Annotated in this window: 51 protein-coding genes and 2 tRNA genes (2 of these 53 only partly in view); 34 read left to right on the top strand and 19 right to left on the bottom strand. The window is 66.1% G+C overall.

All coding sequences use genetic code 11. The annotated features are described in order from the left end of the window. A protein-coding gene (locus P0Y50_02630; protein ID WEK40521.1) for a DUF5655 domain-containing protein crosses the window boundary here: on the bottom strand, positions 1-616 show its 5' portion. It extends 329 nt beyond the left edge of the window; only the first 616 of its 945 coding nucleotides appear in the window; its start codon is at positions 614-616; the stop codon falls past the left edge of the window. Between the two features lie 192 nt (positions 617-808). Between P0Y50_02630 and P0Y50_02625 the strand changes: the two genes are divergently transcribed. The 4 genes from P0Y50_02625 (at position 809) to P0Y50_02610 (ending at position 7,901) form a co-directional block, all read left to right on the top strand. After that, positions 809-2,974 (top strand): class I SAM-dependent DNA methyltransferase, encoded by a 2,166-nt coding sequence (locus P0Y50_02625; protein WEK40520.1) that lies wholly within the window; start codon positions 809-811, stop codon positions 2,972-2,974. Further along, positions 2,971-4,206, top strand: a complete 1,236-nt coding sequence (locus tag P0Y50_02620; protein WEK40519.1) for a restriction endonuclease subunit S — start codon at positions 2,971-2,973, stop codon at positions 4,204-4,206. Before P0Y50_02625 ends, P0Y50_02620 begins: the two co-directional genes overlap by 4 nt. Further along, entirely contained in the window at positions 4,203-4,814 is a 612-nt protein-coding gene (locus P0Y50_02615) for a hypothetical protein (protein ID WEK40518.1), read from the top strand. The genes P0Y50_02620 and P0Y50_02615 overlap by 4 nt, the downstream gene beginning before the upstream one ends. Before the next feature lie 105 nt (positions 4,815-4,919). Next, on the top strand, positions 4,920-7,901 hold the full coding sequence (locus tag P0Y50_02610; protein WEK40517.1) for a DEAD/DEAH box helicase family protein: 2,982 nt from the start codon (positions 4,920-4,922) through the stop codon (positions 7,899-7,901). Between the two features lie 184 nt (positions 7,902-8,085). Here the strand turns inward: P0Y50_02610 and P0Y50_02605 are convergent. The 3 genes from P0Y50_02605 to hemC form a co-directional block, all read right to left on the bottom strand. Further along, positions 8,086-8,161, bottom strand: a tRNA-Thr gene (locus tag P0Y50_02605). 40 nt (positions 8,162-8,201) lie between these two features. Continuing rightward, the gene (locus P0Y50_02600; GenBank protein ID WEK40516.1) at positions 8,202-8,924 is read right to left on the bottom strand and encodes a uroporphyrinogen-III synthase; all 723 of its coding nucleotides are present in this window, start codon (positions 8,922-8,924) and stop codon (positions 8,202-8,204) included. After that, positions 8,921-9,886 (bottom strand): hydroxymethylbilane synthase, encoded by a 966-nt coding sequence (gene hemC / locus P0Y50_02595; protein ID WEK40515.1) that lies wholly within the window; start codon positions 9,884-9,886, stop codon positions 8,921-8,923. The genes P0Y50_02600 and hemC overlap by 4 nt, the downstream gene beginning before the upstream one ends. Positions 9,887-9,927: 41 nt before the next feature. Between hemC and tsaD the strand changes: the two genes are divergently transcribed. The 3 genes from tsaD to P0Y50_02580 are packed head-to-tail and all read left to right on the top strand — an operon-like array spanning position 9,928 to position 12,525. Then, positions 9,928-11,130, top strand: coding sequence for a tRNA (adenosine(37)-N6)-threonylcarbamoyltransferase complex transferase subunit TsaD (gene tsaD / locus P0Y50_02590; GenBank protein ID WEK40514.1), 1,203 nt, complete (start codon positions 9,928-9,930; stop codon positions 11,128-11,130). A 26-nt stretch (positions 11,131-11,156) separates the two neighbouring features. Further along, entirely contained in the window at positions 11,157-12,155 is a 999-nt protein-coding gene (locus P0Y50_02585; GenBank protein WEK41512.1) for an NAD(P)-dependent glycerol-3-phosphate dehydrogenase, read from the top strand. Then, positions 12,148-12,525, top strand: coding sequence for a Rieske 2Fe-2S domain-containing protein (locus tag P0Y50_02580; GenBank protein ID WEK40513.1), 378 nt, complete (start codon positions 12,148-12,150; stop codon positions 12,523-12,525). Before P0Y50_02585 ends, P0Y50_02580 begins: the two co-directional genes overlap by 8 nt. A 3-nt stretch (positions 12,526-12,528) precedes the next feature. Here P0Y50_02580 and ppk2 read toward each other — a convergent pair whose 3' ends face one another. Further along, positions 12,529-13,278 carry a polyphosphate kinase 2 gene (gene ppk2, locus P0Y50_02575; protein WEK40512.1) on the bottom strand — a complete coding sequence of 250 codons (750 nt, stop codon included), beginning with the start codon at positions 13,276-13,278 and terminating at the stop codon, positions 12,529-12,531. A 127-nt stretch (positions 13,279-13,405) separates the two neighbouring features. Between ppk2 and P0Y50_02570 the strand changes: the two genes are divergently transcribed. Both P0Y50_02570 and P0Y50_02565 read left to right on the top strand, forming a co-directional pair. Then, complete coding sequence (locus P0Y50_02570; protein ID WEK40511.1) at positions 13,406-14,167, top strand: extensin family protein; 762 nt, start codon at positions 13,406-13,408, stop codon at positions 14,165-14,167. 197 nt (positions 14,168-14,364) lie between these two features. Beyond that, positions 14,365-14,568: a cold-shock protein gene (locus P0Y50_02565; protein WEK40510.1), complete on the top strand. Its 204-nt coding sequence runs from the start codon at positions 14,365-14,367 to the stop codon at positions 14,566-14,568. Positions 14,569-14,658: 90 nt separating this feature from the next. On the opposite strand, the gene P0Y50_02560 is transcribed toward P0Y50_02565, so the two are convergent. From P0Y50_02560 to P0Y50_02550, 3 genes are read right to left on the bottom strand one after another with little or no spacing between them, the layout of a single operon-like run. Next, positions 14,659-15,591, bottom strand: coding sequence for an EamA family transporter (locus P0Y50_02560; protein WEK40509.1), 933 nt, complete (start codon positions 15,589-15,591; stop codon positions 14,659-14,661). Between the two features lie 47 nt (positions 15,592-15,638). Then, positions 15,639-17,810 carry a histidine kinase dimerization/phosphoacceptor domain -containing protein gene (locus tag P0Y50_02555; protein ID WEK40508.1) on the bottom strand — a complete coding sequence of 724 codons (2,172 nt, stop codon included), beginning with the start codon at positions 17,808-17,810 and terminating at the stop codon, positions 15,639-15,641. Further along, a complete protein-coding gene (locus tag P0Y50_02550; protein WEK40507.1) occupies positions 17,807-18,394 on the bottom strand; it encodes a biliverdin-producing heme oxygenase in 588 nt (195 codons plus the stop codon). The genes P0Y50_02555 and P0Y50_02550 overlap by 4 nt, the downstream gene beginning before the upstream one ends. A 141-nt stretch (positions 18,395-18,535) precedes the next feature. On the opposite strand from P0Y50_02550, the gene P0Y50_02545 reads away from it, so the two are divergent. After that, positions 18,536-19,312: a transglutaminase family protein gene (locus P0Y50_02545; GenBank protein WEK40506.1), complete on the top strand. Its 777-nt coding sequence runs from the start codon at positions 18,536-18,538 to the stop codon at positions 19,310-19,312. Between the two features lie 137 nt (positions 19,313-19,449). Here P0Y50_02545 and P0Y50_02540 read toward each other — a convergent pair whose 3' ends face one another. Together P0Y50_02540 and rpmB are read right to left on the bottom strand one after the other, a co-directional pair. After that, positions 19,450-21,165 (bottom strand): M1 family metallopeptidase, encoded by a 1,716-nt coding sequence (locus P0Y50_02540; GenBank protein ID WEK40505.1) that lies wholly within the window; start codon positions 21,163-21,165, stop codon positions 19,450-19,452. 111 nt (positions 21,166-21,276) lie between these two features. Continuing rightward, the gene (gene rpmB / locus P0Y50_02535) at positions 21,277-21,573 is read right to left on the bottom strand and encodes a 50S ribosomal protein L28 (GenBank protein ID WEK40504.1); all 297 of its coding nucleotides are present in this window, start codon (positions 21,571-21,573) and stop codon (positions 21,277-21,279) included. A 214-nt stretch (positions 21,574-21,787) separates the two neighbouring features. Between rpmB and P0Y50_02530 the strand changes: the two genes are divergently transcribed. Next, positions 21,788-22,297: a DUF3617 family protein gene (locus P0Y50_02530; protein WEK40503.1), complete on the top strand. Its 510-nt coding sequence runs from the start codon at positions 21,788-21,790 to the stop codon at positions 22,295-22,297. A gap of 75 nt (positions 22,298-22,372) precedes the next feature. Here the strand turns inward: P0Y50_02530 and P0Y50_02525 are convergent, their stop codons facing one another. Then, complete coding sequence (locus P0Y50_02525; protein ID WEK40502.1) at positions 22,373-22,903, bottom strand: CarD family transcriptional regulator; 531 nt, start codon at positions 22,901-22,903, stop codon at positions 22,373-22,375. A 301-nt stretch (positions 22,904-23,204) separates the two neighbouring features. Then, positions 23,205-23,546, bottom strand: coding sequence for a ferredoxin family protein (locus tag P0Y50_02520; protein ID WEK40501.1), 342 nt, complete (start codon positions 23,544-23,546; stop codon positions 23,205-23,207). 187 nt (positions 23,547-23,733) lie between these two features. Between P0Y50_02520 and P0Y50_02515 the strand changes: the two genes are divergently transcribed. Further along, positions 23,734-24,360, top strand: a complete 627-nt coding sequence (locus tag P0Y50_02515) for a YceI family protein (GenBank protein WEK40500.1) — start codon at positions 23,734-23,736, stop codon at positions 24,358-24,360. A 15-nt stretch (positions 24,361-24,375) separates the two neighbouring features. Here the strand turns inward: P0Y50_02515 and P0Y50_02510 are convergent, their stop codons facing one another. Genes P0Y50_02510 through P0Y50_02495 form a run of 4 tightly spaced genes read right to left on the bottom strand, consistent with a single transcriptional unit; the run spans position 24,376 to position 29,261 of the window. Further along, positions 24,376-24,651, bottom strand: coding sequence for an RNA-binding S4 domain-containing protein (locus tag P0Y50_02510; protein WEK40499.1), 276 nt, complete (start codon positions 24,649-24,651; stop codon positions 24,376-24,378). Continuing rightward, the gene (locus P0Y50_02505) at positions 24,648-27,137 is read right to left on the bottom strand and encodes a helicase-related protein (GenBank protein WEK40498.1); all 2,490 of its coding nucleotides are present in this window, start codon (positions 27,135-27,137) and stop codon (positions 24,648-24,650) included. Before P0Y50_02505 ends, P0Y50_02510 begins: the two co-directional genes overlap by 4 nt. A 34-nt stretch (positions 27,138-27,171) precedes the next feature. Next, a complete protein-coding gene (locus P0Y50_02500; protein WEK40497.1) occupies positions 27,172-27,783 on the bottom strand; it encodes a response regulator in 612 nt (203 codons plus the stop codon). Continuing rightward, entirely contained in the window at positions 27,780-29,261 is a 1,482-nt protein-coding gene (locus P0Y50_02495) for an ATP-binding protein (protein ID WEK40496.1), read from the bottom strand. The genes P0Y50_02500 and P0Y50_02495 overlap by 4 nt, the downstream gene beginning before the upstream one ends. A gap of 260 nt (positions 29,262-29,521) precedes the next feature. Between P0Y50_02495 and P0Y50_02490 the strand changes: the two genes are divergently transcribed. The 12 genes from P0Y50_02490 (at position 29,522) to P0Y50_02435 (ending at position 38,591) form a co-directional block, all read left to right on the top strand. Further along, on the top strand, positions 29,522-29,722 hold the full coding sequence (locus tag P0Y50_02490) for a hypothetical protein (protein ID WEK40495.1): 201 nt from the start codon (positions 29,522-29,524) through the stop codon (positions 29,720-29,722). Positions 29,723-29,764: 42 nt separating this feature from the next. Beyond that, on the top strand, positions 29,765-31,693 hold the full coding sequence (locus P0Y50_02485; GenBank protein ID WEK41511.1) for a methyl-accepting chemotaxis protein: 1,929 nt from the start codon (positions 29,765-29,767) through the stop codon (positions 31,691-31,693). Continuing rightward, complete coding sequence (locus P0Y50_02480; protein ID WEK40494.1) at positions 31,693-31,968, top strand: STAS domain-containing protein; 276 nt, start codon at positions 31,693-31,695, stop codon at positions 31,966-31,968. Before P0Y50_02485 ends, P0Y50_02480 begins: the two co-directional genes overlap by 1 nt. Further along, positions 31,965-32,330 carry a response regulator gene (locus P0Y50_02475; GenBank protein WEK40493.1) on the top strand — a complete coding sequence of 122 codons (366 nt, stop codon included), beginning with the start codon at positions 31,965-31,967 and terminating at the stop codon, positions 32,328-32,330. Before P0Y50_02480 ends, P0Y50_02475 begins: the two co-directional genes overlap by 4 nt. 27 nt (positions 32,331-32,357) lie before the next feature. Further along, complete coding sequence (locus P0Y50_02470; GenBank protein WEK40492.1) at positions 32,358-34,571, top strand: chemotaxis protein CheA; 2,214 nt, start codon at positions 32,358-32,360, stop codon at positions 34,569-34,571. 3 nt (positions 34,572-34,574) lie between these two features. After that, complete coding sequence (locus P0Y50_02465) at positions 34,575-35,030, top strand: chemotaxis protein CheW (protein WEK40491.1); 456 nt, start codon at positions 34,575-34,577, stop codon at positions 35,028-35,030. After that, a complete protein-coding gene (locus tag P0Y50_02460; protein WEK40490.1) occupies positions 35,027-35,887 on the top strand; it encodes a protein-glutamate O-methyltransferase in 861 nt (286 codons plus the stop codon). The genes P0Y50_02465 and P0Y50_02460 overlap by 4 nt, the downstream gene beginning before the upstream one ends. Beyond that, a complete protein-coding gene (locus P0Y50_02455; GenBank protein ID WEK40489.1) occupies positions 35,884-36,921 on the top strand; it encodes a chemotaxis response regulator protein-glutamate methylesterase in 1,038 nt (345 codons plus the stop codon). Before P0Y50_02460 ends, P0Y50_02455 begins: the two co-directional genes overlap by 4 nt. A 14-nt stretch (positions 36,922-36,935) precedes the next feature. Next, a complete protein-coding gene (locus tag P0Y50_02450) occupies positions 36,936-37,325 on the top strand; it encodes a response regulator (protein ID WEK40488.1) in 390 nt (129 codons plus the stop codon). Continuing rightward, positions 37,322-37,864: a chemotaxis protein CheD gene (locus tag P0Y50_02445; protein ID WEK40487.1), complete on the top strand. Its 543-nt coding sequence runs from the start codon at positions 37,322-37,324 to the stop codon at positions 37,862-37,864. Before P0Y50_02450 ends, P0Y50_02445 begins: the two co-directional genes overlap by 4 nt. A gap of 2 nt (positions 37,865-37,866) precedes the next feature. Beyond that, on the top strand, positions 37,867-38,211 hold the full coding sequence (locus P0Y50_02440) for a hypothetical protein (protein ID WEK40486.1): 345 nt from the start codon (positions 37,867-37,869) through the stop codon (positions 38,209-38,211). A gap of 303 nt (positions 38,212-38,514) precedes the next feature. After that, positions 38,515-38,591 (top strand) — tRNA-Arg (locus tag P0Y50_02435). A 112-nt stretch (positions 38,592-38,703) separates the two neighbouring features. On the opposite strand, the gene P0Y50_02430 is transcribed toward P0Y50_02435, so the two are convergent. Both P0Y50_02430 and P0Y50_02425 read right to left on the bottom strand, forming a co-directional pair. Beyond that, a complete protein-coding gene (locus P0Y50_02430) occupies positions 38,704-39,945 on the bottom strand; it encodes a dipeptidase (protein ID WEK40485.1) in 1,242 nt (413 codons plus the stop codon). Further along, complete coding sequence (locus tag P0Y50_02425; GenBank protein ID WEK40484.1) at positions 39,945-42,254, bottom strand: TonB-dependent receptor; 2,310 nt, start codon at positions 42,252-42,254, stop codon at positions 39,945-39,947. Before P0Y50_02425 ends, P0Y50_02430 begins: the two co-directional genes overlap by 1 nt. 428 nt (positions 42,255-42,682) lie before the next feature. Here P0Y50_02425 and P0Y50_02420 point away from each other — a divergent pair, with 428 nt between their 5' ends. The 5 genes from P0Y50_02420 to P0Y50_02400 all read left to right on the top strand — a co-directional run bounded on the left by P0Y50_02420 (position 42,683) and on the right by P0Y50_02400 (position 47,736). Continuing rightward, on the top strand, positions 42,683-43,045 hold the full coding sequence (locus P0Y50_02420) for a DUF3088 family protein (protein ID WEK40483.1): 363 nt from the start codon (positions 42,683-42,685) through the stop codon (positions 43,043-43,045). A 317-nt stretch (positions 43,046-43,362) separates the two neighbouring features. Beyond that, positions 43,363-44,370 (top strand): cysteine synthase A, encoded by a 1,008-nt coding sequence (locus P0Y50_02415; protein ID WEK40482.1) that lies wholly within the window; start codon positions 43,363-43,365, stop codon positions 44,368-44,370. After that, complete coding sequence (gcvA, locus tag P0Y50_02410; protein ID WEK40481.1) at positions 44,367-45,308, top strand: transcriptional regulator GcvA; 942 nt, start codon at positions 44,367-44,369, stop codon at positions 45,306-45,308. The genes P0Y50_02415 and gcvA overlap by 4 nt, the downstream gene beginning before the upstream one ends. Before the next feature lie 327 nt (positions 45,309-45,635). Continuing rightward, positions 45,636-46,757, top strand: a complete 1,122-nt coding sequence (locus P0Y50_02405) for a membrane dipeptidase (protein WEK40480.1) — start codon at positions 45,636-45,638, stop codon at positions 46,755-46,757. 226 nt (positions 46,758-46,983) lie between these two features. Beyond that, a complete protein-coding gene (locus P0Y50_02400; protein WEK40479.1) occupies positions 46,984-47,736 on the top strand; it encodes a DOPA 4,5-dioxygenase family protein in 753 nt (250 codons plus the stop codon). Between the two features lie 174 nt (positions 47,737-47,910). Here the strand turns inward: P0Y50_02400 and P0Y50_02395 are convergent, their stop codons facing one another. Beyond that, complete coding sequence (locus tag P0Y50_02395; GenBank protein ID WEK40478.1) at positions 47,911-49,167, bottom strand: MFS transporter; 1,257 nt, start codon at positions 49,165-49,167, stop codon at positions 47,911-47,913. Between the two features lie 105 nt (positions 49,168-49,272). On the opposite strand from P0Y50_02395, the gene P0Y50_02390 reads away from it, so the two are divergent. The 5 genes from P0Y50_02390 to P0Y50_02370 all read left to right on the top strand — a co-directional run. After that, positions 49,273-50,451 (top strand): helix-turn-helix domain containing protein, encoded by a 1,179-nt coding sequence (locus tag P0Y50_02390; protein WEK40477.1) that lies wholly within the window; start codon positions 49,273-49,275, stop codon positions 50,449-50,451. Positions 50,452-50,569: 118 nt separating this feature from the next. Next, complete coding sequence (locus P0Y50_02385; protein WEK40476.1) at positions 50,570-52,861, top strand: TonB-dependent receptor; 2,292 nt, start codon at positions 50,570-50,572, stop codon at positions 52,859-52,861. 7 nt (positions 52,862-52,868) lie between these two features. Beyond that, positions 52,869-54,086 (top strand): Ca2+-dependent phosphoinositide-specific phospholipase C, encoded by a 1,218-nt coding sequence (locus P0Y50_02380; protein ID WEK40475.1) that lies wholly within the window; start codon positions 52,869-52,871, stop codon positions 54,084-54,086. A 217-nt stretch (positions 54,087-54,303) separates the two neighbouring features. Then, the gene (locus P0Y50_02375) at positions 54,304-55,815 is read left to right on the top strand and encodes a tryptophan 7-halogenase (protein ID WEK40474.1); all 1,512 of its coding nucleotides are present in this window, start codon (positions 54,304-54,306) and stop codon (positions 55,813-55,815) included. A gap of 170 nt (positions 55,816-55,985) precedes the next feature. After that, positions 55,986-57,151, top strand: the 5' end (the start) of a protein-coding gene (locus P0Y50_02370) for a TonB-dependent receptor (protein ID WEK40473.1). 1,930 nt of this gene lie beyond the right edge of the window; only the first 1,166 of its 3,096 coding nucleotides appear in the window; the start codon lies at positions 55,986-55,988; the stop codon falls past the right edge of the window.

Raw genomic sequence — 57,151 nt, 5'->3', positions numbered from 1 at the left:
TGCTGAGCCGGTAGTCGATACGGGAGCTGAGATAGGGATCCTTCCCGCCCTTCGTCGGCACCGCGACGTCCGGTGCCGTGGTGTCCAGGATGGTTGGCGTACGCGCGGCAATACGCGGCGTGTGGATCAGCTCGATCATGAGCATGTCGTCCGAGAATCGTCGATACCGCATGAGCTCGATGCTGCGGTTGATCTGCTTCACGGCGTGTCCGTCGTATCGAGTGAAGTCACCCGCGATGCAGATCAAGCGGGGGGTGCCCCACTCAACCTTATCAGCGGATCCCTTGCCCAGCTTGTCCATGACAAGCCATAGGAAATCCTTTTTATGATCCATCAGCCAGTCCAGATAGAACAGGCCTTGGTTGATGACGTTCTCGTTTACCGACCGCTTGTACTCGATGATGACCGGGCTGCCGTCTTCGTCGATACCGAGGGTGTCTATTCGCCCGCCGTGGACCGGACCCGTGCTGTATTCTGAAGCCAGGAACCTGACACCTAGAAGGGTTTCGAGGTTCTTCTCAAAGAGGCTCTGTAGGGATTTCTCGACTTGAGGGCTCTGCGCTGGCAATTCAGCCACGCAGGCCTGAGCAATGCGGAATAGTTTGATGTCACTCATTTCGGTCGAGGCCTCAATCGCTTAAGCTTGGAGAATAGCCGCGCCTCAGTAGCTGGATAGCCCCTTTCGCAGCCGCATGCCTTGGCGCGAAGCGGCACTGCCTCGTCGCCTAAGTTGGCGACATCTCTTGACCCGTTTGACCGCCTAGATTCTACCAGCGGACGGCACGCGAAAAGGCCGGGGGCACCAACGATGAACGTGCAGGCGCACAACGATCTCAAGGGCGACATTTGGGAAATCGCCAAACGTCTACGTGGGCCTTATCGCCCTCCACAATACCGGCTCGTGATGTTGCCGATGATCGTGCTGCGAAGGCTGGATTGCCTCCTTGAGCCAACCAAGGCGGCGGTGCTGAAACAGCATGCCAAGCTGGTCGCGGCGAACACGCCGGCAAACGCGATGGACCGGCTTCTAGGACGCGCCGCCGACCCCGACCGCAAGCACCCGCTCTACAATACCAGTCCATTTTCGTTCGAGCGGCTCTTGGGCGATCCTGAGAACATTGCGCCGAATCTTGTCTCCTACATCAACAGTTTCTCGCCGACCGCGCGAGCTATCTTTGAGCGGTTCAATTTCACCGATCAGATCGAAAAGCTGGATGCCTCAAATCGGCTGTTCGCCATCGTCAAGGCGATGGCCGGTGTAGACCTGCATCCCGACCGGATTGATAATCTGCAGATGGGCTATCTGTTCGAGCATCTGGTGATGCGCTTCAACGAACAGGCCAATGAGGAGGCGGGCGACCACTTCACCCCGCGCGAAGTAATCCGCCTGATGGCCAACCTGATCTACACGGGCGAACACGACGTCTACACGCCGGGCATTTTCCGCACGATCTACGATCCGACGTGCGGCACCGGGGGGATGCTGTCGGAATCTGAGAAGTTCATTCTCGACCAAAACGAGGACGCGAACCTTGCCCTTTTCGGCCAAGAATACAACGACGAGTCCTGGGCCATCTGTTGCGCGGACATGCTAATCAAGGACGAAGATACCAAAAGCATTGTTGAAGCAGATACGCTTACCAAGGACGGATTTGAGGGCCACCGGTTCCACTACCTGATGGCCAACCCACCTTTCGGTGTGGACTGGAAGGACCAGAAGACGGTGGTGGAGAGGGAGCATCGCGAGATGGGCTTCTCGGGCCGGTTCGGCGCGGGCCTACCCGCGATCAATGACGGTTCGCTGCTGTTCCTGCAGCACATGATGTCCAAGATGCACCCCTATAAGGAGGGAGACGAGAACGCGGTCGGCTCAAAGATCGCCATCGTGTTCAACGGCTCGCCGTTGTTCTCGGGCGACGCAGGGTCGGGGCCGTCGAACATCCGGCGGTGGATCATCGAGAACGACTGGCTCGATGCCATCGTCGCCCTGCCGGACCAGCTTTTCTACAACACAGGCATCTTCACCTATGTCTGGCTCGTCACCAATCGAAAGCCGCCGGAACGGCGCGGCACGGTCCAGCTGATCGACGGCACGCGCTTTTCGCAGCGCATGAAAAAGAGCCTGAACAACAAACGCAACGAAATTAGCGAGGATCAGATCCGTGAGCTGACGCGCCTTTATGGCGACCGGCGCGACGGCGCGACGGCTGAGGTGCGGGTCAACGGGCACAATGAACCCCGCGTCGTATCGCTCATCTTCGAGAACCGCGAGTTCGGCTTCCTGAAGGTGACGGTCGAGCGCCCCTTGCGAATGAGTTTCGAGGTCACGGAGGAACGGATCGCCCGCCTGGAGGATCAGTCCGCCTTCGCCAATCTGGCCACGTCCAAGAAACGCAAGGACGACAAGGCGGCGGCGCGTGAGATTGAGGACGGCGTGGCGCAGCAGGCCGCGATCCGTAAGGTGTTGGCCACGCTGAAGGCCAAAGGTCGCTATGGTGACCGCGAGGCGTTCGACGTCGACCTGGCCCGCGCCGCCGAGCGCGAGGACATCAAGATCGCCGCCCCGGTCAAGAAGGCCATCTTCGCGGCTCTAGGGGAGCGCGATGCGACAGCCGAGATTTGCCGGGACGGCAAAGGCAGGGCCGAACCGGACAGCGAGTTGCGGGACACTGAGAACATCCCCCTGCCGGAGGGCACGACCCTGCCGTTGCCAATGGAGTTCGGGCCGGACAAGCCAAACGACAAGCTGGTCACGGCCTTCCGAGGCGCGATCGACGCCCATATGGCGCGCGAGGTGCACCCCCATGTGCCCGATGCCTGGGTCGATTACGACAAGACCAAAGTCGGCTACGAAATCCCGATCAACCGGCATTTCTACGTCTACAAGCCGCCGCGCCCGCTGGAAGACATCGAGGGAGACATCACCGCGCTGGAGGACGAGATCGCCGGCCTGCTGAAGGGGCTGGTAGCGTGACGCCCAGCACAGGCGCCCTGCGTCATTTCAGCCGGATCAAGAATGGCTCAACGCCTGCCAGTGGCGAAGCTGATTACTGGGGAGGCGACATCAAATGGGCCACGCCTGAAGACCTTGGCAGGCTCAGCGGCGACAAGATTTCCCAGACGAAACGCCAAGTGACAGAGCAAGCCGTCGAGGACACGAATCTTTCGATCTTACCTGTAGGGGCCGTCTTGATTTCGACGCGCGCACCAATCGGTCATATGGCAATCACCGAAGAGCCCATGGCCTTTAATCAGGGCTGTCGTGGAATCATTCCCGGTGACCGAGTGCATGGACCATTTCTGTATTATCTACTGAAGTCGCGTGCGCCAGAGTTGAACGCGATGGCGAACGGCACCACCTTCGTCGAGTTGTCGCGCGATGAACTCGCAGCAGTCAGAGTCACCTTCCCACCCCTCGAAACACAACGGCGGATCGCGCGGTTTCTGAATGAGAAGACGGCCCAGATCGACGGACTGATCGAGAAGAAGCGCGCGCTTCTGGACCGGCTGGCCGAGAAGCGTCAAGCTCTTATCACCCGCGCCGTCACCAAGGGCCTAAACCCCGCCGCCCCCATGAAGCCTTCCGGTATCGACTGGCTCGGCGACATCCCAGCGCATTGGGGATTGGTGCCATTCAAATGGCGATGCCAGGTTCAGAGCGGGCAGGTGGACCCGCGCGAAGCCAAGTTCGCTGATATGCCGCTCATCGCTCCCGATCACATCGAAAGCGGCACCGGCCGACTTTTCGAGGTGACCAGCGCAGAAGAACAAGGGGCAATCAGCGGAAAGTATTTCTGCCCCTCCGGAAGCGTTCTTTACTCGAAGATACGACCAGCGTTGCGCAAGGTGGCGCTCTATGATGCAGAGTGCCTTTGTAGTGCCGACATGTATGCGATCGATCCCGGGGATCATTTTGACCGCAAGTATCTTTTCTATTTTCTTTTGACTGATGCTTTCAGCTCCTATGCAGAACTTGAGTCGCTTCGTGTCGCTATGCCGAAGGTTAATCGGGAAGCCTTGGGTGTTTTCCCACTTTCCGTACCGAGTGTATTTGAGCAGCGAGAAATCGCTGCCTTCTGTCATGAGGTGGACCAAGAGCATCGCCGAGTAGGCGATCAAGTTGTTTCCAGCATCAACAGGCTCGGGGAATATCGCGCCGCCCTGATTAACGCTGCCACCACAGGCCAACTGGAAGCCCTGCTATGACACTGGCAGCGAGCACCTATTTTCAGCATCTGAAGGCGTATATCAATAGCGACTACGTCATGCATGACGGCTCAGATAGCAAGGTCATCCTGAGCGAAAAGTATTTTCGACCAGAAGATGTAAAGCCGCAGGAGCGCCGGGTTGAGTTGCTTCTGCCGGGGCCGGGTATGGCCTTCAAGCTGGATCATGACGATTTTGAAATCGCGAAGAAGAAGAGCAAACCGGCGCTGTTTCACTTCCTCGATGACAACGCGAAGCCGTGGTCGCGGCGGTGCGACTTCGTCATTTTCTACACAAGCGGGCGTGCGTTCCACGCCGACTGCATCGAGTTCAAATCCAAGAGCCTCACGGCTGAAAAGATCGTTCCGCAACTCAAGGCAGGAGCCTGTTGGGTTCGCAGCCTGAAGCAGACCGTCGAGCACTACACCGGCGATACGCGCAGGATCAGGCTGCGGAAGTTCGTGTTCGCCGATAACGATAATCCCGGAGCGTATCTTGACGCCAACCGGCAACTCAACGCCGACCCGTCGATTCGCTACTATCATTTCGACGAGGTCGATGGTCAGCCCTTGGCGGCGCTGGCCAACACGTCCGTGCAGGAAGTTTAAGCCATGTCCGGGCACACTGAACGCGATTTCGAAACCGCCATTGAAACCGGCCTGATCGGCGCGGGTGGCTATCAGAGGCGCAGCCCCGCCGCCTATGACGAGGCGTTGGCGCTGTTTCCCGAGGACGTGACCGGCTTCCTGAAGGATACCCAAGCCGCGAAATGGGCTCAGCTAGAAGCCCTGCTGGGGGCCAAGACCACGGTGACGGTGCTCGACAGCCTGATCAAGGAACTGGACGTAAAAGGCACGCTGAACGTCTTGCGGCATGGCTTCAAATGCTACGGTAAGTCGTTCCGGTTGGCCTACTTCCGGCCGAACTCCGCCATGAACCCGGACGCCGCCGCGACTTATGGCCTGAATCGGCTGACCATCACGCGGCAGGTTGCCTTCACCTCGGTGCTGAAACGCTCCGACGGCCAGAACCGGCGCTGCATCATCGATGTGACGATCAGCCTAAACGGCCTGCCCGTGACCACGGCGGAGTTGAAGAACCCCCTGACCGGCCAGCGGGCCGCCGACGCCGTGAAACAGTATGCGGACGACCGCGACGAGCGCGATCTGCTGTTCGCGTTCAAGAAACGCGCGGTGGTCCATTTCGCCTTGGACACTGACGAGGTGTGGATGACCACCCGCCTGAAAGGCAAGGAAACAGTCTTCTTGCCCTTCAACCGGGGCCACGACCACGGCGCGGGCAATCCGCCGGTCGCAGACAACTGGAAGACCCACTACCTTTGGGACGAAGTTCTACAGGCGGACAGCCTGATCGACATCCTGCAACGCTTCATGCACCTGGACGTCAAGGAACGGCAGATCAAGACCGACAGGGGCGTGCGGACGATCAAACGCGAGACGATGATCTTCCCGCGCTATCATCAGCTCGATGTGGTGCGGAAACTGATCGCCGACGCCGGGGCGTACGGCTCGGGCCGGAACTATCTAATCCAGCATTCGGCAGGTTCGGGCAAGTCCAACTCCATCGCGTGGCTGGCGCACCGGCTGGCCAGTCTGCACGACGCCAACGACGCGAAGGTGTTTCATTCCGTCGTCGTCGTCACTGACCGGCGGGTGCTGGATCAGCAGCTTCAGAACACCATCTATCAGTTCGAGCACAAGACCGGCGTGGTCGAGAAGATCGACGAGAACACGCAACAGCTGGTCCGCGCTCTGTCGAACGGGACGCCGGTGGTCATCACCACCATCCAGAAGTTTCCCTTCATCGCCCAGGCCCTTTCGACATTGGACGCCAAGGGCTCAGGCGTGAAGATCGATACAGCGGGCAAGCGGTTCGCTGTCATCGTGGACGAGGCACATTCCTCCCAAAGCGGCGAGACGGCCACCGCCCTGAAAGGAATGCTGAACAAGGACGGCATCGAAGCCGCCATCGCTGCCCAAATGTCAGACGAGGAGGACGACACCCTTTCCGACGACGCCAAGGCCGCCATGCTCCGCGACGCCCTCAAACGGGCACGTCAGCCGAACCTGAGCTTCTTTGCCTTCACCGCTACGCCGAAGTTCAAGACCAAGGTTCTGTTCGATCAGCCAGGGCCGTCGGGTGTCTCGCCCTTCCACGAATACACCATGCGGCAAGCCATCGAAGAAGGCTTCATCATGGACGTGCTGCTGAATTACACGACCTACAAGCGGTTCTTTGGTCTAATAAAACGGGTCGAAGACGACCCCGAAGTGCCGCGTAAACAAGCCGCCAAGGCGCTGACTCGGTTTCTGGAACTGCATCCCGTCAATATCGAACAGGTCGTGTCGGTCATCGTCGAGCATTTCCGCCTGACCGTGATGCATGAGCTAGGCGGGCGGGCCAAGGCGATGGTTGTGACCGGCTCGCGCCTCGCCGCCGTCAAATACAAGTTGGCGTTCGACCGTTACATCAAGACGCATGGCTATACCGGCATCCGCTCGCTGGTCGCCTTTTCCGGCGCGGTGGAAGACCCCGACGATCCCGGCGCGTCCTATACCGAAGTGTCGATGAACGACGGCTTGGCCGAAAGTGAACTGCCCGAAGCATTCGAGCGCGACGACTACCGCGTGCTTCTGGTCGCGGAGAAATACCAGACTGGCTTCGATCAGCCGCTGTTGCAGACCATGTATGTCGTCAAGAAGTTGGCAGGCGTGCAAGCGGTCCAGACTCTGTCACGGCTGAACCGGATGGCACCGGGCAAGGCGCGGACCTTTGTGCTGGATTTTGCCAACGAAGAGGCGGACATCTACGCCGCCTTCAAGCCCTATTACGAGGCGACGCCAATCGGCGAGAACGCCGACCCGCACAAGCTGTCGGAGTTGCAACATCGGTTGCTGCAATGGGCTATCTTCGCCCCAGCCGACGTCGATACCTTCGCCGAAGTCTGGTATCGCGGCAAGCGCGACCACTCGGCTGCTGACCACCGCGTGATGAATGCTGTGCTCGACGTCGTCGTCGAACGGTTCAAGGAAAAGACGGACGTTGAGCAGGACGAGTTCCGAGGTCAGTTGACCGCCTATCGAAACCTTTATGCCTTTCTATCCCAGATCATCCCCTATCAGGACAGCGAGCTAGAAAGGCTTTACGCCTTCGTCCGCAACCTGACCGCCAAGCTACCCCCGCCCGGCGATGGTCAGGCCTTCGCGCTCGATGACGAAGTGGCCTTGCGGTTCTTCCGGCTTCAGCAAATGACCGAAGGATCTATCGACCTCGGCTATGGCCAAACCGCCCCGCTGAAAGGACCGACCGACGTCGGCACCGGCGGTGTCGCCGAAGAGGGCGTGACCCTGTCCACCCTAGTCGCCAAGCTGAACGACCGGTTCGGCACCGACTTTGCCGAAGCCGACCAGTTCTTCTTCGACCAAATTCGCGCGAGCGCGGAAGCGGATGATAAAATCGTCGAAGCCGCGAAGGCCAACAACCTCGCGAACTTTTCGTCCTATCTGGAACGGATGCTCGACGAGCTGTTCATTGACCGCATGGAGGGGAACGACGAAATCTTCTCACGCGTGATGACCGACAAGGACTTCCGCACGGCGGCCCACGAGCACCTCGCGTTCGAGATTTTCCGTCGAGTCAGAGACATAGCGGGCAAGTCCGAAGGAGCCAGCTAATCAACACCGTGTTGATCTGCGGAAATCTGTCCCAGCGCGCACCCAAGCGACTGACCAGCGCTAAGGCACTCCCGCCGCAAGCCGAGAGCTTTCCTTGTTAGGGGCGCTTTCGCTTAGGAGTGAGGAAGACGCTGGGTTAAAGGCCCTTTGGCCTCAAACCGCTCCCATGTCCTACGGGAAGTAGTGGTGCCGCTTAGGTGACTCGAACACCTGACCCCCTCATTACGAATGAGGTGCTCTACCGGCTGAGCTAAAGCGGCTCCGGATGCGAGGGCCGTGACCCTGCGCGAGAGGGGGTCTTTATACGGGCGCGTCGCGCTTGCCAAGCGTCGGTTTGAAGATCGCGAGCAATGCGGCTTCGTTCGGGCTGGTCGCGATCTGCGGATCGAGGTTCAGGGCGACGAGGGGGGCGGCTGCGGCGGGGGAGATGCAGGCGATCCTGGCGCAGCGGAGGCGTGCGGCGTGGCGGTCGGCCAGCAGTCTGGCGGCGCGGGGCGAATGGAGCAGGACCGCGTCGAATGTGGCGGGGGGCGCTTGGTGGGTCGGGTTCGTGCGATAGACGGGCAGGGCGTGGGCCACGAGGTTGCGGGCGCCGGCCAGCGTCAGGGCGGCGGTCATGTCGCCGGCCGGGGTTTCGGCCTGGGGGATCAGGAGGACGGCGTCGGACAGGCTCGCGGCGATCAGTTGGGCCAGGTCGGTCAGGTCGCCCTGGGCGGAACGAACGTCGGTAAAGCCGGCCGCCGACGCCGCCTGGGCGGTCGCGTCGCCGACGGCGAAGACGGGCTGATCGCGACGCAGCGTCAGGGGGGCGAAGGCGGCGACGCCGTTGGGGCTGGTGAAGACCAGGGCGTCGAACGTCGTGAGGTCGGGCAGGGCGGGCTTCAGCGGTTCGACCGCCAGCAGGGGGGCGACGATGGGGTCCAGCCCCATGGCCGCCAGGCGTGCGGCGGTGCGCGAGGCGCCGGGTTCGGCGCGGGTGATCCACACACGGACCGGGGCCGGGGCCGAGGCTGGGGCGGTCATCCGTCCAGCGTCGCGGGATCGACTTCCTGATCCCCGGCGAAGGCGTGGACCTCGGCCCCCAGCCGCTGGCCCAGGGCGCGGGCGGCGGCCGCATCCGCCTGGGGCAGTTCGCCGACGCGGCGCCAGCGGGCGGAGCCGTCGGGGCTGAGCATTTCGGTGGTCAGATGCAGAATGTCGTCGGCGATGCGGGCATAGGCGCCGACAGCGGTGCGGCACGACCCCTCCAACGCCGTCATGGCCCCGCGCTCGGCGGCGACGCACAGGGCGGTTTCGGCGTGGTTCAGGACGGCGACCCACGGCGCGTTTCGCTCGGCGTCGATGTCCGAAGCGCGGGTCTGGAGCGCCAACGCCCCCTGGCCGGGCGCGGGCAGGAAGGCGTCCAGCGACAGTTTCTCGCGGATGTGATCCGTCACGCCCAGCCGCGTCATGCCCGAGACAGCCAGCAGGATGGCGTCGAACTCTCCATCGGCGGCGCGGCGCAGGCGGGTGTCGATGTTGCCGCGCAGCATCTCGACCTTCAGGTCCGGGCGCAGGGCCAGGGCCTGGGCCTGACGCCGCAGGCTGGCGGTGCCCAGGCGCGCGCCGAACGGCAGGGCGTCGAAACTGTCGAAGTCGCGGCTGACGAAGGCGTCGCGGGCGTCCTCGCGCTGGGGGATGGCGGCGATACACAGGCCGTCGGGCTGTTCGGCGGGCACATCCTTCATCGAATGGATGGCGATGTCGATGCGGCCGTCCAGCAGCGCCTCCTCGATCTCCTTGGTGAACAGGGCCTTGCCGCCGATCTCCAGAAGGCGGCGGTCCTGAACCCGGTCGCCCGTGGTGACGATCTCGACCAGGGGCACGGCGGTCTGGATCTCGGCCTCGGGCACGCCCAGGGCGCGGCCGATGGCGCGCTGCATCATGCCGGATTGGGCGAGCGCCAGCTTGGAGCGGCGGGTGCCGATGCGGAGAGGAAAGGTCATGAGCGTTGCGTACCGGACGCCGGATCGCTACCTCGACCCGGATGGAGATCTCCGCCGACTATAGCAGCGGCCCGGCAGCGGCAACTGGACGGGATGTCCGCCCCCGTTCCGGCAGGGCCCTGACGGTTCTGGGGCTGGAAACCAGCTGCGATGAGACGGCGGCCTCGGTGGTGCGGCTGACGCCGTCGGTTGCCGGCGGTTGCGCCGAGGTGCTGTCGTCGGTGGTCCACAGCCAGATCGACGATCATGCAGCCTATGGCGGGGTGGTGCCCGAGATCGCGGCGCGCAGCCATGTCGAGATGATCGCCGAGGTCACGCGCCGCGCGATGGCCGAGGCCGGCATGGGCTACGACGGGCTGGATGGGATCGCTGCGACGGCGGGGCCGGGTCTGGTCGGCGGGGTCATGGTGGGGCTCAGCTTCGGCAAGGCGGCGGCCCTGGCGCGCGGCCTGCCGCTGGTGGCGGTCAATCATCTGGAGGGCCATGCGGTCTCGGCGCGGCTGGGGACGGAGGTCGCCTATCCCTTCCTGCTGCTGCTGGTGTCGGGCGGCCATTGTCAGCTTCTGGAGGTGCGCGGGATCGGCGACATGAGCCGCATCGGCGCCACCATCGACGATGCGGCGGGCGAGGCCTTCGACAAGATCGCCAAGGCCCTGGGCCTGGGTTATCCCGGCGGGCCGGCGCTGGAACGGCTGGCGATGCAGGGCGACGGGTCGCGGATCGACCTGCCGCGTGCCTTGCTGGGTCGAAAGGATTGCGACTTCTCCTTCTCGGGTCTGAAGACCGCCGCCTTCCGCATCGCCCAGACGTGCGAGACCGATCAGGACAAGGCGGACCTAGCCGACGCCGTGCAGAACGCGATCGCGCGCCAGCTGTCGGATCGGTCGGAACGGGCGCTGGCGGCCTATGCGGAGACGCACGACGCCCTCATGCAGGCAGGCTCCGCGAGCCGGCCGGTAGGGCGAAAAAGACTGTTTGTGGTCGCGGGTGGGGTAGCGGCCAACAAGACGATCCGCGCGACCCTGCAGGCGACGGCGGCGAAACATGGCTTCGACTTCCTGGCGCCGCCCATGGCCTATTGCACCGACAATGCGGCCATGATCGCCCTGGCGGGGGCGGAGCGGCTGGCGCTGGGTCTGACCAATGACATCGATGTGGTCGCCCGGCCGCGATGGCCGCTGGACGAAGCGCGCGCCCTGTCCGATCCTTCGCACAGGCCGGGTCGCAAGGGCGCGAAAGCATGACGAACGAAACCGCTTCGGGAGGGCGTATGGAATTCCGCACGGCAGGGGTCATCGGCGCGGGCGCCTGGGGCACGGCCTTGGCCCAGGTCTGTGTGCGCGCGGGCCTGGAGACGACGCTTCAGGCGCGCGAGCAGCAGTTGGTCGAGACGATGCGGGCGACGCGGGCCAACGCCCTCTATCTGCCCGGCGTGCCGCTGGCGGAAGAATTGAAGTTCACCGCGGACCTGGGCGAACTGGGCGGCTGCGACCTGATCCTGGCGGTGCCGCCGGCCCAGCATATGCGCGCCACCCTGACCGCCTTTGCGCCCCATCACCGGCCGGGCGTGCCGGTGGTGCTGTGTTCCAAGGGTGTCGAGCGCGGCACGATGAGGCTGATGACCGAGGTGCTGGCCGAGACCCTGCCGGGCGCCCCCGCCGCCGTCCTGTCCGGTCCCAGTTTTGCGGGCGAGGTGTCGCGCGGACTGCCGACCGCCGTCACCCTGGCCTGCGCCGATCAGGCGCTGGGTCAGGCGCTGCTGAACACCCTGTCGGCGCCGGGCTTCCGGCCCTATCTGGCGACCGATCTGGTGGGCGCCGAGGCGGGCGGGGCGTTGAAGAATGTGCTGGCCATCGCCTGCGGCATTTCCGAGGGGCGTCAGTTGGGCCGCAGCGCCCACGCCGCCCTGATCACGCGCGGCTTTGCGGAAATGACCCGTCTCGCCGTCGCCATGGGCGGTCAGGCCGAGACGGTGGCAGGGCTGTGCGGTCTGGGCGACCTCGTCCTGACCTGCTCCAGCCCCCAGTCGCGCAACATGAGCCTGGGGCTGGCCCTGGGGCAGGGGCAGACGGTCGAACAGGCTTTGGCCGGCAAACGGTCGGTGGCTGAAGGTTACGAGAGCGCGCCGGCCGTACGGGAACTGGCCGCGCGTCTCGGCGTGGAAATCCCCATCTCCGAAGGCGTTGCGGCTCTGCTGGCGGGCGAGATCGACGTGGACGGTCTGATCGACGGCCTGCTGTCGCGCCCGCTGAAGGCCGAGCGTGTCTGAGGACGGGCCGGGCGAGCGGAAACGGGTCTGGAAGACGCCTGCGGGCGTGGCCCTGTGCGCCGAGGGCGACATCGCCGACCCCGGCTCGCGCGGCTTCGTGCTGCAGATCGGCGAGGCCTTCTTCCACGGCTTTGTGGTCAGGAAGAATGGTCAGGTGGCCGGCTGGGTCGACCGCTGTCCCCATGCGGGTTTCCCCATCGCCATGGAGATCGACCGCTATCTGACGCCGGACGGATCGCTGATCCTGTGCGGCTGGCACGGGGCGGTGTTCGAGCCGCTGACCGGCGAATGCAAGGGCGGCCCCTGCGCCGGCGGGCGGCTGACGCCCTGGCCGGTCGCGGCCTCGGGCGGGATCGTCCGCACCGCCTGACGATCAGCGCGCCAGCCGCTCCTTGGCCTTGTGGGCGCCGAACACCACGTCCGGGTCCGGTTTCTTGACCGGCAGGTCGGTGTGTTTCAGCACCGACAGGATGAACCGCCCGATGTTCAGCCGCGCCGTCTTCTTGTCGTCGGTGGCCACCACGGTCCAGGGCGCATAGTCGCGATCCGTCTCGTCCAGCATCCGGTCGCGCGCGTCGGAATAGGCGTCGAACCGCGCCTCGGCCTCGGCGTCCAACGACGACAGCTTGAACTTCTTCAGCGGGTCGGTGCGCCGCGCCTTCAGCCGTGCGGCCTGTTCCTTGCGCGAGATATCCAGCCAGATCTTGATCAGGATGATGCCGTCGTCGGTCAGCATCCGCTCGAACCGCGGGGCGTCGGTCATGAACTGGGCGTATTGCTCGGGCGTGCAGTATCCCATCACCGGCTCCACCCCGGCGCGGTTGTACCAGGAGCGGTTGAAGATGACCGTCTCGCCCGCCGCCGGCAGGTGTGGCACATAACGCTGGAAATACCACTGGCTGGTGTCCCGGTCGCTGGGCTTGGGCAGGGCGACGACGCGGGTCTGGCGCGGCGACATATATTCGGTCAGCCGCTTGATGGCGCCGTCCTTGCCGGCCGTGTCGCGGCCTTCCAGCACGATGACCACGCGCGAGCCGTGTTCGATGCTCCAGGCCTGGGTCTGGACGATGGCCAACTGAATCTGTTCCAGCTCGGCGTCATAGGCGTCGGATTTCTTTCCCATGGCGAAAGAGTGAGCCAGGTTCGACCGGGCGGCAAGCAAAAGCCGTCTCGGCGACTGAAGCGGAGCCGTTCGTTGCGCGAGGCGTTAGGGGCGGGGCCTGCATCGAAGGCGGGCGGACGGGGGACCGATGAAGCGCGATCTGGCGGAAATCTGGAACCTGATCTGGGAGATCGGCCTGTTGGCCTGCGCCGGTTTCGCCCTGCTGAACCTCTTCGCTCCGCCCCAGGATCTGCCGTGGAAGCCGCTGGATCTGGACCGGCCGGTGGGCGGCGCGACGGCGGCCAAGGTCGCCGCCTTCGGCGTGGACGCCGCTGCGCCGCCCGAGGCGCTGGAACGGGCGACCGAAACCTGCATGAAGGCTCTGCGCGACGCTGGCGTCCAGGTGGAGCGCGCGGCCGATCGCGATGACGGCGGCTTCTGCGTGGTGCGGGGCGCGGTCAGGATCGCGGGCGGGGCGGTGACGCCTTTGGCCCCCGCGAATGTGGTCATGCAGTGCCCACTGGCCGTCCGCTACGTCATCTGGGACCGGCAGGTGCTGCGTCCCGTCGCGCGCGAGGAACTGGGGTCCGAACCGGCGCGGGTCGAGAATTTCGGAACCTATGCCTGCCGCCGCATCTATGGCTCCCGGGACGAGGGCGAACGGCCAAGCGAACACGCCCGCGCCAACGCCCTGGATGTCTCCGCCATCACCCTGAAGGACGGCCGCACCATCAGCGTGCTGGACGACTGGCGTGGCCAGGGGGCGGCGGGGCAGTCGGGTTCGCGCTTCCTGCACCGGGTCCGGGACGGCGGCTGTCGCCTGTTCTCGACGGTCTTGTCACCCGACTACAACCCCGCCCACGCCGACCATCTGCACATCGACGGCGCGCCCAACGGCCTCTGTCGTTAAGGTTGAATGCGGCCATTGCGAATCGATTTGGCTGTTGACCGTCTGGAAAAGCCGGGTGACAACATCGGCACAGTCCGGATTTCGCGTGGGGTCCACACCTGCGTTTCGCTCCTTCGCCTGAACGAGCTGTCCAGTTGGATTGTCGGGTCACCTCGAGAGGGATCCGCCTGGAAAAGCGCGTTTACGGAGACGCAGACATGGCGACCGGCACGGTCAAGTGGTTCAACCCCACCAAGGGCTACGGCTTTATCCAGCCCGACAGCGGCGGCTCGGACGTGTTCGTTCACGTCACCGCCGTTCAGAAGGCTGGCCTTCAGGGCCTCGATGAAAACGCCAAGGTCGAGTACGAGCTGGAAAACCAGCGCGGCAAGACGTCGGCGATCGACCTCAAGATTCTCTAGGTCGAACAGACTTCTAGATTTGGAAAACAGGCGCGGCGGCTTCGGCTTCCGCGCCTGTTTTTTCTTGGGAGCGGCCCGCTGGTTTCGGCTTCAGCCGGAGGAAAGGGCGTCGGCGGGGGTCGGTCTGGCGCGTTGCGCGCGCTGGGCCAGCACGACGGCGCCCAGAACCAGGACGCCGCCCAGGGCCTGGACCGGCGTCAGGGTCTCGCCGAACACCCACCAGCCCAGCAGGCCCGCGACCACCGGCTGAACCAGGATGGTGACGGCCGTGATCGAAGCGGGCAGCCGGCCCAGCGCCCAGGCCACCCCTCCCTGACCGAAGACGTGCATGACGCCCATGGCGAGGCAGGCGCCCCACCCGGCCAGGCTGGCGGGCACGATGTCCTCGCCCAGCGCCAGGGCGACGATCAGCAGCAGGGGCGTGCCCAAAAGCGTGGCCCAGAAGGTGACGCGCATGGCCCCCGCCGTCGCCCGCGCCGCCTTCACCGACAGGAAATAACCCGAATACCAGATCGCCACCGACAGGGAGAAGGCGTCGCCCAGCCGCGGATTGGTTCCTTGTCCGCCGTCTGCGCCTGCCGCCATTGCAAAGGCTCCGCCCATGGCCAGCGCCAGGGCGAACAGGAACAGCCGGTGCGGCCGCTCCTTCAGCACCAGCCAGCCGAACAGGGTCACCACGACCGGCGTCAGATTGCACAGCACCGTCGCATTGGCGACCGACGTCATGACGATGCCGTAGTGCCAGAAGCTGAGGTCCAGGGCGAAGAACAGGCCCGCCAGCAGCGCCCATTTCGACGGCGTCGCGATCCCGCCCCGCTCGCGCGCCGCCAGCAGGGCCAGCAGAGGCAGGGCCAACAGGAAGCGCCAGAACCCCGCCGCCGCCGGGCCCGTTTCGGTCAGCCGCACCAGGATCGGCGCCAGGCCCAGCACGCAGGCGGCGACCAACAGAACCATCAGGGCGAAGGCGCGCGGAGAGGGACGCAGGAAGGAAGGTGGGTCTGGACGCTGGTCGGGGGCGGACATGGCCGGCTCTTACGCCCCCGTGCGACGGGACGCCACAGCCCCAGGCCTCAAACCAGCGGGTCGATCCGCGCTTTCAGCGTGACCGACAGGCCTGGATCGCGGTCGCGATAGTCGATCACGCCTTCCAACTGTCCGACCAGGCTCTGGATCATCATGGAGCCGAAGCCCTTGCCCGCCAGGTGCCCGCCTTCGCCCTCGTCCTCGACCCTCAGGCGGAAGACATCGCCGTCTTCCTCGAACGCGATGCGCAAGGGGCCGGGCCTGCCCTTGTAGGCATATTTCTGGGCGTTGATGATCAGCTCGGTCAGGATCAGGCCGATGGTTACGGCCCGTCCGGCGTCGACGCACACCGGCGCCAGATCGGTCTCGGTGGCGGCCGCCCAATCCGGGCCCATGCTGGACGTCAGATCGTCGATCAACTCGCCGATGTAGCGGCCCATGTCGATGGTCGTGACGGTCTCGCCGCGATAGAGCAGGCTGTGGACCGCCGCCACGGCCCGCACGCGACGCCGCGCCTCGTTCAGGGCCATGGCGGCGGGTCCCGTCTGTTCTCGCGCCTGCAGGCCCAGGAAGCTGGAGACCAGGGTCAGGCTGTTCTGAACCCGGTGGTTGACCTCGCGGATCAGATATTGCTGCTGTTCCAGCCGCAGGTCGCGTTCCGACAGACTGGTCTGCAGCGAACGGTTCAGCCGTCGCAACTGGTCTATGGCGGAATAGTCGGCCAGGGCGTCGCGCAATCGTCCGGCGGATTCGATGGCGGCCGGTCCCCAGCGTCGCGCCCGCCCCGCGACCTCTTCGGACCAGCTTTCGAACGAGGCGCGCGGGGTCAGTGTGGCGTTGGAGCCGGTCTTGTCGGCGGTGGCGGGATTGCCGGCCCAGCGCACCGTCTCGCGCACCTCGGCCCGGAACCACAGGATAGACAGCGGCTGCTGCACCTGCAGATTGACGGCCAGCAGGCCGCTGCCGTGGGTGGTCCAGGCCTTGGCCTCGGGCAGGACGGCGGACAGGGCGTGCGAAGAGACCGGGCGCAGGCCCGGACGTTCGGCGACCCAATCGGCGATGATCCGAACGCCCTCGATCGGCGGGGTGTGCCCAAAGGTCCTGACCTCTCCTTCGGAAACGATGGCCAGGCCGTCCGCGCTGGTCAGTTGCATCAGCGGCTCGGCGCGGTCGGCCAGGGCGGCGGCCAGCGGCTTGTCCGCAGGCAGGCGCGCGACCAGTTGGTCCTCCAGCCGACGCAGCCGGGTGCGATCGCGATAAAGCTCGGCGTCGCTCTTGGCCTTCAGCTGACCCGCCAGGTTGCGCGCCAGGGTCGTGCATCCGACCCGAAGCTCGAACGGCAGCAGTTTGGGCGAGGCGTTGTGACAGGCCACCAGGCCCCACAGGGCGTCGTCCACGATGATCGACACCGAGGCCGAGGCGCGCACGTCCATGTTCCGCAGATACTGCAGATGAACGGGCGACACCGACCGCAGGCCGCTGTCGCTCATGTCCAGAGGCGTCTCGCCCGGCGTGGTCGGCCGCAACGGCTGGGGCGTATAGCGGCTGTCGGGAATGACCCGAACCGGATTGCGCAGATAAAGGGCGCGCGCCTGGCGTGGAATGTCGGTCGCGGGGAAATGGTGGTTCAGAAACGATCCGGTCCCATCGGCGCGGGACTCGGCGACGACCTGCCCGGCCTCGTCGTCCTGAAAACGATAGATCATCACCCGGTCGAAGCCGGTCAGCCGGCGGAAAGCCTCAGCCGCGCGTTCGCACAGCCCATGCACCGTGACGGCGCGTTCCAGTGCAGCGCCGGCGGCGCCCAGGCCCGACACCAGATCGACCCCCAGCCGCGCCTGTTGCGAGCTTTGTTCGATCTCGACGATCATCAGGCCGCTGGGCAGGCTCGGCGTGGGGTCCGGCGCCATATGAACGACGACGTCGTATTCCAGCCGGTTGGTCGCCCGCCAGCGACAGACGAAGCCCGTCTCCTGAGCCGCCGCCATCGAACGAATGCGGCGATCGGCGACATCGCCCAGAACCTCGCCCACGGATCGACCGATCCAGGCGCTGCGTCCCGTCAGGTCTTCGATCAGACCCGCGCCCTGGCGGATCGTCATCGACTGCAGGTCCAGCACCAGCATGAAGCCGTGCGGCTGGATCGATCCGGGGATGTGGATCGGTTCACGATCGCATTGGGTCAGGTCGGGCGCGATCTGATCGAGGGTTTCGGTCAAATGGCGGCCTCCTGCTCTTGCGGCTGCAGGATGCGGTGCGCGAAGGCGAAGCCATCGACGCCGCCCTTGACGATCTGATCGACATCGGCGCGGCCGGCGGCGCAGGCCTGATCCAGAAGGGTCATGAAGGCGCGCCAGCGGGGGCCGGTCTCGTCGCCATAGGGATCCAGGAAGCTCAGGCCTTCCAGCCCGCGTCCTTCGGCGGTTAGACGACGGCGGATGATCCGTCCGCCCAGCATCGAACCTTCCGCCACATAGACCCAGCCCAGGGCCTCTCCGGCGGAGGCCGGTCCCTCGACGCGGGCCGCCGCCGGCTGCACAACGCCCAGGGCCGCCAGGTCCCGGGCGATGCCGTCCGCGCGCGAACGGGGGTCGAAACCGCCGCCGACCTCGGCGTTCAGTCGGGCGACCAACGGATGGCTGACCGGCTCAAGGCCGGCGTGAAAACGATAAAAGGCCGCGACCGCAGCCGCGCGGGTTTCGATCTGCGCCAGACGACCCTCGATCCCGGCCTCGGTCTCCAGCGTCTCGTGCGCGGCGGCTGTGGCTTCCCGAAGGGCGTGGAGGATGGGGGAAGCACTCATGGGATCAGATTAACACACTGTGTTGGCTTGTCGATTTCCTCTCGGCGAGAGGCGCGCTACAAGGCCTGGCGCTGCACGGAACGGCTCAGGTCGCATGACGTTCAGCAGCCTCTTTGCTTTTTGTCTTGGATCGGTCGCCCCATGAAACTGCGCGTGCGCGCCGAGCTCGTCTATCGTTTCGATCCGCCGACGGACGCCATCTACAAGATTCAGGTCGCCCACTGGCCGGGCCAGGACATCATCGAGGAAAGCCTGACTTTCGATCCGCCGGTCGAGTTTCATGAGGATCAGGACGTCGATTTCGGCGCCCGCACCCTGCGATGCCATGTCGAGGGCGAGGTCAAGCTGACCTACGAGGCCCTGGTGGACAATGGCGTTCTGAAGGGCCTTCCACCCGACGTGTCGCAACACGACTGGGGCGAGTTGCCGGCCGAGGTGCTGCCCTATCTCCAGCCCAGCCGCTATTGTCCGTCCGACCAGTTCGGCCGGTTCGTGGCGCGCGAGTTCGGCGAGACCGCCGGCGGCGCGCGGGTGCTGGCGATCCTGAACTGGATTTCCGAACACGTCGATTACGAGCATGGGGTGTCGGATACCGAAACGACGGCGGCGCGAACCTTCATCGATCGGGCGGGGGTGTGCCGCGACTTCACCCACCTGGGCATGACGCTGTGCCGGGCATCGGGCATTCCTGCGCGCGCCGTCAGCGCCTTCGCCCATCAGCTGACGCCGCCGGACTTTCACGCCATTTTCGAGGTCTGGCTGGACAATGGCTGGTGGCTGGTCGATGCGACGGGCCTGGCGCCGGTCGAGGGGCTGGTGCGGATCGCCTGCGGCCGCGACGCCGCCGACATCGCCTTTCTGACGACCCAGGAGCGGTGTCAGATGGTGCGCCAGTCGGTGACGGTGTCGGCGGCCTGAGCCTTTGTGTCCGCGCATCCCCGCGAAAGCGGGGACCCAGAGTTTTGGGCGCTCAGATGCGGATCAGAGAAGGCGCTGCTCAATCCGATTCGCGATGTGAAAGGACTGGGTCCCCGCTTTCGCGGGGATGAGCGGGTTTAATGCGCCGCCTTGGAGGCCTGAAGTTCGTCGATCACGTCCATCTGGCGCAGCACCTTGTTCAGCGGATCGATCAGGACATGGGCGCCGCTCGGGACCGCGATCCGCCCGTGACCGCCGGTCATCGGCACGACTTGAACGCGGCCGTCGATCTCCACCTCGACCGGCATGGGGAACGGGCCGCCGTCGCCGGTCGTCCATTCCAGCCGCAGCATTCCGCCTTCGCGCGTCTCGGCCAGCACCGGCAGGGCGGCGTTGTAAAGATAGCCGCGGAAGAACCAGCCATAGTCCTGGCCCGTCACGGAGTTGACGATGACCAGGAAGTCGTCGGTGGAACGATACAGGGGCGCGAAATTGCCCGGTCGCGGATCGGGTCGGCCATAGACCAGTCGCGTGATCGCCTCGTGGAAGGCCGCGTCGCCGATCAGCATCCGCAAGCTATGGCTGATCAGCGACCCCTTGGAATAGATGTCGTTGCCCGGCCCGACGTCGCCCTTATAGACCTCGTCCTCGGTCTTGGGCGCACCCGAGACGACGGGATATTTGTTGACCAGCCCCTCGCGCTGATCAGCCAGTTCGCGCTGCATGTAGCGGTCGCCCAGCAACCAGCGCGCATAGAGGGGCTGCATATAGCTGCCCAGCCCTTCGTGCAGCCACATGTCGTCGGCGTTCTGGTTGGTCAGCTGGTTGCCGAACCATTCGTGGGCGAATTCGTGCTGCAACAGCCAGTCATAGCCCCGACCGTCGATCTTGTAGCCGTTGCCATAGGCGTTGATGGTCTGGTGCTCCATGCCCAGGTGCGGCGTCTCGACCACCCCCATCTTCTCGTCGCCGAACGGATAGGGGCCGACAGTCGCTTCGAAGAAGTCCAGCATCTTGGGAAACTGGGCGAACAGGGCCTGGACCTGTTCCGGCGCATCCGACTTCAGATGCCAGTAGGTCATCGGGATCGTGTTGCCGAAGCGGCTGCGATAGTCGCCCGTCACCGCTTCGTATGGGCCCACGTTCAGGGCGATGGCGTAGGTGTTGGGCGACTTCGCCGACCAGTTCCAGGTGGTCCAGCCATCGCCGTGATCGACCTTGCCCAGGAAGCGGCCATTGGACGGCGCCGACAGGTCGGACGGGACGGTGATGTGCAGGTCGACGCGGGCCGGCTCACCGTGCGGGCTGTCGATACAGGGCCAGAAGATGTCGCAGCCCTCGCCCTGTACGGCCGTGGCGATCCAGGGTTCGCCCGTCGGGGCGGTGGACCAGACGAAGCCGCCGTCCCACGGCGCGCGGGGCGCCACGCGCGGCTGGCCGGCATAGGCGATGCGCAGGGTTGTCTTCTGACCGACCGCCAGCGGGCGGGGCAGGGCGACCATCAGCCGCCCCTCGGGGTTCGACCAACGGTCGGCGGGAACCTCCACGCCGTCCACCTGCACCGAGGCGATGGTCAGCAGCGTATCCAGCTCGACCACCAGCCGCTCCAGCGGCGCCGTTGCGGTGAAGTCCAGGACGGCGACGGCGTCGATGGCCTTTTCGGCGGGCATGACCTTGATGGCCAGGTCGGCCTTGTCGAACTGCATGGCCCTCTGTTCGACCGTGCGCGGCTGATCCGTGGCCAGGGTGAAGGCCGTCGATTCGCGCGTCGCCGGGGCGGCGGGTCGGGGGGCGGTTGCACAGGCGGCCAGGGCCGTCAGACTGACGGCGGCGAACAGAGCCTTGATGCGCATCGGATTTCCCCTTCCACTGGCGTGAAAGGCTTAGCGCGGTCGGCGTGGCGCGCAAAGAAAAAGGCCGGCGTCTCCACCGGCCTCTTCCAGAACTGTATGGCGTCGCCGGATTTAGGCGGCGGCTTGCTCGGCCAGCTTGGCGCGAACCTGGCGCTTGATGCGCTGGGCGGCGATCGACAGCTGCTCGTCGCGGGCCTTGACGATGAAGGCGTCCAGGCCGCCCTTGTAGTCCAGGGTGCGCAGGGCGGCGTTCGAGATCCGCAGGCTGAAGGTCTGGCCCAGGGCTTCCGAATTGACCTTGACCGTCTTCAGCGACGGCAGGAAGCGGCGCTTGGTCTTGATGTTCGAGTGGCTCACGTTGTGGCCGACCATGGGGCCGATACCGGTGAGTTCGCAACGACGCGACATCGTCAGATCCTTAAGGTGCGGCGTTCGCCCCGAAAACGCTGGAGCAGACGCATGAAACAGTTGCGCGCGGGAACCAGCCCGCGCGAGAGGGGGCCGTATAAGGGAAGAGGCGGTTCGGCGTCAAGTCGAGTCTGAAGCGGAAGCGTCGATCCCCGCCATTCGGGAACGGCGACGTTCAGGCCTCGTTCAAATCCTGAGGCTTATGCCCCATATCATGAACACCTCCGCTGAACAGAAGGCCGCCATGTCCCGTCCGTCGCTGATCGACCGTCTGCCCAAGCGGGCGCTCGCCGTCCTTGCCCCGGTCGTCGCCGGCGGCTTCATGCTGGCCTCGCCCGCCATCGCCCCCGCCCAGACGGCGGCTCAGTCCGAAGTCCTGCCCGGCTATTGGGAATACACCACCAACGCGGTGGGCCAGCGCGACACCGAACAGAAATGCGTGCGCCCCAGCGAGATCAACCGCTTCTTCGGCGGCCTGTCGACCAACAAGTGGCGCTGCACCTATCCGACGCGCGTGGTCGGCAACGGCAATGCACGGTTCGAGGGCACGTGTCAGGATCACAAGGGCCGCCGCATCGCCGTGCGCCTGAACGGAACCTATACCGACACCAGTTTCAGCTTCCGCGGCGGCGCCCAGCTGGTGCGCGGCACGCCCTACATCCCCGCCAGCATCACCGCGCGTCGCCTCGCCGCCCAGTGCCCGGCGAACGCGGAATATTTCTGAACCCAGGCGCATCCGCCCGACAGCAAAAAGGCCCCGGATCGTTCCGGGGCCTTTTCTTTGTCCGATGCGGAAGCCTTAGGCGGCTTCGGCGGTCGGGATCGGCTTTTTGGCGCTGAGCGACTTGGCCAGCAGTTCGACGGCGGCGTCCTTGTCGATCTTGTTGGCGGCGGCGACTTCGCGGGCCATGCGGTCCAGGGCCGATTCATAGAGCTGACGCTCCGAATAGGACTGTTCCGGCTGGGTGTCGGCGCGGTGCAGGTCGCGGACCACTTCGGCGATGGAGATCAGGTCGCCCGAGTTGATCTTGGCTTCATATTCCTGGGCGCGACGCGACCACATGGTGCGCTTGATGCGCGCGCGGCCCTTCAGGGTGGTCAGGGCCTTGGTCACGACGTCGTCGGCGGCCAGCGAGCGCAGGCCCGCCGTCACGGCCTTCTTGGTCGGGACGCGCAGAGTCATCTTCTCGTGGTCGAAGGTCACGACATAGACTTCCAGCGACATGCCGGCGACTTCCTGCGTCTCGATCGCGGCGACCTTGCCGACGCCGTGCGCCGGATAGACGACCGCGTCGCCAACCTTGAACTCCAGACCAGTCTTGCTCGTCATATTCGTCCTTTCCCGGTCAGGGACGGGCGAAGCGAAGGCGCGTCGAACGCAAACAGGATCTCGACCGCCGGATTGATCCGTCGGCTGGGATGATGTCAGGCGTCAAATGCGGAAACGGATCACCAAACCTCTGGCCGATCCCGTCTAGGGCGGGATTCTGTCGCAAACACGGGCGGCGCGAAGATTTCGCGGACCGCCCGATCCAATGAAACAGAACCTATCACAAATCTGCGGAATTTCAAAACGTCCACAAGGCGGACGCGGATTTGCGGCGAGGCCTGGCCGGCCCCGCGCCTGGACTTCAGGAGCCCTTGCCCGGTTTGGGGCTGAAGTATTTCTCGTATTTTCCGGTCTCGCGTTCGTACTGTTCGCGGTCGGCGGGAGGCGTGCCCTTGACGGTGATGTTGGGCCAGACCTTGGCGTATTCGGCATTGACCTGAAGCCATTTGCCGTCCGGCTCGTCCTCGGTATCGGGCACGATGGCGTCGACGGGGCATTCCGGCTCGCACACGCCGCAGTCGATGCATTCGTCGGGCGCGATGACCAGGAAGTTCTCGCCCTCGTAGAAGCAGTCGACCGGACACACCTCGACGCAGTCCATGAACTTACATTTCACGCAGGCGTCGGTGACGATGTAGGTCATTGGGCGAGGAACGGGCGTCGGTCTGTGAGCGGGAGGCCTGCGACATGGCGGCCACGCAACCAACTGTCAACAGCAGGGCTTAAGGCGAGAGACGTTTGCAGGCCTATCGACGCGCCTTGACAACCGTCAGGCTTAATCGCAACTGTATTGATTGCATATCCGCCCTTCCCATCATCAGGACTTATCCATGCGCACTCCCTTCATGAAATACGCGCTCGCGGGCGCCCTGGCGCTCAGCCTCGCCGCTGGCGGCGCCGTGGTCGCTCAGGCCGCCCTGACCAAGAACCCCGCGGAAGTCACCGCAGGGAATTACGACCTGGAATCCAGCCACGGCAAGATCACCTGGTCGGTCAACCACTTCGGCCTGTCGACCTATACGGGCCAGTTCGTGAACGTGAAGGCTCAGCTGAAGCTGGACCCGGCCAATCCGTCGGCCTCGACCCTGACGGCCACGATCCCGCTGGCCGACGTGGCGCCGAACGACGACCGTCTGAAGGCCCACCTGCAGACCGCTGACTTCTTCGACACCGCCGCCCACCCGACCGCGACCTTCGTCTCGCGTTCCGTGACGGTCGATCCGTCCGACGCGAACGCGGCCACGGTGGTCGGCGACCTGACGCTGAAGGGCGTGACCAAGCCCGTCACCATCAAGGTTCAGTTCAACGGCGCCGGAACCGTTATGGGCGCCTACAAGGCCGGGTTCGACGGTGAAGCGACCATCAAACGCTCGGACTTCGGCATCAACTACGCCCTGCCGGCTGTGTCCGACGACGTGCAGTTGCACATCGAAGGCGAGTTCGTGGTTCAGAAGTAAGACGCGTTCCGACCCTTAGTGTGTGAGTGAATAGAGGGTGCGGGCCTCTTCGGCCGGTCCGCGCCTTTCGCCCAACGCCTCCACCCGCAGGCTGACGACGCGCCCGTTCTGGGCGAAGGTCAGCAGGTCGCCGACGTGGACGCAGCGACTGGGCTTGTCCAGACGCGTCTCGCGCCCGTGGTGGGTCAGCCGCACCGCGCCGCGCTCGACCAGATCGGCGGCCAGCCCCCGCGTCTTCACGAACCGCGCGCGCCACAGCCAGATGTCGATGCGACAGGCCTCCTCGCTCAAGCCTTGGCCCTTCGACGCGGGCGGCGGCGTTCGGGCCGTGCGGGCGGCGTCTCCGTCAGGGCCGCCAGCGCCGCGAACGGCGAATCCTTCACCGGCTTGGGCGGGACGCCCGGCTTGTCCGGCTGGCGGGCGCGTTCGGTCTTCAGGGCGGCGATGACCTGTTTCGCCTGATCGTCGCGCCAGCCCAGTTCGGTCAGGGCTTCCTCCGACAACCGTCCGTGATTGGCGGCGCGCAACTCGGCCATCTTTTCCAGTGTCTCGACCGGCGCCAGCCAGCGGCCCGCCAGACGCAGGCCGTGGGCCGACAACAGGCGCGGCGAGGGCGTCTCGACCGGGGCGGGGATCAGGTCGGGCGTCGCCGGGATCAGGGGCGCGGCGACGAAGGCTTGCGCGAAATGTCGGGCGCGAGGTTTCTGCAGGCCCGGCAGCCAGACGGAATGGACGCCGACGCGGATGGCGAAGCTTCTCAGGGTGCGCCGCTCCACCTGGCTCAGCGCCGCCAGATCGCGCTCGACCTCGCGCCGGTCGATCAGGCCCCCGGCCTCGATCAGACGGAAGGCGATGCCGCGCGGCAGGCCCTTCAGGGCGCCGGTCTCGACCGCCTGACGCAGGCGGCGCAGATCACGCAGCGCCCGCCCGGCCTCGGACGCCAGCCACGCTTCGATGCGGCGCTGGGCGCGCTCGCGGGCGGGTGTCGGACCCAGATCGCCCAACAGGCGGGCGGCGGGCGAAAACGGATCGGCGCCCTGCGGCGTCGCCGTGACCTGAGCCGTCAGCACGCCGCGCCACAGCACCGCGCCGTCGGGCGTGATGGAAAAGGCCTCATCCGGCTCCGCCGCCAGACGGCCCAGGCGGCGGTTGATCTCGGGCGTCACGGCCCGCACGGCGGCCTGACGCAGGGTCCGGTCCTCCAGCGCCGACGACCCCTTCTCCATCTGGAAGCGAACGCCGTCCAACTGACCCACCACCTGCCCCTCGACCGTCACCTCGCCGTCGTCGGCCACGCCTGCGAACGTATCGTCGCGCACGTTCAGGGCGCGCATCAGGGCGGTGGTGCGCCGATCCACAAACCGCGCGGTCAGCCGTTCGTGCAGCACGTCGGACAGCCGGTCCTCCAGCGCGCGGGTCCTGTCGCGCCAGCCTTGGGCGTCGTGGACCCAGTCGGGCCGATTGGCGATGTAGGACAGGGTGCGCACCGCCGACAGCCGCGCCGACAACTGGTCGATCTGGCCGTCGTCGCGGTCCACGAAGGCGAAGCGCGGCGCCATCCAGTCGTCGGTCAGCCGCCCGCGTTTGCCGGTCAAAGCGTGGAACACGTCCTTGGCCAGACGGCTGTGTTCATCCAGCGTCGTCTTCTGGAAGTCCGGCAGCTGGCACGCCTCCCACAGCCGCATGATCGCCCCGCGCGACCGGCCGATGCGGGCGATCTCCTCGTCCTTGATCAGGCGGCGCAGCAGGGTCTCGTCCAGCGCCTCGGCCGTCAGGCTGAGACCCGAACGCCCCGGTGTCACCGTCAGCGATCGCAAAAGGTCGGGCAGGGTGTCGAAATCCAGCCGGGCGTTGCGCCATTCCGCCGCTTCGACCGGATCGAACCGATGCTCGACCACCTGCTCCACCAGATCGGGGTCCAGGTCCTCGGCCTCGGCCGTGACGCCGAAGGTGCCGTCGCGCAGGTGTCGGCCCGCCCGCCCGGCGATCTGGCCGATCTCATGGGCGTGCAGCCAGCGGGTGCGGCGCCCGTCGAACTTCCTCAGTCCCGCAAAGGCCACATGGTCCACATCCATGTTCAGCCCCATGCCGATGGCGTCGGTCGCGACCAGGAAATCGACCTCGCCTGACTGATACAGGGCCACCTGGGCGTTGCGGGTGCGGGGCGACAGGCTGCCCATCACCACGGCGGCCCCGCCCCTCTGGCGCCGGATCAGTTCGGCGATGGCGTAAACCCGATCGGTGGAGAAGGCGACGATGGCGCTGCGGCGGGGCAGGCGGGTCAGCTTCTTGGACCCGGCATAGGACAGGGTGGACAGCCGGTCGCGCGTCACGATCTCCACATCCGGGACCAGGCGGCGGATCAGCGGCTCCATGGTCCCGGCGCCCAGGAACATGGTCTCGAACCGGCCGCGCGCGTGCAGCAGCCGCTGGGTGAAGACATGGCCGCGCTCGGGGTCCGCGACCAGCTGGATCTCGTCGATGGCCAGGAACTCGACCGACCGTTCCAGCGGCATGGCCTCTACGGTGCAGACGAAATAGTGGGGGCGCGGCGGGACGATCTTCTCCTCGCCAGTGATCAGGGCGACGGCGGCGGCCCCCCGCTGACGCACGATCCGCTCATAGATCTCGCGCGCCAGCAGCCGCAGCGGCAGGCCGATCATGCCCGAGGCGTGACCCAGCATCCGCTCGACCGCCAGATGGGTCTTGCCGGTGTTGGTGGGGCCCAGGACCGCTGTGACGCGGGAGGGGGCCAGGCCTGCGGACCGGTCGCTCATGATGCCCTTAAGGTGGCGACGATTCCCTTCCGGCTCAAGCGTCGCCTAAACGCATTCCGATCCGCACCAGGGTCGACAGGTTCGGCGCCTGCATCTTGGTCATCACCTTGGCGCGAAAAATCTCGACGGTGCGCGGGCTGATCTCCAGACGCAGGGCGATTTCCTTGTTGGAGCAGCCGTCGATCAGGGCGTCGAACACCTGGCGTTCGCGGTTTGTCAGGGAGGCGACGCGAGCCTGCATCTCCTCGCGCGCCGCGCGTTCGGCCTCCAGTCCGCTCAGCGAGGCGATGCAGTGGCCGACACTGTTCAGGATCTGCTGGGGATCGAACGGCTTTTCGATGAAGTCCGCCACGCCCGCCTTCATCAACTGCACAGCCAGGGGCACGTCGGCATGGCCGGTGATGACGATGACCCGCCAGCTGTCCCCACGCAGCGACTTCAGCCGCCGCACCAGTTCCGGGCCCTCGACCCCCGGCATCCGCACGTCGGTGACGACACAGGCGCTGGCCTCGGTCGGCAGGTCGTTCAAGAAATCGTCGGCGCTGGCGAAGGCGCGGGCGCGAAACCCCGCACCCCGGAGCATCAGGGTCAGCGCGTCCCGCATCGCCGGATCGTCGTCGATAATGAAGACGGAATGAGAGGTCATGCGGCCTCGGATTCGGTTGGGCGCGACAGTCGAAAGGTGAAACAGGCCCCGCCGCCCTTCGGACGGGTGACCACCAGAGCTGAACCGTGGCTCTCGACGATCGTGCGGGTCACCGACAGGCCCAGCCCCATGCCGCCCGTCTTGGTCGAGATCATCGGATGGAAGATATGGTCCATCTGCGCATCGGGAATGCCGGGCCCATTGTCGCGAACCGAGATATCATAGCCGTCTGGTCCCAGCGTCCGCCCGATCACCGTCACCTGGCCGTCGTCGCGGTCGATCACCGCGTCCACTGCATTGCGGATCAGATTGGTCAGGGCCTGCTGGAACTGAATCCGGTCGGCCAGCACCTGATCGTCCTCGTCGTCGGTCTCGATGCGAATGGCGACGCCCGTGTCCTGGCCGATCAAGGCGGTCACCGGCTGCAGATCCTGGATCATCTGGGAGGCCCGCTCCTCGGTGAAGGCGCGCGACCCGTTGGCGATCATCTCGCGCATCCGTCGGATGATGTCGCCGGCGCGCAGAACCTGGGACTTGGCCAGGTCGAGGGTGCGCACCGTCGGATCAGCGGCGGGACCGATCCGTGCCAGATCGGCCTGGCCCGCATGCAGATAGACGGCGGCGGCGCTGAGGGGCTGGTTCAGCTCGTGCGCCAGGGTCGCGGCCATCTCGCCCATGGAGTTCAAACGCCACACGCTGCTCAGCCGGTCGTTCAGTTCGCGTTCGCGCCGGCGCGCCGCCTCGGCCTGACTCTGGTCCGTCAGGGTCAGGACGGTGTGTTCCGGGGCGGCGTCAGGGGGCAACTGGTGGGCGCCGAGGGTCAGCAGCGCCGCCTCGCCGTTCGGCCCTCCCGGCGCGCGCCACAGCATACGCGCCGCCCCGTCGGACCGCTGCGTCGCCTGAACCGCCGCCGCGTCGAAGCCGGGAAGCAGGGTCTCGAACGGCTGGTTCAGCGCCCGGCTCGGCGTCACGCCCAGCAAGGACGCCGCGACTTGCGTGACCCGGCGCGTGCGGCCGTCCCGGTCCAGCGTCACGATCGGCGTCGAGGTCAGGATGGAATCCAGCAAGAGTTCGCGTCGCGCCAGATCCCGCGCCAGGGTCTGGGCCGCTTCCATCGCGGCCCTGAGCCGAAAGCAGGTCTCCGCGACCGCCCAGGCGACGACGACGAACAGCCCGGCGTTGGCCAAGGTGTCGGTGAGGCTGTCGCGCCGCACGACCAGCTCGCATCCGATAATGGCCAGGACGATGGCCAGGCTGACCGAAGACCGACGCCCCAGCAGGGCCGTGGCCATGATCGCCGGCATCACCGGCAGATAATAGAAGTGCGCCACGGGCGAGAGCGCCAGCCTCAGGGCCATGGCCGCAGATACCGCCAGAACGGCCACGACGGCACCGCCCAGCCAGGTTCTGGTGCGATAGCGGCTCAGCAGCGCACCGAAGCCCGCCGCCACGCGCCGGTCGCCTTGATCAGGGCTCATGTCGCACGCGCAGATACAACCTGAGCGCTCCTTTCGCCGTGTTTTTGCATCGTTCGGTATAGGCCATTCGAGTATGCGTGGAAATACGTAGTTCGCAACGACGAAGCCGGGGCGCGTGGTTCGCGCGCGGCCCGCGTGTGCAACCCGGCGGGCAAACCTGATCGTGGCTACGCCGCGCTGGAGGAAGCGAAATTTCCAGAGGCATTAATCATAGCCTCACCCTTGGGAGGGATAATCCACCTGTCTCAAGGACCCTGATATTGCGCCCTTCCATCGTCCCGTTCGCTGTCGCCAACCGCATGGCGGACGGCTGGGTCGACCACAACACGTGGAAGCGGGGCGCCAAACACCGTCTGACCGACGCCGACGCGCTGGATTTGTGCTGGTGCGACACCGACCGCCAAGGCGCGGGCGAACCTAAAAAGGGTCGCCTGTTAGGGTTCGCCGCCTGTTCGTTTTGATTGACCCAGTAAGGGGATGTTGAGTTGAAGCTTATCGAGAACATGCCGGTCGGCCGAAAGCTGTTCACGGCTTTCGCCCTGGTGCTGGCGGCCATCGCGATCATGGGCGTGGTCATCGTGGCCAGCCTGATCAAGATGAATGCGGCCAGCGACCAGCGTATGCTGGAGAACAAGGCGATCCGCGACGCCGCGACCGCCGAATTCTACGTCACGCGCCAGGAGAACGCCTTCCGCGGCTATCTGCTGTCTGCAGATCCATACTATCTTGAGCGGGTTGATGCGCACCGGGCCAAGTTCCTGGCGGCGATGGCGGATATGCGTAACGATCTGTCGGGTGCGCGGGGAGCGTCCATCGACAAGGCTATCGACGCGAACGCCGTCTGGTACAGAAACGTGGTCCAGACGGGCGCGGCCCTGATGCGGGAAGGCCGCAACGCGGAAGCGGTCCGTCTTGTCGGTCGCACAGGCGTGGCCGATACCTATGTCGCGCCTATCGAAGCCGCGATCGACGAGATCAAGACGTCCAACGAAGGCGCCGTCGAGGCGGCGCGTCAAACTCAGGTGGCTGCCGGCAAGGCGGCCATGATCGCCGTGATCGCCGGCCTGATCGCCGCCCTGTTGATCGCCCTGGCGGCGGGCTTCGTCACCACGCGCGCCATCGTGCGTCCGTTGTTCACGATCATCGGCCATATGCAGAAACTGATGGCCGGCGACACTGCGATCCAGGTCGTCGGCGCCGACCGCAAGGATGAGTTCGGCAAGATGGGCCAGGCTGTCGTCGCTTTCCGCGACGCGGCCCTGGAAAAGGTTCGCATCGAGCGCGAGGCCCTGGCGCAACGCTCGCTGTCGGAACGCGAACAGGCCGAGCGGGAGGCGGAGAAGGCGCGCGAGGCGGCCGAAGACGCCCAGGCGATCGGCGCCCTGGGCCAGGGGCTGTCGGCCATGGCCAATGGCGATCTGACCTACCGTATCGACATCGAATTCAGTCCCAAGGCGGCCCAGTTGAAGTCGGACTTCAACGCCGCCATCGCCCAGCTTCAGGAGGCGGTGTCGGTGGTGGTCGCCAATGTCTCGGGCATCCGCTCGGGCGCCGATGAAATCAGCCAAGCCGCCGACGACCTGTCGCGCCGCACGGAGCAGCAGGCCGCCAGTCTGGAGGAGACCGCCGCCGCCCTGGACCAGATCACCGCCACGGTGAACAAGACCGCCTCGGGCGCGCGTCAGGCGTCCGACGTCGTCCAGACTGCGCGCGGCGACGCGGAAAAGAGCGGCGTGGTGGTGCGCGACGCCGTCACCGCCATGACGGCCATCGAGACGTCCTCGACCAAGATCAGCCAGATCATCGGCGTGATCGACGAGATCGCCTTCCAGACCAATCTTCTGGCCCTGAACGCCGGTGTCGAGGCGGCGCGGGCCGGGGACGCCGGTCGCGGCTTCGCCGTTGTGGCTTCCGAGGTTCGCGCCCTGGCCCAGCGTTCGGCCGAGGCCGCCAAGGAGATCAAGGCCTTGATCTCGGCCTCGACGGGCCAGGTCGGCGCGGGCGTGAAACTGGTCGGCGAGACCGGCGAGGCCCTGAAACGCATCGTGGACCGGGTCGCCGAGATCGACGGCCTGGTCACCGAAATCGCCGCCTCGGCCCAGGAACAGGCGGTCGGCCTGGCCCAGGTCAATACGGCGGTGAACCAGATGGATCAGGTCACCCAGCAGAACGCCGCCATGGTCGAGCAGTCCACCGCCGCCAGCCATTCTCTGGCTCAGGAGGCGGAAAGCCTGCAGGCCTCGATGGGGCGGTTCCGCGTCGGTTCCGGCCATCACCGGACCCACGCCGCCCCGCAGCGCGCGCCTGCCGTCGCCGCAACCGCACCCAAGCCAACCAGCCGCATGGTCGCCGCGCTGAAGACGCTGGGACGCGGCGGCGCCGCCCTGAAACCGCAGCCGGCCCCGATCGAAGACGGATGGGAGGAGTTCTGATGCCTGACGCCCTGATTTTGCCCGACATCCTGGACCTGAAGGCGGCCGCGCCGCTGAAGGCCGAGCTTCTGGCGCGCCGTGGCCGGGATTTGGTGCTGGACGCGTCCGACGTCCAGCGTCTGGGGGGGCTGTGCCTTCAGGTCCTGTTGTCCGCCGCGCGCACCTGGGATGTCGACGGCGTCAACCTAAGGTTAGGTTCTGTGTCGCAAGCTTGGAGCGAACAATGGGCCGCGTTCGGCGCGCCCGATCTGCTCAACGAGGGGGCCCAGGCGTGACCAAGACCGTTCTGACCATCGACGATTCTCGCACCATGCGCGACATGCTGCTGATGGCGCTGGAGGATGCGGGCTATACCGTGATCCAGGCCGTGGACGGCGTGGACGGTCTGGAAACCCTGGCCGCACGGGGCGCCGACGTCGTCATCACCGACATCAACATGCCGCGCATGGACGGGTTCGGCGTGATCGAGGGCGTGCGCGCCGATCCGAACCACCGGGCCACGCCGGTTCTGGTCCTGACCACCGAAAGCGATACGGAGAAGAAGGCGCGCGCCCGCGCCGCCGGCGCCACAGGCTGGATCGTCAAACCCTTCGACCCTGCAAAGCTGGTCGACGCCGTTCGCCGCGTCGCGGCCTGATCGCACAGCCCGCCGGACCTGAACCCCATGGACGCCTTCGAAGCCATCAAGGCCACCTTCTTCCAGGAATGCGACGAACTGCTCGCGGACCTGGAGACCAGGCTGATGCTGCTGGAACAGGGCCAGACGGACGTGGAGACGATCAACGCCGTCTTCCGCGCCGTCCATTCGGTCAAGGGCGGGGCGGGGGCTTTCGGGCTGGAGGCCCTGGTCCGGTTCGCCCACGTCTTCGAGACCCTGATGGACGAACTGCGCGCGGGCCGCAAACCGTGCGACGCCGTCACGGTCAAGACCCTGCTGCGCGCCTCCGACGTGCTGGCCGATCATATCCAGGCCGCCCAGGGCTTGATTCCGCCGGTGGATGAGGCGCGCTCGGCCGCCCTGGTCGCCGAACTGGAAATCCTGACCCACGGCGGCGAGGCCCCGCCGGCGGCGATCGACGAAGACGACGACTTCGACTTCACCCCCATGGCCTTCGACATGGCGCTGGACGATCCCGCCGCGCCTTCGGACGCCGCTCCGACCGGCTGGCGCATCGTGTTCAAGCCGATGGGGCGAATGTACGCCAACGCCAACGAGGCGGGCCTGCTGCTGCGCGAACTGGGACGTCTGGGCCCGATCCAGGTCAGGCTGGATGACAGCGCGGTTCCCACGCTGGACGCCCTTGCGGTCGAAGACGGCTGCCTGAGCTGGACCATCGACCTGTCGGCCGATGTGGACGAGGCCGCCGTGCGCGAGGTGTTCGACTTTGTGGAAACCGACTGCGACCTGACCATCACGCCGCTGGGCGACGCCCCCGATGTCGCGCCTGACGGCTCTCTTGTCTTCGAGGACCAGCCGGCGGCGATCCTGCCGGCCGGCGACGACCTGGATATCGCCGCCCTGCTGGCCCGCGCCACGGGCGCTGTCGCCGACACCGCCCCGGATGCGGTCCCCGGGCCCGCCCCGGACATCCTGGGCTTCGTCGCGCCCGCGCCTGAGCCGGCGGCGGCTGCGCCTGTCGCAACGCCCATGGTCGCGCCCGCCGCCACGGCCGCCGCGCCCGTCACGATCCGCGTGGATCTGGATCGGGTGGATCGTCTGATCAACGTCGTCGGCGAACTGGTCATCCAGCAGGCCATGCTGTCCCAGCGCGTGCTGGAAAGCGGTCTGGCCCGGTCGTCGGGGATTGCGCTGGGCATGGAGGACCTGGAGCTTCTGACGCGCGAGATCCAGGACAGCGTCATGGCCATCCGGGCCCAGCCGGTGAAGTCGGTGTTCCAGCGGATGCCGCGTCTGGTCCGGGAGGTCGCGGACATGACCGCCAAACAGGTGCGTCTGATCACGGCGGGCGAGGACACGGAGGTCGACAAGACCGTGGTCGAACGCCTGGCCGAGCCGATCACCCACATGCTGCGCAACGCCATCGACCATGGACTGGAGACGCCAGACGAACGCCTGGCCGCGGGCAAGCCGGCCGAGGGGACCGTGCGTCTGGCCGCCCTGCATCGCTCGGGCCGGATCGTGATCGAGATTTCCGACGACGGCCGCGGCATCAACCGCGAACGGGTCAGGAAGATCGCCGTGGACAAGGCGCTGATCGCGCCCGACGCGGCCCTGACCGACGAGCAGATCGACAATCTGATCTTCGCGCCCGGCTTCTCGACCGCCGCCGTGGTGTCCGACATCTCGGGCCGGGGCGTGGGCATGGATGTGGTCAAACGGTCGATCCAGGCTTTGGGCGGACGCATCTCCATCAGCTCGGTTCCGGGCAAGGGCTCGACCTTCACCCTCAGCCTGCCGCTGACCCTAGCGGTGATGGACGGGATGGTCGTCACCGCCGCCGAACAGACCCTGATCGCGCCGTTGCCCGCCATTGTCGAAAGCCTGACGCCCCAGGCCGTCGATCTGCACCATGTCGGCGGGGTCGATCCGGTCATCCGCTTCCGCGACCGCTTCCTGCCGCTGATCGACGTGGCCCTGGTCATGGGCTTCCGCGATGCGCCGATAGACCCCGCCGGCGGCGTCGCCGTGGTGGTCGAGACCGAGGGCGGCCAGCAGGCGGCCCTGCTGTTCGAGGCGATCCAGGGCCAGCGCCAGGTCGTCATCAAGAGCCTTGAGACCAACTACCAGCAGGTGGAGGGGATCGCCGCCGCCACCATCCTGGGCGACGGCCGTGTCGCCCTGATTCTCGATATCGACGTCCTTGTCGCCGACATGCGCCGCAAGGCGACCCGCCCCGACCTCAAGCTCGCGAGCTGATCCATGACCGAAGCCAAAGACCCCCAGCGCGAACTGATCGCCTTCCGCATCGGCGCCCAGGAATTCTGCGTCGACATCATGTCGGTGCGCGAAATCCGCGGCTGGACGCCCGCCACGCCCCTGCCGCGTTCGCCCGGCTATATGAAGGGCGTCATCAACCTGCGCGGCACGGTCCTGCCCATCATCGACCTGGGCGCGCGTTTCGGTCTGGAGACGTCCGAACCGACGGCCCGCCACGTCATCATGGTCGCCCATATCGGCGGGCGGATGGTGGGGCTGCTGGTCGACGCCGTGTCCGATATCCTGCAGATGAGCGAGGCGGCGGTCCAGCCGACGCCCGACGTCGCCAGCGATCAGGTGAAGACCTTCGTCAAGGGCATCTTCTCGATCGACGGGCGCATGATCAGCCTGATCGAGCTGGATCACATCCTGCCTCAGGTCCAGGCCGAAGCCGCATGAACGTCGCCGCCGGCCGGGGATCCATCGTCGAGGGCGAGTTCGTCTTCACCGCCGAAGATTTTCGCCACATCGCCGAAATGCTGCACGCCCATGCGGGCATCGCCCTGAACGAAGGCAAGGCCGCCCTGGTCTATTCGCGCCTGGCCAAGCGGCTGCGCACCCTGGGCCTGACCAGTTTTCGCGACTACTGCGCCCTGGTCGAGGGCGTGGACGGCGTGGACGAACGCCAGAAGATGACGGCGGCCCTGACCACCAACGTCACCCGTTTCTATCGCGAACCGCACCACTTCGACGACCTGCGCGACCGGGTGATGCCCGCGTTGGCCGCCCGCGCCCGCGCCGGCGGGCGTGTGCGGCTGTGGTCAGCGGCCTGTTCGAACGGACAGGAGCCCTATTCCATGGCCCTGACCGTGCTGTCGGTCCTGCCCGAGGCGGCGGACCTGGACGTTCGGATTCTGGCCACCGACATCGATCCCAACATGGTCGCCCAAGGCCAGGACGGAACCTATTCCGAAGAGGCGCTGGAACCGGCGCCCGTCGCCCTGTGGCGCAAATATTTCGACCGCGCGGATCGCGGCCGGTGGACCGCCGGCGCCCAGCTGAAGCGTCTGGTCGCCTTTCGCGAGCTGAACCTGATCGGCGACTGGCCGATGAGGGGCCGGTTCGACGTCATCTTCTGCCGCAACGTGGTCATCTATTTCGACGACGCCACCCAGGAACGGGTGTGGCGGCGCTTCACCCCCCTGATGACGCCGGGCGCGACCCTCTACATCGGTCATTCCGAGCGGGTGTCCGGTCCCGCGACCAGCCAGCTTCGGACCGCAGGCCTGACCACCTATCGCCTTGGGGCCGCATGAGCCCCGTGCGCGTCCTGGTGGTCGACGACAGCCTGACCATGCGCGGCCTGATCTCGGCCGCCCTGAGGTCGGACCCTGAGATCGAGGTCGTCGGCACAGCCGCCGATCCCATCGAGGCGCGCGCCGCCATCAAGGCGCTGAACCCCGACGTCGTCACCCTGGACGTCGAGATGCCCAATATGAACGGGCTGGAATTCCTGGAAAAGATCATGCGCCTGCGGCCGATGCCGGTGGTCATGGTCTCGACCCTTACGGCGGCCGGGACCGACGTGACCCTGGCCGCGCTTGAGATCGGCGCCGTGGACGCGGTGGCCAAGCCGGCGGTCGCCGGCCCCGGCGCTTTCCACGAGCTGATCGGCAAGGTGAAGACCGCCGCCCGGTCCCGCGTGCGTGCGCGTGGCGACACGCCCGCCGCCGCCCAGGCGCCCGGCGCCTATCGCCCCGCGCCCGATCACGTCCTGGCTATCGGCTCGTCCACCGGCGGGGTGGAGGCGCTTCTGACCGTGCTCAGCGGCTTTCCCGCCGACTGCCCCGCCACCGTGATCACCCAGCATATGCCGGCGAGCTTCACCGCCAGTTTCGCCGCGCGCCTGGACCGCGTCTGCGCGCCGCGCGTGACCGAGGCCGTCGACGGCGCCCCGGTTCAGCCGGGGCATATCTATCTGGCGCCGGGCGGGGCGACGCATCTGGAGGTCTCGCCCGGCCTGACCCCGCGCTGTCGGCTGATCCCCAGCGATCCCGTCAACGGCCACCGCCCCTCGGTGGATGTCCTGTTCGAGTCCGTCGTCCGGCTGAAGCGGCCGATGACGGGCGTCATCCTGACCGGCATGGGCCGCGACGGGGCCAGGGGCCTTTTGGCCATGCGTCAGGCCGGCGGCCGCACCCTGGGCCAGGACGAGGCGTCCTGCGTCGTCTATGGCATGCCCAAGGCCGCCTTCGAACTGGGCGCCGTGGAGCGGCAACTGCCGCTGCACCGCCTGTCCCCCGCCATTCTCGAACTGTGCGCCGACCCGGCCGCACGATCAGTCGCCTAACCGGGAGCGTACCCATGCCCGTCGCCGCCTCTCTCCAATGTCTGGTCGTGGACGACCAGATGACCATGCGATCGCTGGTCCGTACCAGTCTGCAGCAGTTGGGGGTGCGCGACATCCGCGAGGCCTCGGACGGCGAGATCGCCCTGCGCGAAGTGGTCACCAAGCCCGCCCACCTGATCATCTCGGATTACAACATGCCCAATCTGGACGGTCTGGGTCTGCTCCGCGCTGTGCGCGCCCACCCGCCCACGTCCAAGATCGCCTTCATCATGCTGACCGGCCGCGCCGACCGCGAACTGGTGCAACGCGCCGTGCAGTTCGGCGTGAACAACTATCTGGTCAAACCCTTCACGGCCGCCCAGCTGAAGGGCAAGCTGGAAGCCGTGTTCGGGCCGCTGACATGACCTTCGCCTCCCTGAAGGACAACGTGGAACAGCGCGTTCATGTCGGCCAGGGCGAGCATTTCATCACATCAGATCCCAATGTCGTGCTCAGCACCATACTGGGCTCCTGCGTGGCCATGTGTCTGCGCGACCCGCTGGCGGGCGTCGGCGGCATGAACCATTTCCTCCTGCCCGAAGGGGCGGGGGCGGGGACCGATGCGGGCCGGCGCTACGGCGCCTACGCCATGGAGCTATTGATCAACGACCTGCTGAAGGCCGGCGGCCGTCGCGAACGGCTGGAGGCCAAGCTGTTCGGCGGCGGGCGGATGTTCAACGGGTTGCGCGACGTCGGCCGCGCCAACGCCGATTTCGCCGAACGCTTCCTGCGCGACGAGGATATTCCCGTGGTGGGCGGCAGTCTGCGCGGCGACGGCGGGCGTCGCCTGCACTATTGGCCCGTCAGCGGCCGCGCCCTGCAGCGCGCGGTCACCGACACGGTCGCACCCCGGCCCATGCCTGTCGCCCCGCCTGTCGAGACCGGCGCGCTGGAACTGTTCTGAGCATGAGCGCCCCGACCGACCACGCCGCGCTGCTGACCGCCGTCGCCGACGAGCTGATGCTGGTGCGTGAAGACATCGAGGGGATTGAGACCCTGGTCGGCGATCTGGTTCGCCGTGCGCCGCCCGAAGAGCGTTCGAACGCCCTGACCCAGGCCCAGGCGCTGGACGCCCTGATCCAACATGTCGAGACCCTGTCCGGGCTTCTGCGGATGCTGGGCGGCGGCGCCAGTCCCTCCGATGCCGTAAGCCGACTGTCGCTCGCCGACGTGGCCGGCCGCTTGCGACTCGCCGCGGGCGAACACCGCCCGGCCTCCGCCGCCGACGCCGGCGACCTGACGCTGTTCTGACGGCGTCGCCAGAAGCGATCGGGTCAATCTGACGCGATCCCGATGCTTCAATCTTGGTCCAGGCGGCGTTCGGCTCGTGGGTTAACAGCTTGGCTGTTTCCTGGGAACAAGCGTGAAACGAATCAGGACCGAATCGCTGACACCGCCCCATTCGTCCTTTGTTCACCGCGATATCTGGTGGATTAATCGCCCTTAACCACAAGTCGCCCTGTGGCGCCGGTCGCGTCTCGCACCTGACTTTTTCCTCGCTCGACGCCCCAACCGCTTCCCCACGCGCCCGCAAGCCGCTAGGTCATCGCCCATGGCCCCGTAGCTCAGCTGCATAGAGCAAGGCTTTCCTAAAGCCGAGGTCGCAGGTTGGAGTCCTGCCGGGGTCGCCATCCCTATTTCGAGACCACTTTAGAGCGTCTTGCGACTGGGTGAACGTGGCCGTCAGAGCCAGGGTGTGATGGTCGAGCCGAGCCGGGTGCGGCGATGCACGGAATCAGTCTTTCAGTTGCTGGGAGAAGGAGAGGCTGTGCGAAGGGTTGCCGCGTGGTCTTCGGCGGCCTTGAGCAGGCGCAGGGCGTTGCCGCCCCAGATGTCCGCGAGGTCGGTCTCGGAGTAGCCCTCAGCCAGCAGGCGTTCGGTCAGGCGGGGCAGGGCGGCGACGTCCTGAAGCCCGGTGACGCCGCCGCCGCCATCCCAGTCGGCGCCGACGCCGACGTGGCGCGGTCCGATCAGGTTGAGGACATGCAGCAGATGGAGCACCACGTCTTCGAAGTCAGCCTGGGCGGGGGGATGGGCGGCGTTCAGGGCGCGCAGGCGCTGGAAATAGACTTCGCCCTGCTGCAGGTTCAGTCGGCTGGCAGGGCCGAATTCGTGACGCAGTTCGGTCAGGGCGGCCTCACGTTCCGGCGTTTCGGGCAGGGGCTTCAAATAGGCGCCGAGGGTGTTGATCTGAATGACGCCGCCCGAGGCTGCGAGACGCCGCAATCGGGCGTCATCGATGTTGCGAGGATGGTCGTGGACCGCCCGTGGGCCGGAGTGGGACAGGATGATCGGCGTGGCCGAATAGGCGATCAGTTGATCGAAGACGTCGTCGGACGCGTGGGAGGCATCCAGCAGCATGCCCAGCCGGTTGGCTTCGGCGACGAACCGTCTGCCCTCGGGACTGAGCCCGTGCCATTTCGGTCCGGCCGGGTCAGTGGCGGAATCCGCCAGTTCATTGTTGGCGAAATGGACGAGGCCCAGCATGCGCACGCCGCCGTCGTGGAATTCCTTCAGGGTCTCCAACCTGCCCGTCAGGGGATAGGCGTTCTCTATGGAAGCATAGACCACGCGACGGCCCGAACCGGCGATCACGGCCGCGTCGGCGGATGTGGCGGCAAGGGCGAACTTGTCGGGGTTCGCTTCGACCAGACGGTGAATAAGCCGCAGCCGTTCGCGGGCCGCCGTCAGGGCGGCCTCCGTCGCCTCCGGCGTCAGCGGGCCCTGGGGCGTGTAGACCGCCCACCAGCCGCCATCGAGCCCGCCCTCGACCAGTCGCGGATAGTCGACCTGTGATCCGTCCTCGGCGACGGAATGGCGCTTCAGGATGTCCCAGCCGGGCCGGGCCAGCAGGGCCGGAGTGTCCAGATGCGTATCGAGGACCAGAAGACGCTCATGCAGGGCGCGGACATCTGGCGGAACCGTGGCCTGAACCTGAACCGGAACAGCCAGCAGGGCGGCGGCGAGGATGATAGAGGAAGGCATCAGAAGTTCGCCGTCAGCGACAGTTGAATCGTGCGAGGCGGCGCGGGCCGATAGGTGGCCGCGGTGCTCACCGTGATGTTGACGGTGCCGAGGTAGTCCTCGTCGAGCAGATTGTCGACGTTGAGCCGCAGCTTGACGCCTCTCGCCGGCCCGATGGACCAGTCGCCGCCGAAGTCGAGATAGGCATTGACCACCGTATAGGCGCGGGTCTTTTCGGTGTTGGTGAAGTTGGAGAACCGCTCGCCGATATGTCGGGCGGAGACATTGGCGACCAGCCAGGAGGTCGGCTCCACCGTCACCCCGCCCTGGATGATCCATTCGGGACTGTCGGGCACAGTGTTGCCAGCGATCGGCAAGGCGGCGCCGGTGACGGCGATGAAGCCTGGGATGTCGTCCTGGAACTCGACGCGGTTATAGCTGGCGTTGAGGTTGAAATAGGCCTTGCCGCCCGTCCATTCGGGCTTCCACAACCCGCTGAACTCGGCGCCCTGGGCTTCGACCTCGCCGACGTTCTGGAAGAAGGTTTCGGTGGTCGCGCTGCCCGGCGTCACCAGGGCGTAGGATTGCAGCCGGTTATCGAACACGGTCCGATAGAGCGCCAGGGCGGCATTGAACGTCGGCCGGTTGCTGCGCAGGCCCAGTTCCCAGTTCTTCGACACCTCGGCTTGGGGCGTGCGGGCCGAGGGGCTGGCCAAGGCGAAAACGTCGTCGGCGCCGCGCGGCAGGGCCAGGTTCTCGGCGTAGGAGGCGAAGACCTGTTCGTTCCGGCTCAGGTTCCAGACCAGGCCGATATTGGGCAGGAAGCTGTCTTTCCAGTTGTCGCTGATGGTCGGCTGACGGCTGTTGATATAGTCGGCCGGGTTGCGATACCCGCTGATGGTGTAGTCGATGTCCAGCGCCTTGACGCCCACCTCTATCTTCAGCCGATCATCCAGCAGGCTGATGACGTCCTGAAGGAACAACTGGGTCGTCTCTCGCGTCGAGACGAAGTCGCGCTGGCGGTGTACTGGCTCGTTGAGCAGGACAGCCCCGTCGGGGTTGCCGTCGACCTGGTTATAGCGAGCCTGGGTGCGGTGATAGTCGTCCGTCTCGACCCAGACGCCGCCGGTGATGCGGTGGGGGCCCAGATCCCAGATCGCCCGTGCGACGAGGCCCTTGCGTTCCCCATCGACGGTCGACAGCCCGTATTGAAGGCCGCGCGGCGCGACCAAACCGGCAAGGATCGGTCGCTGGTTGTTATGGTTGGTCAATGAGGTGGCATAGTCTTCGGGCGAGACGCCGTAGCCTTCCTTGTCCTCATAATAGGCGGTGGCCTCGAAGCGCAGCGCCTCGCCGACCGGCAGGACGCCGGACAGTCGGTACAGAATGTCGTTGCGGCTGTTGATCGCCTGCTTGAAATACTGGTTGTAGAGCGGGTTGGAATAGACGACGCCCGCCGTGGTCTGGCCCAGGACCGGGACATGGTCGAGGTAGGCGAAGTCACGCCCTTTCCGCCCGAAGGCGTCGCCTGTCGCACCTGCGTACTGTGCCTTGGTGACGGCGGGGGCGTCATAGTCGAAATAGTCGTTCCAGACGACGCCGAGGGTCAGCTCCGCTCCGCTGTCGGCCTGATAGCGCAGCTTGCCTTCGGCGTGCTGACGATTGATGTCGCCGGGACCGCGCCACAGGTCGGCGGAGAAGTCGGAGAAGCTGGCGTAGCCCGAGAATCCGCCATGCTCGCCGGTATCAACGCGCACGAAGCCGCGTTTCAAGTCGTCGCTGCCGACGGTCGCCGTCGCCGTGACCCCGAACTCGGTCGCGGGGGCGATGGTGACATACTGAACGATCGGGCCGAGCGAGGAATAACTGGGTTGAGTGACGTCGCCGGCGCCCTGGGAGGCGGTCACGCGATCGAGATTTTCGTTCTCGACATAACGGAAGATGGGGCTTCCCCCGAACTGATCCGAACGGCCGGTTGGGGCGCCGTCCAGCACGAAGCCGATCTGCTGGAAGTTGAAGGCGCGGACCGAGACGGAATTGCCGAACTCATAGAGGCCCAAGGCGTCGTTAGCCTGAACGTTGAAGCCGGGCAGGCCCTCCAGCATCTTCAGTCCTGACACCCCTGCGGGGGCGGACAGCAGGGCCTCGCGGGTGATGGATATGGTGTTGGCGACGCGGTCGGCGCCGATGGCGACCGTGGCCTCCGAGACCCGGCGACCGGTGACCACGATGTCTTCGACGTGATGGGCGGAGGGGGGCGCGACTTGGGCCCACGAGGGCGCAGCCGGCAACAGCGCCAGGCCCGAGGCGGCGCCCGCAAGAATGGTCATCGATGCACGCATTGAAATCCCCCCTCGCAGAGCGTGCTTGTCCCGATGAGGGCAGCTTCATCCCGCAACTGCGAGGGGGCAGGAAGGCTAAGCTGCTGACTATGAGCAATCGAGTAATGCTGTTATGTTGCTTAGATATTCTAACGCAGCATCACGATGCGACGCCTTTTGAATTCGGCGAGGCGCATCGGATTCCCGGTCAGCCGTCAGGGAAGGCGCAGTCGGCTTTGGATGGCACGGGTCCAGTCAACCCAACAGCGGCGGCTGCACTTCACCGATCCCGCCTGCGCAAAGTCATCGTGGATTGGCAGGAGCGCCCCCTTTCGCAATGAAGTGCGGATCCGGCGCGGCGGGCGAATCAGATCGTGACCGGCCGCGTTCAGTTTTTCTGAGATTGAGCTTCGTTGCCGGGTTGGCGACGGTGAACCATGACAGACGCATCCCCCGCGCGTGCCGACCTCTTTTTGCTCAAGCCGGGGTTCGAGGATCCGGCCTTTCCTGGCGCGGTCTATTTTGACCGCTACTCCGCCTTGCTGGAGGGGGTGCTGCGGTCCTATCCGCATCTTGAGGCGACGATCGCCGTGCATAGGGTCGGCTTCGAACGCCCCCGTCGCGCGGTTGCGGCCCTGGCGGGTGAGGAGAACCAGACCCTGCCTCGGCTCGTGCTGGCGCCCGGCGTCGCCACCGAACAGCCGGGGCCGAGTTTCGCGGGGCGTCGCTCGGTCGCAGGCGCCGGCGCCGTGATCGCGTGTCTGGTGGAGCTCTACGGGGTGGCGCCGCCCCATCCCTGACCCGCGACGCCCAGGCGCCATCCTGGGTCGAACGCCGTGCGGGGTCGAGGGAGAGAAGAAAAGCTGTCCCCGCACTCAACCGTTCTGGCGAGAACCGATGGAAAGTTCGCGTTAGGGACAAGGCGTGGGCGTGAAGAGACGCTCATTCTCGCACTTGAGGCCGCGTCTGTTATCCCCGGGCGCGGCCTTATTTCCAGGAATGGACAGCTTGGAGAAAATCTCTCTCAGCTGCGACAATAATTCCGATAATGTCGTGAGGGGTTCTCAAGGGCGAGAAGTATTTCTACACGTCGGGAAGCCTTAGAAATGGATTCCTGATGCGTACCGCCGTCGACATTCTATCCCTGATCGGGGACACGCCGCTGGTCCGGCTCCGTGCCGCCTCGGCGGCGACGGGTTGCGATGTTTATGGCAAAGCGGAGTTTCTCAATGCGGGCCAGTCGGTCAAGGACCGTACGGCGCTCGGCTTGATCACGGCGGCCCGCTCCTCAGGCGCGCTCAGGCCCGGGGGCGCTATCGTCGAAGGAACGGCAGGCAATACCGGGATCGGCTTGGCCATCGTCGGCGCCGCCCTGGGGCATCCCGTCTTCATCGTCATGCCGCGCAGCCAGACGGAGGAAAAGAAACAGGCGGTGCGCATGCATGGCGCGCGCCTGGTTGAGGTGGATCCGGCGCCCTTCTCCAGTCCCAATCATTTCATCCACTTCTCGCGTCGGCTGGCCGAGCAACTGAACGCCAGCGAGCCGAATGGCGCCTTCTACGCCGACCAGTTCGACAATCCGGCCAATCGCCAGACCCATTACGAGACGACCGGACGTGAAATCTGGGAGCAGACAGGCGGCCGAATCGACGGATTTGTCTGCGCCGCCGGCACCGGAGGCACCCTTTCGGGGGTCTCGACCTATCTGCGAGAGCGCAATCCCGGGATCGCAATCGGCCTGGCGGATCCGCCGGGCGCAGCCTTGCATGCCTGGTACACGCGCGGGGTGCTCGAGTCCGAAGGTCGTTCGGTCGCCGAGGGGATCGGGGTCAATCGCATTACCGGCAATCTCGAAGGTTTGGAGGTGGACCACGCCTGGCGGATCGAGGATGGCGAGGCGCTTCAGATCCTTTTCGATCTGGCGCGCGACGAGGGACTCGCGCTCGGCCCGTCCAGCGGTTTCAACATCGCCGGCGCCCTGCGGATGGCGCGCGTGCTCGGGCCGGGCAAGACCGTGGTGATCGTCCTGTGTGATCCCGGACAGCGCTACGCCGGCAAGATCTATAATCCCGCCTTCCTGCGCACGCGCGGGTTGGCGGTTCCGTCATGGATGGAGCCCGCATGAGCCAGGACGTCGAAGGGCGCAGACTGCCTCCGTTGAATGCGTTGAAAGCCTTCGAAGCCGTCGCGCGCCTGTCAAGCATCACACAGGCGGCCAAAGAGCTGAATGTCACGCCGGGCGCCGTCAGCCAGCAGATTCGGCTTCTGGAGGATCATGCCGGCGGCCCACTGATGATGCGCGAAGGTGGGGGGCTGTCGCTCACTGATCTCGGGTCGAGGCTTAGACCGGTCGTGCGCGAGGCCTTTGACCATCTGAAGCTGGCGGCGGACGTCATCTATGGACTTTCCGCGAGACAGTCGCTGTCGGTCAGCGTGCCGCCGTCCTTCGCCGTGCGCTGGCTGGTGCCGCGAATGTCCAGATTTTATGCTCTGCATCCCGAGATCGAAACCTGGATTTCGGCGGACATGAAACTCGCAGACGTGGCGGGCGGTCGCGCCGACGTCGCCGTCCGTTACGGCCAGGGTGATTACCCCGGGGTGCGCAGCGAGGTGTTGATAGAAGCCGGCGTCATCCCGATCTGCAGCCCGGAGCTGTTGTCCGGCGCTCACCCGCTGAAGACGCCGGCTGATCTGGCGCACCACAGCCTGATCCATGTGACGCCCAGTCAGATGGAGGAGCCGCGACCGGACTGGCTGGCCTGGCTCGCCTCGCGCAAGCTCGAGGGTATTGACGCTCGCCTCGGCGCGCGTTTCGACCAGACCGCCTTCGTCATTGAGGACGCGATCCACGGACGGGGCGTGGCCTTGGCCCCGCGCGCCTTCGTGGCGCAGGAATTGGCGGCCGGGCGGCTGGTCGCGCCGTTCGGCGACGGCTATCTCGCCACCGATAACGCCTACAGGCTGATCACTCGTCGTGGAAGCCTGCGCCCCGCCGCGCAGGCTTTCGTGGCCTGGCTGCGCGCCGAGGCGGCGGCTGACGGCATCGTCGCCGACGAACTCTGATCATTGATGCCCCGTTTGGTCGGGGCGCCTGATGGCCCGGGGTCGAAGGTAATCGCCGATCCGACGCCTCGGGTGTCGAGCCACCGCGTCCAAAGGCGGAGTTCTGAATAGAAATTCTAAAACGCGGCCCTACCCTTCTAGGGCGCGGGGCGCGGACTCTTCAGTCTACCGTTCTTCATCGAACCGAGTTCGCAGGAGGGCGGCATGGCCGGACGACAATCACGACTAATCGCAGCAGGCGCCAGCGCGTTGGCGCTTTGGGGCGCTGGGTTTGGGTCTATTCAGGCTCAAGCCCAGACGCAGAACCAGGATCTCGATCCGGCTGCGGTGCACCGATCCGCGCTCGTTTTGGACGGGCATGCCGATGTCCTGCTGCCATCGACGCCGCAGCGGTATTGGCTGCCCAACGGAGGGTCGCGTGTCGACCTCGACCATCTGACGCGCGGCGGCGTGGACGCCATCGTGCTGTCCGTGGCGGTCGGGCCAGGGCCCGGGGATGCGGCGGGCGTGCGAGAAGCGCGCGCGCAAGCTGACGCCAAGCTGGCGGCGATCAAGGCGTTCGTGGCGTCCAACCCACAGCGGATCGGACTGGCCTTGAGTGCTGACGATGTCGAACGTCTGGTTGGCGAGGGCCGGGTCGCTGTTCTGATCGGATTCCAGAATGCGCGTTCGATCGGCGCGGACTTGAGCCAGATCGACGTCTTCTATCGCGAAGGCGTGCGGGTGTTCGCCTTCAACCATGCGGGGCACAACGCATTTTCCGACTCGTCGCGCCCGATCGATACGCCAGTCGCCGAACATCACGGCCTTTCCCCCATAGGACGGCAGGCTGTGGCCAGACTGAACGACCTCGGCGTCCTGATAGATGTCTCGCAGCTGTCCAGTGAGGCCCTGGCCCAGACGCTGGCTTTGACGCGCGCGCCGGTCGCGGCGACCCATTCGAACGCCCGCGCCCGGATCGAAAACACGCGCAATCTGACCGATGCGGAGCTTGACGCCATCAAGGCGAACGGCGGTATCGTTCAGCTGACGCCTTTTAACGCCTATTTGGTCGAACCGGACGCAGCGGCGAGGGACCGTATCGGCGCGGTGCGCGCCCAATACGGCCTGGCGCAGAACTTCGCCACGGCGACAGACGGCTATGCCGGATTGGGCGAAAGACAGCAGGCCTTCCTCGACGCCTTGGCGCCGCTGCTGCCTAAGGCGACCGTCAGCGACTATGCCGATCAGCTCGATTATGTCGCCAAGCGGATCGGGTGGGAGCACGTCGGGGTCGGGACCGACTTCAATCACGGGGCGGGCGTCATCGGTTTCGACAGCGCGGCGGATGCGCCCGCCGTCACGCGTGAGCTGTTGAAGCGTGGCTATACGCCTGCTCAGATCAACGCCATCTGGGGCGGCAATTTCCTGCGGGTGCTTCGTGCTGCGGAGGCCGCTCGTCGCACCTGATGACGGGTGGGCGTGGGGCTGGGACAATCTTCTGGACAGCTATCGTCAGGAGAGGTCGCGCGCCGTCCTCGGCACGACGGGCGTTGACCCTGGTCGTCATTCTCGCCTTCGGCTTCAACCGTCGCCTCACCTGCGGCTGAGGCAGCGTGACCGGGTGACCATCAAACCGGGATGCGCCACGCGTCCCCTCTGCTCTTCAACAGATGCCGCCTGATCGAAAGCGCCGATGAACAAGACCTTTTCAGCCTCTCGCCCGGACCCCCAAGCGGATCAGGACTGGGCCGACCTCTTGTCGCCGGGACGCCGTGTCCTGCTGGCCGGCTCCGGCCTCGCCCTGGTCGCCGGTCTTGCTGGCGGCGCGGCCAAGGCCCAAACGCCGGGCCAGACTCCGGCTAGGGAACCGGCTCAAAATCTGTCCCGGACCGGACCAGGCGCCGCCCCGGCTGGACGATCCGCCGCCGTACCGCCTGCGCCGACCGGCCGCAGCCCTTGGGGCTACGAGACCTATAAGGAGCCGGCGACACGACCGGCCGGCATCCGGCCGGGTGAGGAGACCCTGCCGACGCTGCCCAGGGCCTATACGGACATCAAGAGCTACCACGCCCATATCTATTTCGACGAGGACACTTACGAGAAGGCGGCTCTGCTGCGGACCTGGGCCATCGAGCGTTTCCCGGTCGAACTGGGCAACTGGAACCTGGAGCCGCGTGGACCCCACGTGACGCCGTCTTTCTATTTCGGTTTCACAAACGATCTGCTGCCGGTCCTGGTGCCCTGGCTGCAGTTGAACAGCCTGGGGCTGACCATCCTGCTGCATCCGAACACCAATGATCCCCGTGCCGACCATCTCCACTACGCCCTGTGGGTCAATCGCGCCCAGCCGGTGAACGGCTACAATCTGCCGTCCAGCGTCACCGACGACAGGATCGAACAGATCTTTCCGAACGTGACCCCTACGATCGCTCCGGAAACAGCTTGAATCACCGATATGAAATCTAGGATTCACTGTCCTTCAGGCTGCCACAGCCCTTCCCTGGTATTGGCTGATCCTGCCGGCCGTTCGGCGCAGGCGGTTGCCTGAACAAGGCGGACGGTCGCGATTTCCGCATGGGCGGCGTTCACGGAAGGCTGTGCCGGTTTTGAACGAGGGGTCTTAATCGGCTACGAGTGAATTCAGCAGGATTTTGGGGCGTTTTCGCCACCGGCCCAGTAGCGCGCAGACCCCACATAGAAACGCTACGGCCAGCGAGAGATGCGACAGGCTGTCGGCGTCGAGGGGGGCGGTGTGATCGGCGATCCATAGGCCCGTCATCAGCCCCGAAAGGCCGAGCGCGATCTTGGTCGTGGCGGTGAACAGGCTGTAGCCATAGGCCGCTGAGCCTCGGTCGGCCGCAAGGTCGAGTTGAGCCAGAAGCTCGGAGAACCGCGACCAGACCAGCAGAACCACGCCGCCCACGGCGACGCCGTAGGCCGCCAGCGCGGCAAGGGCGGCGAGGTTTCCCTGTTCGATCCCGAACGGCAGAAGCAGGACGGCGACGCCGGTGGCCAGATAGGCGACGGCGAGACTGGCCGAAAGAGACAGGCGGGCCGTGATCGGCGGCCATATCCAGATCGCCGCCAGACGCAGCACGGCGATCAGCATCAGGGCGTTCGCCATGACCCCCGTGCCGGAGATGTCGAGATGCAGGATGGCCTTGCCGACGCAGGCGATGGCCGCGAAACCGACCATCTGGACCAGACAGAATCTGACGATCGCCCAGCGGCGAGAGGGGCTGACCTCAACTCGCACAGGGGGCTTGGAAGGCGACTGTGATTGTGTGACGGAGCCAAGCAGCCAGGGCAAGGGCGCCAACATGACGAGCGCCAGCGCCGCCACGGCGATCAGCAGCCCCTTGGCCGAGCCCTGGCCCGCAGGGTTGGTCATGAGCAGGGGGATGGCGGTCGCGGCGATGATCAGCCCGGCGGCGGCGCCGATCGCGGTTCGCCATCTCCCGACGGCGAGATGGCCGTGTCGACGGGCCAGAGCGGCCGCGACCGCGTTATGCGGGACGTCCAGAATGGCGAAGGCGCAGCGGAACGCGAACAGCGTCAGACCGGCCGCGATCACCGCACCCGCCTGAAGCGAGGGCAGAAGCGCGAACATCGAACAGGACACGACCGAGGCGGCGGCGCAGATGCCGGGAAGCATCTGTTGCAGCGCCGGCCTTGCGTTCAGCGCGCGTCCCCAGACGCCGTCCAGCAACGCATTGCACAGGGAGGCGAGGATGAAGAGCGTGCCGGCCAGGGGTGCGGAGACGTGCAGTATCGCAATGAGGGTGTAGAGAAACAGCGCGTCGCTGCCCGCCCACAGAAGGCTCTTGCCGCCATGGGTGACGCCGAAGGCGAGGAGTTGTCGTCGATCGTGACCCACGCCGTCGCTGATAGGAGCTTTCGATGACAGGGCCGAGACAGGCGAGGCGCGCCTGTCGCCTGCGGCATGACTGGACTGTCGGCTCAGGAGGGATATGCAGGCGCCATGAGCAGATCACCGCTTCCGGCGTCGGACAGAAACTCTCCGGCCAGTCTGGCCATCATCGATGCGGCCCGGACCGTCGTCGCCGAACGGGGGCTGGGCGGCATGAGCCTGCGGGCCGTCGCAGACCAGGCGGCGGCTTCGGTGGGGTCGATCAACTATCGGATCGGCGATCGGGCCGCGCTGGTGGATGCCGTCACCCAGCGCGAGATCGACAGTCTTCGGGCCGCGCGCGAAATCTGGCGCGCGCGAATGGACGGGATCGATCCGGTCGCCGCCGGCATCCTCGCCGATCTTGTCTGCGAATGGCTGGATGGCGCGGCCCGCGAAAGACGCGTGTCCGCCATCGTGGTTGGCGAACTGATCCTCAAGGCCAGTCGTGATCCCGCCGCCGTGCCGCTGGCGGCCGGGTTGCTGGCGCAGGAGGAGGCGCTGTGGGTGGACATCCTGCAGGCCGCGCCAGAAGGCCGCCGTCTCGCCGGTCGGATTTCAGCCTATTGCCGTGACGAGACGCCCTTCTCGATCCTGTTCGCCGATAGTCTGGACTACAGACTGTTGCGCCAATCGACGGTGCGCGCCCTGCTGCGTGATCGCACGGCGCCGGCGCGGCGGGAGTGGAATCTCTGGCACCTTGGCCTTGTCGATCGCCTCGCGGCGCCGGCGGCCGAGGCTCTGGACGCCAGCGGCGACACGCCGCAAGGGGTGAAGGCCAGATTGGCCGAGAACATCGCCGACCTGATCATCGCCGAAGGCGTGGATGCGGTCGGCCATCGCGCCGTGGCCCAGACGGCGGGCGTCGCCGCCTCCAGCGTGGCGCATCACTATCCCACCCTGCGCGATCTGGTGTTCGGAGGCGTGGAGGCCCTTTATCGTCGCATGCGGGCGGACCTGGCCGCGACCAAGGGTGCGGCTCCCAGCGGCGCGGACGTCGTGCGGCTTACGCATGAGACGGCGCTGGCGGCGTCCAGAAACGTCGCCTTCGCGCCGTTCGCCATAGATATGCGACGACGGCGCGCGGAGAATGTTCATCATGACGTGGCGCGTGCGCTCGATCTGGAGCCGGGAACCGACCGGGCCCTGACCCAGGCGGTCGTGATGGCCGCCATCGGGCGTCACCTGGGCGCGATGGCGCGTGGTCTGGCCCCGACGCCGCTGGCCGAGCTGGTCCAGGAGTGTTTTTGAGCCGTACAGTTGTTTTAATTTCGCTCGAATTGTTCACAAACGGGTCGAACGACTGTCTTAAATGCGTAATGGCTGGCCGGTAGTGGCTCTCCCGCGATCAATGCGGGGAGCTATCGACATGACGGGCCTGAGCGGAAAACGTGCGCGTTTCCTTTATTCGACCATACTGGCGGGCGGGGTCTTCATCCTCGCGGCCCAACCGGTCCTGGCGCAGGAAAACGGCGGCGCGGGCGAGGCCGCGGCTCTGCCCGAGATCGTCGTCACCGCCGAACGGCGCGCCGAGCGCAGTCAGCGCGTGCCCCTGGCGATACAGTCCGTCACGGGCGAGGCCCTGACCGACACGGGCTACACATCGGTTACTGATCTTCAGTATGTCGTGCCGGGCCTGCAATATGACCCGACCCAGGGGGCGGCCTTCCAGATTCGCGGCGTCGGCAGCACCTCGTTCGACTTCTCCAACGCCAAGTCCGTCAGCGTCGTCGTCGACGATGTGGTCATGGACGGCCAGCGGGCCAACGGCCTGACCGGCTTGGTCGATATCGACCGCGTCGATGTGCTGATGGGTCCGCAAGGCACGTTGTTCGGCAAGAACGCCACCTCGGGCGTCATCGCCGTCACGACCAAGAAGCCGCGACTGGGCGAGACTTCGGGACGGGCCAGCGCCAGCTTTGGCGAGCACGAGGACAGGATCCTCAACGCCACCGCAAATATCCCCCTGGGACCGATCGCGGCGCTGCGTATTTCAGGCTTCGACCAGGGTCAGGAAGGCTTCGGGCGCAATGTGACGCTGAACCGGCGCGTCGGAACCGTGGATGAGTACGGCGGCCGCGCGAAACTGTATGTCGAACCCTCGGATACGCTGAACCTCATCCTGTCCGCCGACTACGCCCGCCATTGGGACAGCAGCGTGCGCACCCCTGTCTCGGGTCAGCCCGCCAATGTCACGGCCATGTTGAACGCCCTGGGCGTCTATCCCGGCCCCAAGAGCGCCGACACCGCCGATTCCTCTTTCGGCCAGATCAAGACCGAGGAGTGGGGCGGCTCGCTCAAGATCAGCAAGCAGATGGGCGAGTTCGAACTGACGTCCATCACCGCCTATCGCGAGACGGGCTATTATAATTCCACCCCGGCCAGCCTGCTGCCGGCGGACCAGTATTCCTATATTCCGTTCAATATCGGCGACCTGTCGACCGACAAGTTCAGCCAGGAAATCCACCTCGCCTCGCCCCAGGGCCGGTTCGTCGAGTATCTGGTGGGCGCCTTCTATAATAATCTCCACGCCCGGCAGACCCAGTTGCAGTGGGCCACCCTGGGCCAGCCTCTCTATGGGGCCGACGGCGCGCCGCGCCCCATGCTGATCGCCCTGACCGGCGCGGCCGGCGTTGACGCCAACGCCTCGCTATTCGACGCCCGCAACGAGACCCTGGCTGCGTTCGGCCAGGTGAAGTTCAATCTGTCGCCGCGCTTCAGCGTCGCCTTCGGCGGGCGCTACACCTCGGACAGAAACTCGCAGGGTCTGGATTTCATCATGATCGACCCGCTTCCGGTCGCCGGTTATCGGCCGACCTTCGTGGGATCGAGCGCGGCGCCCGTCATCTCGTACGGCAAGGTCAGCGGAGATGACTTCTCCTACAGGATCGCGCCCCAGTTCCAGATTTCGCGCAATATCATGGCCTATGCCAGCTATTCGACCGGCTACAAGCCGGGCGGGGTCGCCTTCGTCGGCAACAAATACGCCCCCTATCGCGACGAGACGGTCGAGGCGTGGGAGGCCGGCGTCAAATCCGAACTGTTCGATCGTCGTCTGCGCCTGAACGTGGATGCCTTCCGGTCCGACTTCACCGATTTCCAGGCGACCATCCTGACCAAGATACCGGACGGCGGCGGCGGTTTCCTGAACGCCACCGTCATCGGCAACGCCGGGGGCTTAAGGACCCAGGGCGTGGAGGGCAATGTGGCCCTGATGATCATGCCCGGCCTCTCGGTCTCTGGCGCCTTGAGCTACACGGACGCCTATTTCACCGACTATGTCTATAACGCGACCACCAACTACACCGACACCAAGCTGACCAACGCGCCGGAATGGTCGGGCACGGCGGCGATCGACTACGAACACACGCTGGTTTCGGGCCTAGGTCTGCGCGCCCACGTCGATTACGCCTATCGGAGCGAGTACTGGACCGTCGTCGGACAGCCGGACTATTCCAATGTCCCGGGCTATGGCCTGGTCAACGGACGCCTGACCTTCACCCTGCCGAACAGCAACGTCGAGTTCGGCCTGTATGGTCGCAATCTGTTCGATGAGTATTTCTCGACGGGTTGGCAGAACTACGGGGCGTTGGGCCTGCTGCATTACACCTCTCCCGGTGCGCGACGGACGCTGGGCGCCTTCGTGAACCTCAGCTTCTGATTGGGGGATGACCATGCGCAGTTTCTTCCCGAGCCTTCTTGTCGCCGCCGGTCTGCTGATCGTCGGCCCGACCTGGGCGCATGACCGGCGCGGGCCGGACGACAGCCTGCCGATCAATGCGATCCAGGTCGTGGGAACCCACAACAGCTACGCCCTGCCGGCCGATCCGCGCGTGATGGCGCTGATGGCTCCGCGTCTGGCCGCCCTCTACGAAGGGATGCGCGCACACATGTCGTCCGACCAGATGGCCGTCATGCAGGAAGAGCATCCCGGCGACATGACCGACATGTCTAAGGTGCTCGACTATGTGCAGATGCCGATCCAGGCGCAGCTTCGCAGCGGGGTTCGCAGCCTTGAGCTGGATCTGCAGCCCGATCCGCAGGGCGGCGCCTATGCCGATCCTCTGCCCTATCGGATGCTGCGCGAGCAGGGGCAACAGGATCTCGCCCCCATCTACGCACAGGAACTGGTCCGGCCGGGTCTGAAGGTCCTGCACGTCGCCGACCTGGACTTCCGCAGCCAGTGCCCGACCTTCCGCTCCTGCCTGACCCTGCTGCGGCAATGGTCGGACGCCGAACCCGACCACAGCCCGGTCTTCATTCTGCTGGAGCCGAAGCTGTCGGGCCTGGACAAGGCCGTGCCGGGGGCGGCGGTGGTGCCGCCGTTCGATGCGCGCGCCTTCGCCGAGGTCGATGACGCCATCGTATCGGTCCTGGGGCGCGACAGGGTGTTCACGCCCGACGACCTTCGCGGCGATAGGCCGACCCTTGAGGCGGCGGTCCTGGCCAAACAGTGGCCCACGGTGTCGCAGGCGCGCGGGAAATTCGTCTTTCTGTTCCTGGTGCCCGGCATGAATCTGGACGCCTTCGCGCCCTATCTGGAAGGGCGGCCGTCGCTGCAAGGCCGAATGGCTTTCGTTCAGGGGCGCGCGGGCATGGCGCACACGGCCTTCATGCTGTTCGACAACGCCCTGGTGCGCTCGGCCGAGATCAGATCCGCCGTCGCCGCCGGCTATATCGTCCGCACGCGCGCCGACATCGACACGGTCGACGCCCGCAAAAACGAGACCGCGCGTCGAGAGGCGGCGCTGGCCAGCGGGGCGCAGGTCATCTCGACGGACTATCTGTCCGCACCCAACGTCTATGGCAACGACTACGCCCTGCCGCCCTTCGTTGGCGGCTGGCGCTGCAATCCGGTCGTGGCGACGTGCGACACGCCCAGGTGACGCCGACGGCCGGCATCGCGCGCAGGATGCCGGCCGCCGTGGCGTTGGATCTGACTGAGTTGGTCCTGCGTGGCCCGGGCCTGATGTGAGTCGTCCTCAAGGGGGGGCTAAGCGATCGGATTCCAGACCACAACGATTGCGGCCTCGGGCCGTGCCGGTCTTAAGTGGTCTGGATATCCACCCTAAAGGCGCCCATCGCGCCGCAAGGAAGATCGCGTTGTCTCAGTCGTCGCAGGCCATCAATCGCATCATCGTCGTCGGCGGCGGGACCGCCGGGTGGATGGCGGCGGCGGCGTTGGCCCATGCGTTGGAGGGGGCCGGGAAGTCGGTGATCCTGGTGGAATCCGAGGCTATCGGCATCATCGGCGTGGGTGAGGCGACGATCCCGGAAATCCAGAAGTTCAACGCGCGGCTCGGCATCAACGAGGCGGATTTCCTGCGCGAGACCAAGGCCACCTTCAAGCTGGGGATCGAGTTCGAGGGCTGGCGTCGCGAGGGCGAGCGCTATTTCCATCCATTCGGCGCCTTCGGGGTGGATATGGAGGGCATCGCCTTTCATCACTTCTGGCTGAAGGCCTGCGCCGAGGATCAGGCCGAGCCGCTCGAAACCTATTCCATGGCCTGGCAGGCGGCGCGGCGGGGGCGGTTCGCCCATCCCCAGGGCGGGCCGCAGTCGCCTCTGTCCAGCCTGGGCTACGCCTATCATTTCGACGCCGCCCTCTACGCCGGTTTCCTGCGTCGGTTCGCCGAACGGCTGGGGGTGGTCCGGTGCGAGGGGCGGGTCGTCGAGGTGCGGCAGAGCCAGGCCGGCGATGTCTCGGGCGTGGTGCTGGAGGACGGGCGGGTCGTGGCGGGCGACTTCTTCATCGACTGCACCGGCTTCATCGGCCTGCTGATCGAAAAGACCCTGAAGGCCGGCTACGACGACTGGTCGGCCTGGCTGCCCTGCGACAGCGCTGTCGCCGCGCCGTGCGAGCGGGTCGAGCCCCTGTCGCCCTACACCCGATCCACCGCGCGCGAGGCCGGTTGGCAGTGGCGTATCCCGCTGCAGCACCGGGTCGGCAACGGCTATGTCTATGCGTCCGGCCATCTGGCGCACCAGGATGCGGAGGACGCCCTGATGTCGCGGCTGGAGGGGCCGGCGCTGGCCGAGCCGCGTCGGTTGCGGTTCGCCACCGGGCGACGCCGCGAATGCTGGAAGCGAAACTGCGTGGCGGTGGGCCTGTCCAGCGGCTTCCTGGAGCCGCTGGAATCGACCAGCATCCATCTGATCCAGAGCGCCATCACCAAGCTGATCACCCTCTTCCCGGCGCAGAAGACCGACGATGGGCTGCGGCGTGAGTTCAACGCCTTGATGGAGGAGGAATTCACCACCGTCCGCGACTTCCTGATCCTGCACTACAAGGTCACCCAGCGGGACGGGCCGTTCTGGGAGCAGGTTCGCGCCATGCCGATCCCGGATCGGCTGGCCGACAAGATCGCCCTGTTCGAGCAGACCGGGCGGATCGTCAGGCGCGACCACGACATCTTCTCGGAATCCAGCTGGCTGGCGGTGGCGGTGGGGCAGGGGCTGGCGCCGCGCGGGCGTCACCCGATCTCGGACGTGATCGGCCCCGAGCAGAACCGGACGCGGCTGGCGGCGATCCGCGACAGCATCTGGCGCACCGCCGACGCCCTGCCGTCGCACGCCGACATGCTGGCGGCGACAATGAACCGTCGCGCCTCATAGGCCCCGGGCGAGCCGGCCTCTGAAACACCTGTTGAAGAAAAACCCGAGACGGAGCGCCGTGAGGCGTTGACATCGCTGTCAATCGGGCGTTCCTACACCCTCGCGGACGGTCGATAAGGCTGCCGATATTCTTACGACGGCCTGGACCGTCGGACCTCGGGGGGATCAAAGTGAAGTCAGAGATGTTCCATGCCGGACGTGCGCCCGCCGCTCGCGGGCTTCGCCGTTCCGTTTCCGCGCTGGCCCTGACGGTCGCCGTGGTCGGCGCCACCGCCGCCCACGCCCAGTCGACATCGGAGCCGCAGACCACCGCGCCGGCCGCAGACGACGCCGCACAGGTCGATGACGTCGTCGTCACCGGCATCCGCGCGCGCATCGCCTCGTCGCAGGCGATCAAGCGCGATTCCGACACCTTCGTCGACGCCGTCACCGCCGACGACATCGGCGCCCTGCCGGACAAGTCGGTCAACGAGGTGCTGCAGCGCATCCCGGGCGTGAACATCAACCGCTTCCAGGGCCCGACCGACCCCGACCACTTCTCGGTCGAAGGCTCCAACGTCATCATTCGCGGCCTGTCCTACGTCCGCTCCGAGTTCAACGGCCGCGACGCCTTCAGCGTCAACACCGGCCGCGCCCTGGGCTTCAACGACGTCTCGCCCGAGCTGCTGTCGAGCGTGGCCGTCTTCAAGAACGCCACCGCCGACCGTATCGAAGGCGGCATCGCCGGCGTCGTGGATCTGCGTACGCGCAAGCCCTTCGACAACCGCAAGTTCGTCTTCGCCGCCTCGGCCGAGGGTTCTTACGGCGACCTGCGCGAAAAGGCCGGCTTGGGCTATTCGGCCCTGGCCAGCAATGTGTGGGACACCCAGCACGGCACGTTCGGCGCCCTGCTGAGCTATGGCGAATCCGACCTCTATTCCGAGGCCTACGGCTCGCACCTGACCGACTTCGTCTATCGCCCCGACCTGTCGAACGGCGAGGACCGCCGCTACGTCCCGCGCGGCGGCGCCGTGCGCACCCAGCAGTTCGACCGCTCGCGCTCGACCCTGGACGGTTCGTTGCAATGGGAATCGAACGACGGCCGCGCCAAGCTGACCGGCGAATACATCCGCGCCGACTCGCGTTCAGGCTGGACCGAGCGGGTGATCGAGGTCGATCTGGGCAGCGGCGGCGATCCGACGCCGACCGCCGGCAATCCCTTCACCTATGGCTCGAACGGCGTCTTCACCAGCGGCCTGCTGGTCAATAATGCGCCCAACCTGCAGGTGGCGCCCAAGCGCGAGCGGGATCTTCAGACCCTGACCGAAGACTTCTCGCTGGCGGCCGAATTCCATCC

The sequence above is a fragment of the Candidatus Brevundimonas colombiensis genome (assembly GCA_029202665.1).
In the GTDB taxonomy this organism is placed as follows: domain Bacteria; phylum Pseudomonadota; class Alphaproteobacteria; order Caulobacterales; family Caulobacteraceae; genus Brevundimonas; species Brevundimonas colombiensis.
The sequence above is the reverse complement of the archived record's forward strand: the minus strand, read 5'-3'. Positions and strand labels throughout refer to the sequence as shown.

What these genes read in the sequence shown, in the direction of transcription:
- P0Y50_02625 (WEK40520.1), top strand. Translation starts at nt 809, where the DNA reads ATGAACGTGCAGGCGCACAACGATCTCAAGGGCGACATTTGGGAAATC.
- P0Y50_02615 (WEK40518.1), top strand. Translation starts at nt 4,203, where the DNA reads ATGACACTGGCAGCGAGCACCTATTTTCAGCATCTGAAGGCGTATATC.
- P0Y50_02600 (WEK40516.1), bottom strand. Translation starts at nt 8,924, where the DNA reads ATGACCGCCCCAGCCTCGGCCCCGGCCCCGGTCCGTGTGTGGATCACC.
- hemC (WEK40515.1), bottom strand. Translation starts at nt 9,886, where the DNA reads ATGACCTTTCCTCTCCGCATCGGCACCCGCCGCTCCAAGCTGGCGCTC.
- tsaD (WEK40514.1), top strand. Translation starts at nt 9,928, where the DNA reads ATGGAGATCTCCGCCGACTATAGCAGCGGCCCGGCAGCGGCAACTGGA.
- P0Y50_02585 (WEK41512.1), top strand. Translation starts at nt 11,157, where the DNA reads ATGGAATTCCGCACGGCAGGGGTCATCGGCGCGGGCGCCTGGGGCACG.
- ppk2 (WEK40512.1), bottom strand. Translation starts at nt 13,278, where the DNA reads ATGGGAAAGAAATCCGACGCCTATGACGCCGAGCTGGAACAGATTCAG.
- P0Y50_02570 (WEK40511.1), top strand. Translation starts at nt 13,406, where the DNA reads ATGAAGCGCGATCTGGCGGAAATCTGGAACCTGATCTGGGAGATCGGC.
- P0Y50_02565 (WEK40510.1), top strand. Translation starts at nt 14,365, where the DNA reads ATGGCGACCGGCACGGTCAAGTGGTTCAACCCCACCAAGGGCTACGGC.
- P0Y50_02560 (WEK40509.1), bottom strand. Translation starts at nt 15,591, where the DNA reads ATGTCCGCCCCCGACCAGCGTCCAGACCCACCTTCCTTCCTGCGTCCC.
- P0Y50_02550 (WEK40507.1), bottom strand. Translation starts at nt 18,394, where the DNA reads ATGAGTGCTTCCCCCATCCTCCACGCCCTTCGGGAAGCCACAGCCGCC.
- P0Y50_02545 (WEK40506.1), top strand. Translation starts at nt 18,536, where the DNA reads ATGAAACTGCGCGTGCGCGCCGAGCTCGTCTATCGTTTCGATCCGCCG.
- P0Y50_02540 (WEK40505.1), bottom strand. Translation starts at nt 21,165, where the DNA reads ATGCGCATCAAGGCTCTGTTCGCCGCCGTCAGTCTGACGGCCCTGGCC.
- rpmB (WEK40504.1), bottom strand. Translation starts at nt 21,573, where the DNA reads ATGTCGCGTCGTTGCGAACTCACCGGTATCGGCCCCATGGTCGGCCAC.
- P0Y50_02530 (WEK40503.1), top strand. Translation starts at nt 21,788, where the DNA reads ATGAACACCTCCGCTGAACAGAAGGCCGCCATGTCCCGTCCGTCGCTG.
- P0Y50_02525 (WEK40502.1), bottom strand. Translation starts at nt 22,903, where the DNA reads ATGACGAGCAAGACTGGTCTGGAGTTCAAGGTTGGCGACGCGGTCGTC.
- P0Y50_02520 (WEK40501.1), bottom strand. Translation starts at nt 23,546, where the DNA reads ATGACCTACATCGTCACCGACGCCTGCGTGAAATGTAAGTTCATGGAC.
- P0Y50_02515 (WEK40500.1), top strand. Translation starts at nt 23,734, where the DNA reads ATGCGCACTCCCTTCATGAAATACGCGCTCGCGGGCGCCCTGGCGCTC.
- P0Y50_02505 (WEK40498.1), bottom strand. Translation starts at nt 27,137, where the DNA reads ATGAGCGACCGGTCCGCAGGCCTGGCCCCCTCCCGCGTCACAGCGGTC.
- P0Y50_02500 (WEK40497.1), bottom strand. Translation starts at nt 27,783, where the DNA reads ATGACCTCTCATTCCGTCTTCATTATCGACGACGATCCGGCGATGCGG.
- P0Y50_02495 (WEK40496.1), bottom strand. Translation starts at nt 29,261, where the DNA reads ATGAGCCCTGATCAAGGCGACCGGCGCGTGGCGGCGGGCTTCGGTGCG.
- P0Y50_02485 (WEK41511.1), top strand. Translation starts at nt 29,765, where the DNA reads ATGCCGGTCGGCCGAAAGCTGTTCACGGCTTTCGCCCTGGTGCTGGCG.
- P0Y50_02480 (WEK40494.1), top strand. Translation starts at nt 31,693, where the DNA reads ATGCCTGACGCCCTGATTTTGCCCGACATCCTGGACCTGAAGGCGGCC.
- P0Y50_02470 (WEK40492.1), top strand. Translation starts at nt 32,358, where the DNA reads ATGGACGCCTTCGAAGCCATCAAGGCCACCTTCTTCCAGGAATGCGAC.
- P0Y50_02465 (WEK40491.1), top strand. Translation starts at nt 34,575, where the DNA reads ATGACCGAAGCCAAAGACCCCCAGCGCGAACTGATCGCCTTCCGCATC.
- P0Y50_02460 (WEK40490.1), top strand. Translation starts at nt 35,027, where the DNA reads ATGAACGTCGCCGCCGGCCGGGGATCCATCGTCGAGGGCGAGTTCGTC.
- P0Y50_02455 (WEK40489.1), top strand. Translation starts at nt 35,884, where the DNA reads ATGAGCCCCGTGCGCGTCCTGGTGGTCGACGACAGCCTGACCATGCGC.
- P0Y50_02450 (WEK40488.1), top strand. Translation starts at nt 36,936, where the DNA reads ATGCCCGTCGCCGCCTCTCTCCAATGTCTGGTCGTGGACGACCAGATG.
- P0Y50_02445 (WEK40487.1), top strand. Translation starts at nt 37,322, where the DNA reads ATGACCTTCGCCTCCCTGAAGGACAACGTGGAACAGCGCGTTCATGTC.
- P0Y50_02440 (WEK40486.1), top strand. Translation starts at nt 37,867, where the DNA reads ATGAGCGCCCCGACCGACCACGCCGCGCTGCTGACCGCCGTCGCCGAC.
- P0Y50_02430 (WEK40485.1), bottom strand. Translation starts at nt 39,945, where the DNA reads ATGCCTTCCTCTATCATCCTCGCCGCCGCCCTGCTGGCTGTTCCGGTT.
- P0Y50_02425 (WEK40484.1), bottom strand. Translation starts at nt 42,254, where the DNA reads ATGACCATTCTTGCGGGCGCCGCCTCGGGCCTGGCGCTGTTGCCGGCT.
- P0Y50_02420 (WEK40483.1), top strand. Translation starts at nt 42,683, where the DNA reads ATGACAGACGCATCCCCCGCGCGTGCCGACCTCTTTTTGCTCAAGCCG.
- P0Y50_02415 (WEK40482.1), top strand. Translation starts at nt 43,363, where the DNA reads ATGCGTACCGCCGTCGACATTCTATCCCTGATCGGGGACACGCCGCTG.
- gcvA (WEK40481.1), top strand. Translation starts at nt 44,367, where the DNA reads ATGAGCCAGGACGTCGAAGGGCGCAGACTGCCTCCGTTGAATGCGTTG.
- P0Y50_02400 (WEK40479.1), top strand. Translation starts at nt 46,984, where the DNA reads ATGAACAAGACCTTTTCAGCCTCTCGCCCGGACCCCCAAGCGGATCAG.
- P0Y50_02390 (WEK40477.1), top strand. Translation starts at nt 49,273, where the DNA reads ATGAGCAGATCACCGCTTCCGGCGTCGGACAGAAACTCTCCGGCCAGT.
- P0Y50_02385 (WEK40476.1), top strand. Translation starts at nt 50,570, where the DNA reads ATGACGGGCCTGAGCGGAAAACGTGCGCGTTTCCTTTATTCGACCATA.
- P0Y50_02380 (WEK40475.1), top strand. Translation starts at nt 52,869, where the DNA reads ATGACCATGCGCAGTTTCTTCCCGAGCCTTCTTGTCGCCGCCGGTCTG.